Source organism: Frankia sp. ACN1ag, from assembly GCF_001414035.1.
GTDB classification, from domain to species: Bacteria; Actinomycetota; Actinomycetes; order Frankiales; family Frankiaceae; genus Frankia; species Frankia torreyi.
Genome location: NZ_LJPA01000046.1, coordinates 1 through 49,863 on the forward strand (window position 1 = coordinate 1; position 49,863 = coordinate 49,863).

General features: G+C 73.0%; 43 protein-coding genes, 1 tRNA gene, 1 other RNA gene and 5 pseudogenes. 23 read left to right on the plus strand and 27 right to left on the minus strand.

Translation table 11 applies throughout. From position 1 onward, the window contains the following. Positions 1–186: pseudogene (locus tag UK82_RS27495) on the minus strand (IS701 family transposase); the annotation flags it as partial. Positions 187–484: 298 nt separating this feature from the next. On the opposite strand from UK82_RS27495, the gene UK82_RS27500 reads away from it, so the two are divergent. Both UK82_RS27500 and UK82_RS27505 read left to right on the plus strand, forming a co-directional pair. Beyond that, positions 485–1,405: an LLM class F420-dependent oxidoreductase gene (locus tag UK82_RS27500; RefSeq protein ID WP_044886007.1), complete on the plus strand. Its 921-nt coding sequence runs from the start codon at positions 485–487 to the stop codon at positions 1,403–1,405. 177 nt (positions 1,406–1,582) lie between these two features. Next, on the plus strand, positions 1,583–2,359 hold the full coding sequence (locus tag UK82_RS27505) for an SDR family NAD(P)-dependent oxidoreductase (protein WP_044886008.1): 777 nt from the start codon (positions 1,583–1,585) through the stop codon (positions 2,357–2,359). Positions 2,360–2,517: 158 nt separating this feature from the next. Here the strand turns inward: UK82_RS27505 and UK82_RS43470 are convergent. The 3 genes and pseudogenes from UK82_RS43470 to UK82_RS27515 all read right to left on the minus strand — a co-directional run. Further along, positions 2,518–2,867 (minus strand): GNAT family N-acetyltransferase (locus tag UK82_RS43470; RefSeq protein WP_396230658.1); only part of this gene is annotated, 350 nt, incomplete at its 5' end. A 1-nt stretch (position 2,868) separates the two neighbouring features. Further along, positions 2,869–3,117, minus strand: a pseudogene (locus UK82_RS43475) (hypothetical protein); the annotation flags it as partial. Then, positions 3,066–3,680 (minus strand): TetR/AcrR family transcriptional regulator, encoded by a 615-nt coding sequence (locus tag UK82_RS27515; RefSeq protein WP_044886010.1) that lies wholly within the window; start codon positions 3,678–3,680, stop codon positions 3,066–3,068. The pseudogene UK82_RS43475 and the gene UK82_RS27515, both read right to left, overlap by 52 nt. A 121-nt stretch (positions 3,681–3,801) precedes the next feature. On the opposite strand from UK82_RS27515, the gene UK82_RS27520 reads away from it, so the two are divergent. Together UK82_RS27520 and UK82_RS27525 are read left to right on the plus strand one after the other, a co-directional pair. Continuing rightward, positions 3,802–4,266, plus strand: coding sequence for a cupin domain-containing protein (locus UK82_RS27520; protein WP_044886011.1), 465 nt, complete (start codon positions 3,802–3,804; stop codon positions 4,264–4,266). A gap of 105 nt (positions 4,267–4,371) precedes the next feature. Continuing rightward, positions 4,372–5,196: an alpha/beta fold hydrolase gene (locus tag UK82_RS27525; protein ID WP_044886012.1), complete on the plus strand. Its 825-nt coding sequence runs from the start codon at positions 4,372–4,374 to the stop codon at positions 5,194–5,196. A 15-nt stretch (positions 5,197–5,211) separates the two neighbouring features. On the opposite strand, the gene UK82_RS40570 is transcribed toward UK82_RS27525, so the two are convergent. Then, complete coding sequence (locus tag UK82_RS40570) at positions 5,212–5,373, minus strand: hypothetical protein (RefSeq protein WP_236706519.1); 162 nt, start codon at positions 5,371–5,373, stop codon at positions 5,212–5,214. Between UK82_RS40570 and UK82_RS27530 the strand changes: the two genes are divergently transcribed. Next, a complete protein-coding gene (locus UK82_RS27530; RefSeq protein WP_304438073.1) occupies positions 5,360–6,784 on the plus strand; it encodes an MFS transporter in 1,425 nt (474 codons plus the stop codon). The two genes, UK82_RS40570 and UK82_RS27530, sit on opposite strands and share 14 nt — an antisense overlap. Here the strand turns inward: UK82_RS27530 and UK82_RS27535 are convergent. Beyond that, entirely contained in the window at positions 6,755–7,432 is a 678-nt protein-coding gene (locus tag UK82_RS27535; RefSeq protein ID WP_055410228.1) for an NADPH-dependent F420 reductase, read from the minus strand. The two genes, UK82_RS27530 and UK82_RS27535, sit on opposite strands and share 30 nt — an antisense overlap. Before the next feature lie 95 nt (positions 7,433–7,527). Between UK82_RS27535 and UK82_RS27540 the strand changes: the two genes are divergently transcribed. Next, entirely contained in the window at positions 7,528–7,923 is a 396-nt protein-coding gene (locus UK82_RS27540) for a helix-turn-helix domain-containing protein (RefSeq protein WP_110431466.1), read from the plus strand. Positions 7,924–7,939: 16 nt separating this feature from the next. Here UK82_RS27540 and UK82_RS27545 read toward each other — a convergent pair whose 3' ends face one another. Further along, complete coding sequence (locus UK82_RS27545; RefSeq protein WP_255354370.1) at positions 7,940–9,784, minus strand: serine/threonine-protein kinase; 1,845 nt, start codon at positions 9,782–9,784, stop codon at positions 7,940–7,942. Between the two features lie 461 nt (positions 9,785–10,245). On the opposite strand from UK82_RS27545, the gene UK82_RS27550 reads away from it, so the two are divergent. The 3 genes from UK82_RS27550 to UK82_RS40575 all read left to right on the plus strand — a co-directional run bounded on the left by UK82_RS27550 (position 10,246) and on the right by UK82_RS40575 (position 13,724). Then, on the plus strand, positions 10,246–11,040 hold the full coding sequence (locus UK82_RS27550) for a cyclopropane-fatty-acyl-phospholipid synthase family protein (RefSeq protein ID WP_055410251.1): 795 nt from the start codon (positions 10,246–10,248) through the stop codon (positions 11,038–11,040). 286 nt (positions 11,041–11,326) lie between these two features. After that, positions 11,327–13,081, plus strand: coding sequence for an MFS transporter (locus tag UK82_RS27555; protein ID WP_055410254.1), 1,755 nt, complete (start codon positions 11,327–11,329; stop codon positions 13,079–13,081). Further along, entirely contained in the window at positions 13,059–13,724 is a 666-nt protein-coding gene (locus tag UK82_RS40575) for a MarR family winged helix-turn-helix transcriptional regulator (protein WP_236706520.1), read from the plus strand. Before UK82_RS27555 ends, UK82_RS40575 begins: the two co-directional genes overlap by 23 nt. A gap of 16 nt (positions 13,725–13,740) precedes the next feature. On the opposite strand, the gene UK82_RS27565 is transcribed toward UK82_RS40575, so the two are convergent. From UK82_RS27565 to UK82_RS27615, 11 genes and pseudogenes are all read right to left on the minus strand, one after another. Then, positions 13,741–14,115 (minus strand): BlaI/MecI/CopY family transcriptional regulator, encoded by a 375-nt coding sequence (locus UK82_RS27565; RefSeq protein ID WP_044888527.1) that lies wholly within the window; start codon positions 14,113–14,115, stop codon positions 13,741–13,743. 350 nt (positions 14,116–14,465) lie between these two features. After that, entirely contained in the window at positions 14,466–15,149 is a 684-nt protein-coding gene (locus tag UK82_RS27570; protein ID WP_052681610.1) for a hypothetical protein, read from the minus strand. Positions 15,150–15,407: 258 nt separating this feature from the next. Beyond that, positions 15,408–16,175, minus strand: a complete 768-nt coding sequence (locus UK82_RS27575; RefSeq protein ID WP_396230659.1) for an ABC transporter ATP-binding protein — start codon at positions 16,173–16,175, stop codon at positions 15,408–15,410. 188 nt (positions 16,176–16,363) lie between these two features. Next, entirely contained in the window at positions 16,364–17,170 is an 807-nt protein-coding gene (locus UK82_RS27580; RefSeq protein WP_396230660.1) for an ABC transporter permease, read from the minus strand. Positions 17,171–17,448: 278 nt separating this feature from the next. Continuing rightward, the gene (locus tag UK82_RS27585) at positions 17,449–18,486 is read right to left on the minus strand and encodes a PhnD/SsuA/transferrin family substrate-binding protein (protein ID WP_055410234.1); all 1,038 of its coding nucleotides are present in this window, start codon (positions 18,484–18,486) and stop codon (positions 17,449–17,451) included. A gap of 235 nt (positions 18,487–18,721) precedes the next feature. Continuing rightward, positions 18,722–19,648 (minus strand): TauD/TfdA family dioxygenase, encoded by a 927-nt coding sequence (locus UK82_RS27590; RefSeq protein WP_044888520.1) that lies wholly within the window; start codon positions 19,646–19,648, stop codon positions 18,722–18,724. A 389-nt stretch (positions 19,649–20,037) separates the two neighbouring features. Continuing rightward, positions 20,038–21,504: an ROK family transcriptional regulator gene (locus UK82_RS27595; RefSeq protein WP_173667363.1), complete on the minus strand. Its 1,467-nt coding sequence runs from the start codon at positions 21,502–21,504 to the stop codon at positions 20,038–20,040. Positions 21,505–22,087: 583 nt separating this feature from the next. Continuing rightward, positions 22,088–23,167 (minus strand): phosphoenolpyruvate carboxylase (locus UK82_RS40580; RefSeq protein WP_236706521.1); only part of this gene is annotated, 1,080 nt, incomplete at its 5' end. A 1-nt stretch (position 23,168) separates the two neighbouring features. Further along, positions 23,169–24,913 (minus strand): annotated as a pseudogene (locus UK82_RS40585) (phosphoenolpyruvate carboxylase); the annotation flags it as partial. A gap of 319 nt (positions 24,914–25,232) precedes the next feature. Next, complete coding sequence (locus UK82_RS27610; RefSeq protein WP_055410238.1) at positions 25,233–26,477, minus strand: M56 family metallopeptidase; 1,245 nt, start codon at positions 26,475–26,477, stop codon at positions 25,233–25,235. A 13-nt stretch (positions 26,478–26,490) separates the two neighbouring features. After that, positions 26,491–26,976: a BlaI/MecI/CopY family transcriptional regulator gene (locus tag UK82_RS27615; RefSeq protein ID WP_044888231.1), complete on the minus strand. Its 486-nt coding sequence runs from the start codon at positions 26,974–26,976 to the stop codon at positions 26,491–26,493. 806 nt (positions 26,977–27,782) lie between these two features. Between UK82_RS27615 and UK82_RS40590 the strand changes: the two genes are divergently transcribed. From UK82_RS40590 to UK82_RS27645, 7 genes and pseudogenes are all read left to right on the plus strand, one after another. Beyond that, positions 27,783–28,519: cytochrome ubiquinol oxidase subunit I (locus UK82_RS40590; RefSeq protein ID WP_236706522.1), on the plus strand; the 737-nt coding region annotated here is incomplete at its 3' end. Between the two features lies 1 nt (position 28,520). Next, positions 28,521–30,092 (plus strand): annotated as a pseudogene (locus UK82_RS27620) (cytochrome ubiquinol oxidase subunit I); the annotation flags it as partial. Next, entirely contained in the window at positions 30,089–31,081 is a 993-nt protein-coding gene (locus UK82_RS27625) for a cytochrome d ubiquinol oxidase subunit II (RefSeq protein WP_044888233.1), read from the plus strand. The pseudogene UK82_RS27620 and the gene UK82_RS27625, both read left to right, overlap by 4 nt. 100 nt (positions 31,082–31,181) lie before the next feature. Further along, complete coding sequence (locus UK82_RS27630) at positions 31,182–31,979, plus strand: CPBP family intramembrane glutamic endopeptidase (protein WP_236706523.1); 798 nt, start codon at positions 31,182–31,184, stop codon at positions 31,977–31,979. A gap of 195 nt (positions 31,980–32,174) precedes the next feature. Further along, positions 32,175–33,743 (plus strand): CYTH and CHAD domain-containing protein, encoded by a 1,569-nt coding sequence (locus tag UK82_RS27635; RefSeq protein WP_044888234.1) that lies wholly within the window; start codon positions 32,175–32,177, stop codon positions 33,741–33,743. A gap of 87 nt (positions 33,744–33,830) precedes the next feature. Beyond that, positions 33,831–34,859: an aldo/keto reductase gene (locus UK82_RS27640; protein WP_044888235.1), complete on the plus strand. Its 1,029-nt coding sequence runs from the start codon at positions 33,831–33,833 to the stop codon at positions 34,857–34,859. A 511-nt stretch (positions 34,860–35,370) separates the two neighbouring features. After that, on the plus strand, positions 35,371–35,574 hold the full coding sequence (locus UK82_RS27645) for a cold-shock protein (protein ID WP_009740954.1): 204 nt from the start codon (positions 35,371–35,373) through the stop codon (positions 35,572–35,574). 584 nt (positions 35,575–36,158) lie between these two features. On the opposite strand, the gene UK82_RS27650 is transcribed toward UK82_RS27645, so the two are convergent. Continuing rightward, positions 36,159–37,256: an aspartate-semialdehyde dehydrogenase gene (locus UK82_RS27650; protein WP_044888236.1), complete on the minus strand. Its 1,098-nt coding sequence runs from the start codon at positions 37,254–37,256 to the stop codon at positions 36,159–36,161. A gap of 97 nt (positions 37,257–37,353) precedes the next feature. Further along, positions 37,354–38,622, minus strand: a complete 1,269-nt coding sequence (locus tag UK82_RS27655; RefSeq protein ID WP_044888248.1) for an aspartate kinase — start codon at positions 38,620–38,622, stop codon at positions 37,354–37,356. 267 nt (positions 38,623–38,889) lie between these two features. Between UK82_RS27655 and UK82_RS27660 the strand changes: the two genes are divergently transcribed. Further along, positions 38,890–39,474: a TerD family protein gene (locus UK82_RS27660; RefSeq protein WP_044888237.1), complete on the plus strand. Its 585-nt coding sequence runs from the start codon at positions 38,890–38,892 to the stop codon at positions 39,472–39,474. 20 nt (positions 39,475–39,494) lie between these two features. Continuing rightward, positions 39,495–40,664 (plus strand): zinc-dependent alcohol dehydrogenase family protein, encoded by a 1,170-nt coding sequence (locus UK82_RS27665; protein WP_055410240.1) that lies wholly within the window; start codon positions 39,495–39,497, stop codon positions 40,662–40,664. 60 nt (positions 40,665–40,724) lie between these two features. On the opposite strand, the gene UK82_RS27670 is transcribed toward UK82_RS27665, so the two are convergent. Next, the gene (locus tag UK82_RS27670; RefSeq protein ID WP_044888239.1) at positions 40,725–41,177 is read right to left on the minus strand and encodes a hypothetical protein; all 453 of its coding nucleotides are present in this window, start codon (positions 41,175–41,177) and stop codon (positions 40,725–40,727) included. A 552-nt stretch (positions 41,178–41,729) separates the two neighbouring features. On the opposite strand from UK82_RS27670, the gene UK82_RS27675 reads away from it, so the two are divergent. After that, complete coding sequence (locus tag UK82_RS27675) at positions 41,730–42,338, plus strand: hypothetical protein (RefSeq protein ID WP_044888240.1); 609 nt, start codon at positions 41,730–41,732, stop codon at positions 42,336–42,338. A gap of 33 nt (positions 42,339–42,371) precedes the next feature. Here the strand turns inward: UK82_RS27675 and recR are convergent, their stop codons facing one another. The 4 genes from recR to ffs all read right to left on the minus strand — a co-directional run bounded on the left by recR (position 42,372) and on the right by ffs (position 46,496). Next, complete coding sequence (gene recR / locus UK82_RS27680; RefSeq protein WP_044888241.1) at positions 42,372–42,971, minus strand: recombination mediator RecR; 600 nt, start codon at positions 42,969–42,971, stop codon at positions 42,372–42,374. Positions 42,972–42,986: 15 nt separating this feature from the next. Next, the gene (locus UK82_RS27685; RefSeq protein ID WP_055410241.1) at positions 42,987–43,502 is read right to left on the minus strand and encodes a YbaB/EbfC family nucleoid-associated protein; all 516 of its coding nucleotides are present in this window, start codon (positions 43,500–43,502) and stop codon (positions 42,987–42,989) included. 21 nt (positions 43,503–43,523) lie between these two features. Then, a complete protein-coding gene (locus tag UK82_RS27690; protein ID WP_055410243.1) occupies positions 43,524–46,361 on the minus strand; it encodes a DNA polymerase III subunit gamma and tau in 2,838 nt (945 codons plus the stop codon). Between the two features lie 38 nt (positions 46,362–46,399). Then, positions 46,400–46,496: signal recognition particle sRNA small type (ffs, locus tag UK82_RS30785), an RNA gene on the minus strand. 865 nt (positions 46,497–47,361) lie between these two features. On the opposite strand from ffs, the gene UK82_RS27695 reads away from it, so the two are divergent. Further along, positions 47,362–47,446 (plus strand) — tRNA-Ser (locus UK82_RS27695). Between the two features lie 159 nt (positions 47,447–47,605). Here the strand turns inward: UK82_RS27695 and UK82_RS27700 are convergent. Both UK82_RS27700 and UK82_RS27705 read right to left on the minus strand, forming a co-directional pair. Next, a complete protein-coding gene (locus UK82_RS27700) occupies positions 47,606–47,911 on the minus strand; it encodes a hypothetical protein (protein ID WP_044888244.1) in 306 nt (101 codons plus the stop codon). Positions 47,912–47,950: 39 nt separating this feature from the next. After that, positions 47,951–48,220 carry a GNAT family N-acetyltransferase gene (locus UK82_RS27705; RefSeq protein WP_236706526.1) on the minus strand — a complete coding sequence of 90 codons (270 nt, stop codon included), beginning with the start codon at positions 48,218–48,220 and terminating at the stop codon, positions 47,951–47,953. A gap of 103 nt (positions 48,221–48,323) precedes the next feature. On the opposite strand from UK82_RS27705, the gene UK82_RS27710 reads away from it, so the two are divergent. From UK82_RS27710 to UK82_RS27720, 3 genes and pseudogenes are all read left to right on the plus strand, one after another. Further along, positions 48,324–48,632, plus strand: a complete 309-nt coding sequence (locus tag UK82_RS27710; protein ID WP_052681535.1) for a hypothetical protein — start codon at positions 48,324–48,326, stop codon at positions 48,630–48,632. 611 nt (positions 48,633–49,243) lie between these two features. Then, positions 49,244–49,439, plus strand: a pseudogene (locus tag UK82_RS40595) (DUF433 domain-containing protein); the annotation flags it as partial. 2 nt (positions 49,440–49,441) lie between these two features. Then, positions 49,442–49,734, plus strand: a 293-nt coding sequence (locus UK82_RS27720; protein ID WP_236706524.1) for a hypothetical protein, incomplete at its 3' end; no start/stop codon positions are given. Between the last annotated feature and the right edge of the window lie 129 nt (positions 49,735–49,863).

Genomic DNA, 49,863 nt, shown 5'->3' on the forward strand with positions numbered 1-49,863 from the left:
GTTCAACAACCGCTGCATCTTCTGCGGCCCGGACTCACGGCTGAACTCCGCCAGCGTCCACCCGTTCTTCCGCTCGGTCCGAGACAACAACCCCGCCACATACGCCCGCGCCTGCGCCCGGGGCTGATCAGACCGGAAACAGCCTTCCACCCGGCCGAACAGCTCCTCCAGCCCCGCCTCCCACATCGCTACATCCACCTCGGATACACTCTGAGCCGCGGCCACCGCGGTCTCTCNCTTTGTTNTCANAAAACATGGAGAAACACACGGTGGCCGCTCTTCCGTCCACACCACGCCGCACTCGAAGCAAGAGATCACACACCGACCACTGTCGCTGTAGTACTAGCCGGTTGACCAAGGTGGGACTGGCGGCGTCCTCGCCCGCGAGACNCAACCTTCTTCGGTAGCCCCTGGTTCGGCGCCGGCACTGGATTCCACTGAAGTGGTTTCGATAGTTCGGGGTGACGTGGTTAGCGTGGGCGGCATGATCCCGATCGGGCTCGCGCTCGTGCCACCCGGACCCGAGGCGTCGAACGCCATCGATGTGCTGGTCGGCCAGGTCAGAGACGCCGCGGCGGCCGGCATCGGCTCGGTCTGGCTGGGCCAGCAGTACGACCTCGACGCGCTCACCGCCCTCGCCGTGCTGGCCGTCCACGTGCCCGGGATCGGGCTCGGCACCGCCGTCACCGTCACCCACAGCCGACATCCGATCACCATGTCCAGCCAGGCGCAGACCGTTCAGGCGGCCAGTGGTGGTCGGCTCACCCTCGGCCTCGGCGTGCTGCACCGGCGGCCGGTCGCGCGGCGCTTCGGCATCGATCTCGACGGCCCCGCTACGTATATGCGCGAATACCTCTGCGCCCTGCGGCCGCTGCTGCGCGACGGCACGGTCGTCTTCGAGGGAGACATGATCACCGCCGACACCAGCGGTTTCGCCGGTCACGTCGCCGGGAGCACCCCGCCCGTCGTCCTTGTCGCCGCGCTCGGCACGGCCATGCTCCGCGTCGCCGGCGAACTCGCCGACGGAGCCATGACCTGGATGGCCGGGCCCCGGACGATCGAGCACCACATCGTGCCCGCCATCACCGCCGCTGCCGCCGGGGCGCCGCAGGTCGCGGTCAGCCTGCCGGTCTGCGTCACCGACCACCCCGAGGAGGCCCGCCGACGCGCCGCCGCCCACCTCGCCTGCTATGCCGAGCTGCCCTCCTACCGGGCCATGCTCGACCACGAAGGCGCGACCAACCCCGCCGACGTCGCGATCATCGGCGACGAGCGGCACCTCGAAGCGCAGCTCCATCGCCTCGCCGACGCCGGCGCCACCAACTTCATCGCCAACACCACCGGGATCACCACTCCCGCCGAGCGCGATCGCACCCTCCAAGCCCTCGGCGGCCTGGCCGGGTGAGCCCGGTGGTCGTCCTTCGGGCCGACTCGTCTATCGGGCTTGGGCGCCCGGCCGGGATTCGACTCCTGTGCGTCATGACGTGGAACATTCCCGTTCACTCCGACGGGTGAGGCTTACGTCGGCATCGCCAGCCGGATTCGCCGCCGCGGTGGTCTCCCCGAGCTCCCTGGAGGAAGCGTGGTCGCCTCGTCGGTCGTCATCACGGGAGCGGCGTCCGGCATCGGGCGAGCGTGCGTGGAGTTGTTCGCCGCCCGGGGGTTCGGGGTCGTCGCGGTCGACCTGGACGAGGCCGGGCTGTCCGCCCTGATCGGCCGGCCGGCATCGGAGCAGGTCGTGCCGCTCGTCGGGGACGTCTCCCGCGAGGAGACCGGTACGGCCATGGCGCAGCTCGCGCTCGATCGGTTCGGGCGGCTGGACGTCGCGGTCCTCAATGCAGGGATCGGCGGGACCCTGCCGTGGGAGGACGCCGATGCGATCGATCGGCTTGACCGGATCCTTGCCGTCAATGTGCGAGGCGTCGCGATCGGGATACGTTCTGTCGTTCCGGCCATGCGCGCCGGCGGCGGCGGCGCGATCGTCGTGACCGCGTCCAGTGCCGGGCTGCAGGGGGAGCCGGGGAACTGGGCGTACAACGCGTCCAAGGCGGCGGTGATCAACATGGTGCGCGCCGCGGCACTCGATCACGCGGCCCAGCGCATCCGGATCAACGCGGTGGCGCCGGGCCTCAGCGAGACCCCCTTGACGGCGCGGCACCGGACCGAGCCGGAGTCCACGGCGGCGGTAGGCCGGCGGATCCCGATGCAGCGCTGGGGACAGGCGCGTGAGCACGCGGCGGCCATCTGGTTCCTGGCCTCGCCCGAGGCGTCCTACATCACCGGTACGACGCTGGTCGCCGACGGAGGGCTCACCGCCCACCACGGCGCGGCGCCGCTGCCGTCTCACCCACAGCCCTGAGCTGGCCTGGCGTGAGAGTTCGCGCATTTCAGTGGAACGCCGCGTGCACTCGAGGTTGAGGGATCGACGCTCGCTGACGGAGTCGGTCCACGACAGGTGTCCAGGCACTCCAAGCTGCCCGCCCCGGCACGGTTGCAAGTAGGGTAGCCGGCGAAAGTTCAGGGACGTCGCATGAGTCGAATCCTGTACGGCTCGTAACCGAGTCGCCCGAAGAACCGCTGTGCGTCCGTGTTGAAACTTCCCGTGTTGAGTCGCAGCGTATCCAGGGATCGGCTGGCTGCGTGCTGTTCCGCCGTGGTCATCAGGGCGCGGCCGATGCCAGATCTCCGCCTGGCGGGGTGAGTGCAGAGGTGATGGATATGCAGGACGTTGGATGACTGCCGGAAGGCGTCTGCTTCCAGGCGTTGCTCCTCGGCGTACAGGTAGCCAAGTGCCTGGCCATCCTCGTCGGCAAGCAGCACCAGCACGTTCGGTGCGGTCAGCCGCTCCCGGAAGTAGGCGGCGGCGGNGGTTGTGTCAGGCGCACGGAAATCGGTTGGCTGCATACGGACATGCAACTCCTGAAGGTCGGCGTTCAACTCGCCGAGAGCGGTCACATCCGCCATCGTCGCGGACCGAATTGTGCGAGTCCCAGTCACCGGGTCATTGTGGATCTCGCGCCCACGGAAGTACATCGATTTATCGGCGCTGACCCTGTCCTGCGCTGTCAGGCGGGCGGGTCGGTGAAGGCGGCTCGGGTGAGGGTGGTGGCCGTACATACCGCGCTGGCGATCGCTTCCTCCGGTGGCAGCCGGCACAGGTCGGTCAGGACGAACAGGGCTTCGGCGCTGACGGTGATTGCCAGGTCGAGCTTCAGGCGGTCCAGCGCGGCGGGGCTGAGGTAGGCCGGACCGGCCGGGTCCTGGAACGGCGCGAGGGCGTGGTCGATCAGGCCGAAACGAAGGCCGGGGCGGTCCCGCGCCCGGAGCGGTGCGGTGATCGTGTGGGAGATCGTCGCCCGCACCGCGCCCTGGTAGGCGAGCACATGGCGCAGGAGGTGCTCGCAGGCGAAGGCGACGCGCTCCCCGGGATCGGTCGACCCGATGATCGGGGCGAGAGCCTGCGCCGGCTCCGGCCACAGTCCGCCCAGGGCCTCCTGGATCAGCGAGACCAGGTCGGGGAAGTAGCGGTAGGCGGTGGCCTCGGAGACCAGGGCGAGCTGCGCGACCTGCGGCATCGTGACCTCGGCTCCCGAGCGGATCAGCTCACGGCATGCCTCCACGATGGCCTTGCGGGTCCTGGCCTTCTGATTCGTCCGGCCGGTGGCGCCTGATACGGCCATCTCACGTCCCCCTCCTCATCATGATGGCGATGTCTCTTCGCGAGAGTACGCTTGCATCAGTGAAGCGAGCTCGCTATCTTCATGCGTGTCAGCTCTCACGAAGAAGTGTGGAGGAGATCCCATGGGCACCAAGGCTTCGATCGTCGGACCCGGGGGTGGAGAGGCCGTGCACCTCGGCCCGGCGACGATGCGCATCCTGGAGGACGGCAGCACCACCGGCCATCGCATCGGCATCGGCGAGATCACCCTCGCCCCGCACACCGACGGCCCGCCCCAACATCGGCACGGCCGGCACGACGAGGGCTTCTACGTCGTCTCCGGGACCGCCCGGTTCACCGTCGGCACCACCACCTACGACGCGCCGGCCGGCACCCTCGCGATGATCCCGCCCGGCGCGCCGCACACCTTCGCCAACCCCGGCGACGAACCACTGGTGCTGCTCAACACCTTCACCCCGGACCTGTATGTGCAGTACTTCCGCGACCTGCGGGAGATGATCGCCCAGACCGGCCCCGCGACGCCCGAGGCGACCGCACAGGTCATGAGTCGGTACGCCACCGAGGTGGCCACCGACTACGCCGACTGATCGGCCCCGCACCCGGCCGCCCCGGCCGCCCCCAGCCGAACCCGCGCGGTGCGCCGCCCCTTCGCGCGGCGCCGCGCGGCACCCGTTCTGTCACGAGGAGATCGCATGCCCACCACCACGGACCTCTCGACGACCGTCCACCAGGTGCCCACGTCATCCGGCCCCGTTCCCGTCACCGTCACCGAGCGCGGGCAGGGCCGGGTCGTCCTGCTGCTGCACGGCGGCGCCGGTCCTGACTCGGTCGCCGGCTTCGCCGACCTGCTCGCCGCCCGCGGGCCGGCCCGGGTCCTGACCCCGAAGCACCCCGGGTTCGGCGGTACTCCCCGGCCCGACGGCATCGACTCCGTCCGCCGGCTCGCCGAGGTCTACCGCGGCCTGCTGGACCTGCTCGACCTCACCGACGTGACCGTCGTGGGGAACTCGATCGGCGGCTGGACCGCCGCGGAACTCGCCCTCGCCGCGCCCGGGCGGGTCGGACGCCTCGTCCTGCTCAACGCGGTCGGCCCGACCAGCGCCGAGCACCCCGTCGCCGACTTCTTCGCCCTGACGCTGGACGAGGTCGTGAACCTCAGCTACGCCGACCCGGACAGGTTCCGGATCAACCTGGCCGCGCTGACCGACGCGCAGAAGTCCGTCGCCGCGGGCAACCGGGCGGCCCTGCAGGCCTACGGCGGCCCGACGATGGCCGACCCGAGCCTGGCCGGACGGCTGGGCGGACTCGCCGTTCCCACGCTCGTGGTCTGGGGCGAGGCGGACCGGATGGCCGTGCCGGCCTACGGCCGGCAGTACGCCGCAGCCATCCCCGGCGCCGCCTTCCACCTGCTGCCCGCAGCCGGACACCTGCCGCATCTCGAGGCCCCCGAGGCGCTGCTGACCCTGCTCGTGCAGTTCGCGCAGTTCGTCGACGGCACGCCGACGGACGGACAGTAGCCGGCGAAGTCCTGATCATCCGACCGACCGGGAGGTCAGCGCCGTGTCCATGCCGATGTCCGCTCGACCACAGGAGATCGCCCGCCCCGCCCCATCGGCGGCGACCTCCTCGACGAGCTCCTCGACGACCTTCTCGAAGGCCGCGATCCTGACGCTCGCCTGCGTGGCCCAGTTCATGGTCATTCTCGACGTGTCCATCGTGAACGTGGCGCTGCCCGCGATGCGGCACGGCCTGGGCCTGAGCGCCGCGGGCCAGCAGTGGATCGTCACCGCCTACACCCTCGGGTTCGCCGGGCTGCTGCTGCTCGGCGGTCGGGTCGCGGACCTCGTCGGCGTCCGGCGTGTCTTCCTGGCGGGTCTGGCGGGGTTCACCCTGGCGTCGCTGGCCGGCGGTCTGGCGACCAGCGGCGCCGTGCTCATCGCCGCCCGGGCGGGCCAGGGAGTCTGCGCCGCGTTCCTCGCCCCGGCCACCCTCACTCTGATCACCACGACGTTCACCGAGCCCACGGCCCGCACCCGGGCCGTGGGCGCCTGGAGCACCGTGACGACCACCGGCGGGGCCGCCGGCGCGGTCCTGGGCGGGGTGCTCACCCAGTACCTGGGCTGGCGCTGGGTCCTGTTCGTCAACGTCCCGGCCGGCGCGGCCGTCCTCGCCGTGGCCGGCGGCCGCATCCCCGCCGCCGACGGGCGCGCGGCGGACGCCCTGCGCCGCCTGGACCTGCCGGGGGCCGCAGCCGTCTTCGCCGCGTTGACGGCGCTGGTCTACGGGGTGGTCAACACCGAGACTCACGGCCTGGCCGACCCCCGGGTCGCCGTTCCCCTCGCCGCCGCGGTGCTGCTGCTCGCCGGGTTCGTCGTGATCGAGTCCACTGCCGCGCAACCCCTGGTCCCCCTGGCGATGCTGCGCCGCCGCACCCTCGCCGGCGGGAACCTCATCATGATCTTCATCGGCGGGGCGCTGTTCCCGATGTGGTTCCTGCTGTCGCTGTACCTGCAGCAGGTCCTGCACCTCGGCGCCGTGCACACCGGGCTGTGCCTCCTTCCCGGCACCCTGGCCCTCATCGTCGGGGCCCGGATCTCCGTGCGCCTGCTCGCGACGCTCGGCCCCCGTCGCCTCCTCGCGACCGGCATGGTGCTGAGCACGGCCGGCTTCGCGTGGCTGTCGCGGGTCGGCGTCAGCGGCGACTACAGCACCGACGTGCTGGCACCGTTCCTGCTGACCGCTCTCGGCCTGGGCCTGGCGATCACCCCGGTCACCGTCACCGCCACCCAGGGGATCGACCGGGCGCACTCCGGCCTGGCCGCCGGCCTGGTCAACACCTCACGGCAGGTCGGCGGCGCGCTCGGCCTCGCCGCGCTGGCCACCCTCGCCGCCCACACCACCGCTGCTGCCCACGCCGTTGCCGTCCCCACCACCGCCGCGCGCCTGCAAACCCACTCCGTAGCCGCCGCCCTCGCCGACGGCTATGCTCACGCACTGCTCGGCGCAGCAGTCGTCACCGCCACCGCGGCCGTTGCCTCGCTCCTGCTTCCCGGCCGTCCGGCCGCATCGCGGCGGTCAGACCACCGAGCCGTCCGGGGACGGTGACTGGGTCGGGACGCGGGGGATGGCGGAGCTGGGGTCGACGCCAGCGAAGGCGAGGCCGATGACGAAGCCTGCGGCCTCCTCAAGCTGACGAGCGCGATCCAGCGGACCCAGCACGGCCGGTGTCCCGCCGACGTCGCGAATGAGCTCCCCGGTGACGCGCAGCGCGCCGGCGTCGTCGCCGCAGATCACCACCGTCGTGTGCGCCGGGCCGGCATCGTCGCCGGGCGGCGGCGCCGTCCATTGCTCGGCGGGGAAAAGATGGAACGCCTTCACCACGTGGGCGCCGGGAGCCCATGTGGCGATCTGGCCGGCGGCGGACGTCCCGGGTTCGGTGAGCAGCACCCCGACGCCATGCTCCACGGCGTTCGTCGGATCGATCAGGGTGGTCCCGGCCAGGGTGCCGGCGGCCGCGTCGACGTCGCGCAGCACGTCCGCGACGCCGCTCCACAGCACCGCGAGCAGCACGGCGTCCTGCCCGGTGACCGCCTCCCGCGGAGTGTCGGCGCGTGTCCCGCCGCCCAGGCGTCCGGCGAGCGCCTCCGCCTTCGCCCGCGACCGACCGCCGATCACCAGCTCGTGCCCGGCGCGGACCCAGCCCGTGCCCAGTGCCTCGGCCAGGGCTCCGGTGCCCAGAATCCCGATCCGCATTGGTACCTCCCCATGTCGCCGACCGCTTCGGTGCCCACGGTAGAGATTTCGTTACGCACCGATCGGTGCGTGGGGAACCTGCGACGATGGCGGGAATGAGCAAGGCCGAGGACTCCTGCGTCGAACTGGTCGCGGACTGCCGCCTGCGGGCGACGACCGACCTGTTCGCCCATACCTGGGATCCCGTCGTCCTGATGGCGCTTCGCCCTGGCCCTCGGCGGCGCCGCGAGCTGCGGGCAGCGATCGGTGGCCTGAGCGACAAGGTCCTCACCGAGGCGCTGCGCCGGCTGTGCGCCCACGGTCTGGTGGATCGCCGGGCCTTCGCGCAGGCCCCGCCCCGGGTCGAGTACGCGCTGACCTCGCTGGGGCACAGCCTGGTCGAGGGCCCGATGCAGGCGCTCGGTGACTGGACGCGTGAGCATGGCGACGAACTCCTCGACGCCCAGGAACACGCGGCCGGGCCGCCGCCGTCGGCGCTGCGCCGTCGCTGACGGCGGCCGGGAGCCGTCAGCGGTCTCGGGTCAGGGTGCCGGTCGGGTTGCCGGTGCCGGGGGCCTCGGCGGCGAAGCGGACCGTGCCGTCCGCCTGCAGGAGCAGCGAGATCCGGCCGCCGTGGGAGCACGCGGAGATGCCAAGGATCTTCGGGTCCGAGCCCGTACCGGGGATGTCCTGCAGGGTCAGGCCGCCGGAGACGCTCACGAGCCGCAGATCGGCGGTGCAGCGGATGAGCTGCCCGTCGGGCTGGGTCAGCCCGTCGACGGTGATCTCGGAATGCGCCACGGCCTGCCCGGTCCGCCCCGGGTGCACCGTGACGACGGCGTTCTGCGCCAGGCCCGACGGGGTGGTGATCTCGCCACGCCAGGTGCCAACGTATCCGGCCGGCACCGCCGCGCCCGCGGTCACGGCCGGGCTCGTCGACGGGTTCGTCCCGGTGAGCCGTTCGCCGCCGACCGCCCCCGCCCCCGCCCCCGATGCCGCGCCCGCGGTTGCGCCGGACGTGGAACCCGCGCGGGCACCGCCGGCAGTGGCGGTGCCGCCGTCGGAGCCACGATCGACGATCAGCACCACGGCCAGGGCGACCAGAGCCAGACCGACGGCGGCCGCGGCCGCGAGGACCGCGAGGACGCGAGACCGTCGGCGTGGCGTCGCCGGCTGCCTGGGCGCGGCCGGCGGCCACGGCAGGTCCTGACCCGGCCGGGGCCCGGGCATCGAGCCGGTGCCGGGGCGCGAGGGTGTGCCGGGTGGCGGGAGGGCACTGGGTGCTGGAAAGCCGTCGGGTGGCGGGGTGTTACCGAGTGGTCGGTACGGATCGGGCGGCGGGGTGGTGCCAGGAGGCGGATACCCGCGCGGGTCGGAGGGGACGGTGCGGGTGCGGCCGCGATCCGGCCACGGTCCGTGGCTCGCGTCCGGGCCGGTGCTGGTGGGCGGCGGCTCGGGGTGGTTCGGAGTGCCAGCCGCATGCGGTGACCCGGTGCCGGACAGGCCCTGCGGCGGGGGCGGGCGGGTCGGGGCGTCGAGGTCGAGCAGGGCGACGGCGCGGCGGCTCAGGGCGGTGACGAGTGTCGCGGGCAGCCAGCCGGCGGCGATCAGCCCGGCCGCGCCACCGGCGGGCGCCAGCGCCGCCAGCACCGCGGCGGGGGAGGGGCGCTCGCCGGGGGCCTTGCGCAGGCAGGCGCCGATCAGGTCGCGCAGGTCGGCCGGCACGGCGGCCAGGTCCGGCTCCCGGGACAGGACGGCGTACATCATCGCCGGCACGGTGGTGGCCTGGAACGGGCCGGCGCCGGTCGCGGCGTGCACGAGCACCGCGCCGAGGGCGAAGACGTCGCTGGCCGGCCCGACGTCCCCGGTCCTGATCTGCTCGGGCGCCATGAACGCCGGCGAGCCGATCGCCGCCCCGGTGTGCGTCAGCGTGGTCGCATCGACCGCCCGTGAGATGCCGAAGTCGATGACCCGCGGACCGTCCAGGCTCAGCAGCACGTTGGACGGCTTGAGGTCCCGGTGCACCAGGCCCGCGCCGTGCACGGCGATCAACGCCTCGGCCAGACCCGCGCCGAGGGCCCGGACGGTGCGGGCTGGCAGCGGGCCGTGGGCGCGGACGGCCTCATGCAGCGACGGACCGGGCACGAAGGTGGTGACCAGCCAGGGCTGCTCGGCGTCGGGGTCGGCGTCGAGCACCGGGGCGGTCCACGCCCCGCCCACCCGACGGGCCGCGTCGACCTCGCGCCGGAACCGCTGGCGGAACTGCGGGTCGTCGGCGAACTCGGATCGGATCACCTTGATTGCCACGGTGCGCCCGCCTGGGCTGCGGCCGAGGTACACCCGACCCATGCCGCCGGCGCCGAGCCGCTGCAACAGCCGGTAGTCGCCGATCAGCTCCGGATCGTCGGGACGCAGGNGTAACACCGCAGTGCCCTCCCGATCCCGATTCGACCCGCACTGAGGATACGGGCGTGCGCCGGCTTGGATCCCAGCCGGGTAGGCGCGGCCAGGGCCGGGGGCGGAAAACCCGTTGCCGGCCCGGACCGGCCGGCCTAGCCTTGCCCGTAGACCCGTCGGGCCACGGCCCGGCGGCAAACATGGAGGATGCCATGGCTGCCCCGGGCCCCGTCCCGGGTCACCGGTGATCGCCCGGCCAGCCCGGTCCGGCGGCGGTCACGCGCAGCGCCGCGCCGGCCTCGGGCCGTTCCGCGGCGCACAGCCCGTCCGCGGAGCACTGCCGTCCGCCGTCGGGCTGACCGCGCGCGGCTGTCCTTCTCCCGGTGCCCCGCGACAGCAACGTCCTGTCGAGGTACCTCAATCGGGAGCATCCTGCGTTGTCCGAGCACACTCCGTCCACATACAGCCCATCCGCACACATCCCGTCCGCGTGGTACGCGGACTTCTTCACCGACCTTCCCAACGAGTTCTGGCGGCGCGCCGCCTCACCGGAATGGACCGCGGCCGACATCGACTTCGTCGAGGCCAGGCTCGGTCTGCCGGACGATTCGCGGATCCTGGACGTCCCGTGCGGCAGCGGCCGGCACAGCCTCGCCCTCGCCGCGCGCGGCCACCGGGTGACCGGGGTCGACCTGTCCACGGAGGCCATCGCCCACGCCCAGCGTGCGGCGCGGGTCGTCAGGCAGGCGGTGGCGTTCGAACACGGCGACATGCGCGACATCGGCCGGTTCGGCGTCTTCGACGCCGCGGTCTGCCTGGGCAACAGCTTCGGCTACCTGGATCTGGCCGGCACCCGCGCCTTCGCTGCGGCGCTCGGCCGGGCTGTCCGCCCGGGTGGCGGGCTGGTCGTCGACTTCGGTGCGACGGCCGAGTCGATCCTGCCCGGCTTCACCGGGGCGCCGCGCACCATGCGGACCGGCGACATCACCGTGGAGACGACCACCGAGTACGACGTCGCGGCGAGCCGGCTGATCAGCCGCTACCGCTTCATCCAGGGGGCCCGGCGGCTCGACGCCACCGCGCTGCACCACATCTACACGAGCGCCCATCTGGGCGACCTGCTGACGGACGCCGGGTTCACCGACATCCGACGCTATGCCGGCCCGGACGGCACGCCCTTCGCCCTGGGCGCCGGCCGCCTCCTGCTCACGGCCCGGCGCGAGCCGGGGTGACGCCGATCGGCCCGGTGGTCGGAGGGGTCGGGACCGTATAGCGATGGGGAAGTGCTGGAGGTTGGTGACGGTCCCATGGGCTCGCCCTCGTCATCGGCCGCCAGCAACTCCCCGTGCTTCGCCGATCTCGTCGCGGCGGGCAGGACGGGCGGCGGTGNCGGGCGCACCGCGAGACCGTTGTAGTAGGCTAAAAATTGTTGATTTACAACTATCCGGGGGCGTGGTCAGGCTCGGCCGCCGCACAGTGCCGTCGGTGCCGGCCACGCCGCTCGCTGGGGAGCTGCCGATGTCCGACCTGACCCGGGGACGGCGACTACTCGTCCTGGCGATCTGCTGTATGAGCCTGTTCATCGTCGGGCTCGACAACACGATCGTGAACGTCGCGCTGCCGTCGTTGCGCCGCGACCTGCACGCCTCCGCCTCCGGCCTGCAATGGACGATCGACGCCTACACGCTGGTCCTGGCCAGCCTGCTCATGCTCGGCGGGTCGACGGGAGACCGGCTCGGCCGTCGCCGGGTCTTCCAGACCGGGCTGGTCCTGTTCACCCTCGGGTCGCTGCTGTGCAGCCTCGCGCCGAGCCTGACCTGGTTGATCGCCTTCCGGATGGTGCAGGCGGTCGGCGGGTCGATGCTGAACCCGGTCGCCATGTCGATCATCAGCAACACCTTCACCGACTCGCGGGAACGGGCCCGGGCGATCGGGGTGTGGGGCGCAGTGATCGGCGTCAGCATGGCGCTGGGACCGGTGCTCGGCGGGACGCTCGTCGAGTCGGTGAGCTGGCGGGCGATCTTCTGGGTCAACGTCCCCGTCGGCGTCGCGGCGCTGGTGCTCGCGGGCCTGTTCGTCCCGGAGTCGCGCGCGGCGCGGGCCCGCCGGTTCGACCCGGTGGGGCAGGCCCTGGTGATCGCCGTCCTGGCCGCACTGACCTACGGGATCATCGAGGCCCCGTCGGCGGGCTGGCTCGCCGCCCGGACGCTGGCGCTGTTCGCGGTGTCGGCGGTGGGGGCGGCCGTGCTCGTCCGCTACGAAGGCCGCCGCGCCGAACCGTTGCTGGACGTCCGCTTCTTCCGGGCGGCGCCGTTCGCCGGGGCGACCGGCATCGCCGTGTTCGCCTTCGCCGCGCTGGCCGGCTTCCTGTTCCTCAACACGTTGTACCTGCAGGAGGTCCGGGGCTACTCGCCGCTGCTCGCCGGGATCACCACCCTGCCGATGGCCGGGATGACGGTGGTGTCCGCGCCGATCGCCGGGCGGCTCGTGGCCAGTCGTGGGGCCCGCACGCCGCTGCTCATCGCGGGTGTGACGATGACGGCTGGCAGCGTGATGCTGACCGGGCTGGGTGTGAGCACCTCGATACCCTGGCTCGTGTCGGCGTATGTGCTCGTCGGGCTAGGATTCGGCATGGTCAACGCGCCGATCACCAACACGGCCGTGACCGGCATGCCGCAGTCCCAGGCCGGGGTGGCCGCTGGCATCGCCTCGACGAGTCGCCAGGTCGGGCAGTCCCTCGGCGTCGCGGTCATCGGGTCGCTCGCCGCGGCGCGCGTCGCCGGCCGCGCCGGGGTCGTCGACCCGACCAGTGCCGTCGGCTGGTGGACCATCGTGCTGTGCGGAGCGGGCGTGCTGCTGCTCGGAGCCGCGAGCACCGGTACCTGGGCGCGCGGCACCGCGCAGCGCACCGCCGCCCGGCTCGCCGCTGGTGCCGCTGGTGCCGCTGGTTCTGTCGCCGATGCCGATGCCGATGCCCGTCGGACGCCGGCTGCCCGGGACGCCGCGTCGGCGAGGCAGACCGAGGGCGACGGACCGGCCGCGGCCGGTCCGCGCCCCGGGGACACCCAGGGGGGCGGGCGGCACCGGCGTCCGGTGCGGCCCGCGGCGGCGGGGGTTGGCGGGAGCGACGAGCGCCGTGCCGGCCGCCCCGTCGGGCGGCAGGGCGCTTTCCGGCGGCGGTCCGGGGTGGGGCGCGCCGGCGCCGCGGCCCGGTCTCGGTCCCACGGTTCCTCCGGGCAGGATGGTCACGATGAGTTCGCTCCCACGCGCTGACCGGCGCGCTCCCGCGCTGACCGCTGCGGCGGTGGCCGACCCGACGGGCCCGACGCCCGCGCCCGTCGGCGTCTCCGTCGGGCGGCCCGTGCTGTCCGAGCCGTCCCGCCCGGCCCATGCGCCCGGCCCAGGCGAGGCAGCCGGGCCGACCGAGGCAGGCGCGTGCTCCGGGGCGGCGGTGCTGGCCGGGCGGGCGGAGAGGTCAGCGCGGGCGGCTCGGGTGTGGCGGCGGATCCGGGCGGTCGTGGTCGATCGCAACGAGCGCCGGCGGGAGGTCTGCGAGGCGCTCGATCTCAGCTTCATCCGGGTCAAGGCGCTCCTGGCGCTACAGGCCGGGCCACTGACGCTGGGCGAACTCGCCGCCGCCCTGTCGATCGACCGCCCCTACACCACCCTGACCGTTCACGAGCTGGAACGGCGCGGCCTGGCCGAACGCACCGTGCACCCGGACGACCGGCGCTCGAAGCTCGTCGAGCTGACCGCCTCCGGCCGGACGGCGGCCCGCCTCGCCGACGACATGCTCAACCGGCCGCCCGCGGCGCTCGTCGCACTCGACACGGCCGACCTCGCCGCGCTCGACCGCATCACCGCCCAGCTCGCCGGCGAGGACCCCGCCGGCGAGGACCCGGCCGCGACGCCGTAGGCGAATCCGCCGCTGATCAGGTCAGCGCGCGGAGAAGGACATCGCGCTGATCGGTGGAGAGTCGGCGGGCGAAGCTTCGCAGGACGCTGTCGGGATTCTCGCCGCGAAGCAGGAAGTCGAGCATCTGCCCCGCCGCGTGGTCGGCGGCCCGCCGCAGGGGACGGTAGGCGAAACCCCTTCCCCGCGGCGCCCGCTGGACCATCCCCTTGTTCACCAGCCGCAGCAGGGTCGTCGCGATCGTGCTCTGCGCGAGACCGGCGCCGAGGCGTTGCTGGACCTGGAAGGGCATCAACGGCTCGTCGGCCGACCACAGCAGGGTCAGGACGGCCCGCTCCAGATCCCCGGCCGCCCTCTTGGGCTGGGGCACGGCGGAGGCAGCCGGCGCTGCCATGACCGTCCCGGCCGAGCCGGCCGACGGCCGCGCCACGGTGGGGGCGGCGGTCGATCTGACCGCTCCTGTCGTCGCCGGGCCGGTGGTGGTTGCTGGGCCTGCCGTGGTTGCTGGGCCTGCTGTGGTCGCCGGGCTGGTTGTGGTCGCTGCACCGAAGGTGGTCGCCGAGCCGATCGTGGTTGCCGGGCTGATCGTGGTTGCCCGGCCGGTGCGGCTCATCGAGGTGCGAGCCGCCGGCAGCGACGGATTCGAGGCGGAAAGTGCCGGAAATGAGCGTGACATGGTTGCTCCGAGTCCTGGAGACCGGTGCTACGAAACGGATCCTGTGCGCCGCGACGGGCGGCGGTGGGTCAGGCCGCGAGGCGTGGCGGCCCGCGCCGCACCACCACATGCCGAAGCCACAGCGAGCACGCCATGCCAGGCGGCCCGGAGGGGGCGGGAAATCGCGGGCTCGCGACCGTTGCGGGCACACCGTCGCCCGGTCGCGGGCGGTGCAGCCGGTCCACCGCGCGGCGGGCCACCCGCACCGCCCCGCGCGCGGCCTGCCAGAGCAGGCGCTCGCCGAGCGCGAGCCACCCGGCGAGAAGCAGCGCGGCGGTCAGGTGCAGGCCGAGCATCGCCGCCCCGCCGGGCACCAGGTCCACCGGCGACGCCGCCGTGAGCCCCACGTGGTTTCCCTCGCCGGCCATGCCGGCATGGCCGGCGGGGGCGGACAGCCCGAAGGCCACGTGCAGGCACGCCTGGACGGCGAGCACCAGCCCGACCAGCCGGGGCATCGACGCCCGGCGTTCCGACACGCCCCAGCAGACGCGCATCACCAGGACGATCCCCACCAGCGCGACCGCGACGGCCGGCGCCCTGCCGCAGGCGAGGACGTGCGCGGCCACCGCCAACCCGACAGTCAGCAGTGACGCCACCGTGGTCCGGGCGATCCGCCCGCCGCGGGTTGCGGCCCATCCGGCCGGCGGGCGCGGCACGGCCCCCACGCCGGTGCTGGTGCCGGTGCCGGTCGTGGGCTCCTCGGGCGGCGGCATGGCCGCCGGAGCCCCTCCCCTGCCCCGCGGACCGCCCTGACCCGTCACGGCATCAGAGTTTAGTGCGGGGACGACGATGATCCGCCGCATTCGGAGCCGCCTCGCACCCGTCCGATCACTCAGACGGCGTGGCGGCCGATCGTCCGGCCGATCCATCGGCCGCACGATCCGCCCGATGGTGGTTTCTGCGCGAACGGCCGCGGCGACAGCGGTGTGGTGCGGCCGGGCGGTGTGGTGCGGCCCGACCGCACGGAGGCGTCAGTGGGTGCCCGCCGCCAGGTCGTCCACGCCCAGCTCGGCGAGCAGCGTGGCGCGCAGCCGGTCGAAGGCGGGGTCGGCCCGTCGGCGCGGTGATGCCACCTCCACCGGGACGTCCAGGGAGAACCGGCCCTCGGTGAGCACGAGCACCCGGTCGGCGAGCAGGATCGCCTCGTCGACGTCGTGCGTCACGAACAGCACCGCCGGCTGGTGCCGCCGGCACAGGTGTTGGAGCAGGGCATGCATCCGGATCCGGGTCAGGGCGTCGAGAGCGCCGAACGGTTCGTCGAGCATGAGCAGATCCGGTTCCCGCACGAGCGCCCGCGCCAGCGCCACCCGTTGAGCCTCGCCGCCGGACAGCGTCGCCGGCCACGACCGTTCCCGACCGGCCAGACCGACCTCCGCGAGCGCCACGCGGCCGCGTTCGGCGATGTCCCGGCCGGCCAGGCCGAGCGTGACGTTCGGCAGGACCCGCTTCCACGGCAGCAGCCGCGCCTCCTGGAAGACGACCGAGCGCCGCCGGGCGGCCAGCACCTCGCCCTCCACACCATCGTCGAAGCCGCCCAGGATCCGGATCAGCGTGCTCTTCCCCGACCCGCTGCGGCCGAGCAGGGCGACGAACTCGCCCGGCGTGATCGTCAGATCGAGCCCGTCGAGCACCACCTGCTCGCCGAAGACGCGCCGCAGCCCGCGGACGCGCACCGCGACCCCGCTCGCGGCCCCTCCGCCGGCGGTCCCTCTGCCGGCATCCACGGTGCTAGCGCTCACGGTGCCGGCGTCCACGGTGCCGGCGTCCACGGTGCCGGCGTCCACGGTGCCGGCGTCCCTGCGACGGGCTTCCTCGGCGTTCCTGGAGCTCTCGGTGTCGGCTCGAGCGAGGACGGCGACCCCGCCGCCCGCCCCCGGCGCAGGATCNGCCGCCGCCGCGTACGCCGGGTGCTGCGGATCCTGCGTGCTCACGTTCCGTCGAAGCTGCGGCGCCATGACAGCAGCGTCCTTTCCAAGAGGCGGACCAGGCCGTCGCTGACCAGCCCGAGGATTCCGTAGACGACCAGGCAGAGCACGATGATGTCGGTGCGGTTCCAGGACTGCGCGCTGTTGAGCAGATAGCCGAGGCCGGAGTCGGTGTTGACCTGCTCGGCGAACACCAGCAGCAGCCAGGCGACGCCGAGCGCCCAGCGCAGCCCGACGAGGAAGCCCGGCGCGGCCCCCGGCACGATGACCGAACGCACCAGCCCGAACCGGCCCAGCCCGAAGGTCTGCCCGGCCTCCACGAGCCGGGCGTCGACGCCGCGGATCGCCGCGTAGGTGTTCATGTAGATGGGGAACGCGACGCCGACGGTAATCAGAAAGATCTTGGCGCTCTCGCCGATCCCGATCCACACGATGATCAGCGGCAGCAGGGCGATGACCGGGATCGTGCGCAGGAAGTTCATCGCCGAGTCGACGACGTCCGAGGCCGTCCGGAAGAAGCCGGCGATGATGGCGAGCGCCAGCCCGATGCCGACGCCGAACAGCACGCCGGCCCCCACCCGGTACAGGGAGGCGCCGAGACTGTCGACGAGGTCTCCGTTGCGCCACAGCTCGCGGGCCGCGTCGAGGACGGCCGCGGGCGAGGCCAGCGCGCGATCGCTGACGAGGTCGAGCCCCGTCACGGCCCACCACAGTGCGAACAGCAGCGCCGGGCCGAGGAAGCGGCGCACCTCCGTCGGCACCCGACGCCGCCTGGTGGTGCGGCGCCGCCCGGCGGTGAGGTCCACCAGGACTACCTGGGACCGTCCCGCCGGTTCGGCTGCGGTCGTCGAAGGTTCGGCCNCGAGCGGACCGGGGGACGTCGCGTGCTGCCCGGCTACGTCGTGGTGCGAGATGAGTTCGGTCATCGGGCTTGCGGCGTGGAGACTGCGCCGTTCACGGCGGGGAGGAGACGCCGTCCCTTGCTGGTCACGGGTTGACCTGCCTTTCCAAGGAGATGAACCTGTCCCAGTACCGGCTCTGTTCGACCGCCGCGCAGGCGGTCGCGCGGAGTCGCATTGCGGCCCACTCAGGTTGCGGGGAACGCCTTCGCGAAGGCCGCGGTCAGCTCGCCGGTGAACGCGGGATCGAGCTCGTCGTCGACGTCGAGGGACTTCGGCAGCTCACCGACGCTGCCCAGCAGCCGGGCCTGCACCCGCTGGCTGGCCACGAAGGCGGGGGAGACCGGCCGGTAGCGGGCCTCGGGCAGCGAGTCGAAGTACTTGCGCGAGGCGACCGGATCCTGCTTGAGCTGGTCGACGTAGTACTTCTGGACCCAGACGGCGGCGTTTGCCTTCGGCCAGGACCAGGCCCGTGCCAGCCGCAGGACGAAGTCCTGGATCGCGGCGCGTTTCGCCGGGTTCTTCAGCGCCGACTTCGACGCGAGCAGCACCGAGTACTGCGGCAGCGGACGGGTCTGGATCTCGTAGGAGCCGGGAGCCTGCCTGGCGACGACGGCCGTGTACTGCCGGGTGTAGACGATCGCGTCGACCTTGCCGGAGGCCAGCGTCGAGGTCAGGCTGGTGACGGGCACATTGACCGGGCTGATGTCGTCCTGGTTCAGGCCGGCGCCGTCGAGCTGGTTGAGCAGGTAGCCGTGCAGCGACGTGCCGAGGGTGAACGCGACCCGCCGGCCGCGCAGATCAGCCGGCGTGCGGATCCCGGAGCCGGCTCTCGCGATGATCGTCTGACTGTTCACCGGGTTCTCGGCGACGGAGATCGCCACGACACCGGCGTTCGCGGCGTTCGCGAACAGCACCGGCGTGTCACCCATGTAGCCGACGTCGAGGCGCCCCGCGCTGAAGGCGGCATTCATGTGCGGCCCGTCGGCGAACGTGCTGTAGGCCAGACCGTACGGGGCGCCCCTGGCCGCGCCGGACAGCGTCAGCGGCAGCTCCAGGGTCTTGCTCTGGTCGCCGATCCGCAGCGTCACCCGCTGGTCGCCGGCCGCCGCCCGCGCGCCGTCCCCGCCGCCGCTGCCGCAGGCGGCCAGGACCACCGCGATGAGCACGGCGAGTCCGGCGGTCAGGAGGGAAGGACGCCGCGCCCACGGTCGTCGATGATGCATGGAGATCTCCCTGTCGGTCGGTCAGACCCGGCTGGTCGGTCAGACCCGGCTGGTCGGTCAAACTCGGCTGGTCGGTCAAACCCGGCCGGTGGTCGGCGGCCGTCCGGCGTGCGCCCGAAAGCCGCGAGGGAGACGGCCCTCGCGGCTCTCGGCGGATTTCTTGGCCCTCGGGGGGGTCTCGGCCCTCGGCTGCGGACCGTCGGTCGGGCCCTGCGGGCCCGCCGGTTCAGTCTCGTCAGGTACCGAGGAAAGGCTCGCCGGCGACGAGTTCCGACTCTCGACCGTCCACGCCGACCGGGATGTCGCCCTCGATGGTCACCCGGTACAGCACCCGGTCGAAGTCGAGGTGGCCGAGGTCGGACGGCCCCAGATGAGCGGTCGCCCGGTTGTCCCAGAACGCGACGTCGCCCTGGTTCCACTTGAACCGCACGGTGAACTCGGAGCGGGAGATCTGGTCGTAGAAAACGTCGAGGATCTGCCGGCTCTGCTTCGGCGAGAATCCGATGATCTCGCCGTCCTTCGCGGTGAAGCTCGGGCTGACAAACAACGCCCGCTCGCCGGTCTCGGGGTGCACCCGCACCACCGGGTGGATTGCCACCAGCGGATTGGCGGCCACTCTGCGGCCGTACTCGCTGTCGCTGGGGAAGTTCCCGAAGCTGTGCCGGGCGCGCAGGCCGTCCGCCAGGTTCCGCAGCGGCTCGGGGAGCCCCTGGTAGGCCGCCACCAGGTTCGTCCACGCGGTGTCCCCGCCGTACGGGGGGATGACGTCGCCGCGCAGGATCGACGCGGTGGGCGGGTTCACCAGGGCGGTGACGTCGGTGTGCCAGCCGTTGTCGTAGGTGGCCTTCCGCTTGCCGAAGACCTTCGCGTATCGGCGGCTGTCGATCGGCAGGATCTCCGGGAAGCCGGCCGGCGGCGCCTCCTCGTGCGGGTGCGCCGGCGTCAGTCGGCCGAACCGACGCCCGAACGCGACCTGCTGGGCGTGGTCGATGTGCTGGTCCCGAAAGAAGACCACCTTCCACTGGTGCAGCGCCGAACGGATCTCCGCCACGGTCGCGTCGTCGAGCTCCTCGCGCAGGTCGATTCCGTGGATCTCGGCCCCCGTGTGGCCGGAGAGCGGGCGGACGTCGATGCCCAGGGCGGTGGGTGTGATGCTGGTCATCCTGCAGTTCCTCCAGGGCGGGAAAAGGAATGGATGAAGCTGGGAATGGGGCATCCGATGTTTTCGCGCGCTGCCGACCCAGGTCTTTGGCTGCACGCCTTCAGGGCAGCCGAAATCGGCCGGAATCGGCGACGGCCGAGGCGGCGTCCTTGTTTCAGGGGTGGCCGACGGAGCAGCCGGAAATGCAGGGGAGGATGGCAGTAGCGGCATCCTCGACGCGAGCCTGCCTGGATCTCCGCTCGGTACGGTGGAGGATATCCAGCGTCAACATCGGCGACAACACGGGCCGGGAGGCGGAGAAATACCCCCGCCGCTGCGTCCGATGTTGTTCACGGACCAATCTTCGGTGATGAACGATGGGGCCGTCAATATTTTGCGTTCCGCTGAAATTAATTGCCGCGGCGGGTGAGCGGGGTGGCCGGACGGCGAGTAGAAGCCGCCCCCGCGGCCGGCCGCGGCGTCGTCAGGCCGGCCAGCAGACTGTGCGGGCTGCGGTGCACCGCGTCGAGCACCGCCGCGCCTGCGGCGACCGCGAGCACGTCGGGGCCGAAGCTGCTCGGCAGCACCATCCGTTCGGGTTCGGCGCACACCCGGGAGTACGCGGAGATCTCGGCGAACAGGTCGGCCCGCAGGGCTGGCAGGAACAGGGTGGCGGCCTCGGTGAGAACGACGATCTCCGGATCCATCATGTCGACGAGCAGAGCGATCAGCCGTCCCACCACTCGCAGCCGGTCGCGGAAGAGCGCCACGGCGCGACGGTCGCCGCCGAGGGCCGTGGCCAGCAGGTCCTGCAGGTCCGGCCGGGAGATGATCCCCTCGCCCACGGCGTGCCGTAGCAGCGTGCGTTCGGACAGGGTCGCCTGCACGCAGCCGGACCGGCCGCATCGGCAGGGCGCGTCGCTGTCGGCGAGCCGCAGGTGGGCGATGCCGCCGGCGGCCGAGTTGGGGCCGATGTGCACCGAGCCGTCGGTGGCGAACGCGGCGTCGGCGACGTTGCCCACGAACAGGTGCAGCAGGCTGCGCCGGGCACGCGGGTCGCCGAAGAGGATCTCCGCCTGCGCCAGTGCCCGGGCGTGCCCGTCGACGTGCACCGGCAACCCGGTGGCCGCCGCCAGCACGGCGCGCACCGGCACGTCCCGCCAGTCCAGTGGCTCGTGCTCGACCACCAGGCCGAGCTCGGGGTCGACCCGACCGCCGGTGACCACGCCCAGCCCCAGCACCCGGCTTCCGGTGGCGTGCCGAGCGAGGAAGCCGGGCAGGTGCCGGATGATCATCTGGAGGACGGCCATGGCGTCTCCCTCCCGCGGCCGCTGCTCCCGGGCGACCACCTGGCCGCGCAGGTCGACCACGCTGAAGGTCACGAACGGGACCGCGATGTGCACGCCGCAGGCGAGATGGCGCCGGGTGTCGACGTCGAGCGGCACATGCGGGCGCCCCACCCGCGGGGACAACGAGCTCGCCGGGAGCTCGCGCAGCAGGCCCAGCGAGATCAGCCCCGCGGTCTGCCGTGACACCGCCGCCGGGCTGAGCCCCGTGGCCCGCCCGATCGCCGTGCGGGCGACCGGCCCGTGGTCGAGCACCGTCCGCAGGATCGCCGCCGCAGCGCCGGAGCCGATGCCACTGCCGGTCGACCCACTGCCGGTCGACCCACTGCCGGTCGACCCACCGCGGGTCGGACCGGCCTCCGCCGGACCGCTGCCGGTCGAAGCGGCCTCTGCCGGGCCGGCTGACGGCGCCGTGCCTGCTCCGGGGGCGCCCCCGCGGCCGGAGGGCCGGGTGCGCGGGGCGCGGGTGGTCGGCGGCTCGCCGCGCAGACCCACCTCGTTGCGGACGGACACGCTGCGCTGGACGGACACGGGGAACCTCCTCGCGTCACAGCCGGGCCACGTGCGGCCGTTCCGCGGCGCGGGCGTGAGGCGTGCCGAGGCGCGCACCGTGGCGGCGTCTCGGGTGGATGACCGGGGCAGGGTCCCACCGGCGGCCCGCGGGTGCCACGCCCGGACGCGCTGTGACCGCGGCGCGTGACGATGACCGTGGTCGCCGACCACGGCCGGCGGGTCGGCTGGGTGGGAGGGGAGTCGTAGCGGACCTTGGGCCCCGTGGCGGTAGCCGGACCGGTAGGAGCGCCGCGACAAGCGCGGCGATCGGCGACGCTTGCTCCGGCCAGGCTGCCTCAACGGCAGGAGCCGACCCGCCGTCCCGACTGTTCCGGCTCACGCGGCCGACCGCGGCGCGCGGCTTGGCCCTGAGACTCGGAAGGATCAGCGGCGAGGTCTACAGAGCGCGCTCGCGACGCGATGGAAGTCGATGTGGGCACGGCATACCAGGAGAAGGCGCCGGCTCATGCGTCCGACGGTAGATAGCGCACAACAGGTTGTCAACCAAGACAATTGAGAAGCTGCGCGAGGGTGGTTCGGTCCGGCGGCCGGCCGGGTGGAGTCAGCCGGTGTTGCGCAGGCCGGCGGCGATGCCGTTGATCGTCAGCAGCAGCGCCCGGCGCAGCAGGGGATCGGCGCCCTCCCCGGCGGCCCGGGCGCGCGCGAGCAGGGAGACCTGCAGGGCGTGCAGCGGGGCGAGGTAGGCGTCGCGGACCTCGAGGGTGTGGCGCAGCGTCGGGGTGTTCTCCAGCAGCTCGGCCTGGCCGGTGACCGCGAGGACCTCGGTGACCGTGCGGGCGTGTTCGGCGCGGATCGCCTCGAAGATCGAGCCGCCGTCGTCGCCGGCGAGGGTCGAGACGTACCGCTGGGCGATCGTGAGGTCCGACTTGGCCAGGGTCATCTGCACGTTGCCGAGGAAGGTCCGGAAGAAGTGCCACGACCGGTACATCTCGGCGAGGGTGTCGCCGGCCCCCGCGGCCCGGGCCGCGGCCAGGCCGGTGCCCACGCCGAACCAGCCGGGCAGGATGATCCGCGACTGCGTCCAGCCGAACACCCAGGGGATCGCGCGCAGGTCGGCGAGCCCCCCGGATCCGCCGGGCCGTCGCGACGGCCGGGAGCCGATGTTGAGGTTGCCGAGCTCCTCCACCGGGGTGGCGGCGAGAAAGAACGGCACGAGCGCCGGATCGCCGACGAACGCCTGGTAGGAGATTCGGGCCGAATCCGCGACGGCCTGCATGGTCTCGTTCCACCCGGCGAGGGTGGTCGGGTTCAGCCGCGAGGATCGGTGCAGGATCGACGCCTCGACCACGGCCGCGAGGGTGATCTCCAGGTTGTGCCGGGCGAGCTGGGGCAGCGTGTACTTGTCCGAGATCACCTCGCCCTGCTCGGTGACCTTGATCGAGCCGTCCAGCGTGCCGAACGGCTGCGCCATGATCGCCTCGCCGCTCGGGCCGCCGCCGCGGCCGACGGAGCCGCCGCGGCCGTGGAACAGCCGCAGCACGACGCCGTGGCGGCGGGCGACGTCGCGCAGTTCCCGCTGCGCCTTGTGGATCTCCCACTGGGACGCGGTGATCCCCGCGTCCTTGGACGAGTCCGAGTAGCCGAGCATGACCTCCTGCACGTCGGCGCGGGCACGCACCAGNGAGCGGTAGGAGGGGTCGGACAGCATGCCGTCGAGCAGCGAGCCGGCCGCCCGCAGCTCGGCCACCGTCTCGAACAGCGGGACGAAGCCGATGCGGGCCCAGGCGGGGCGGTCGGCGAAGCCGAGCCCGACCAGGCCGGCCTCTCGAGCGAGTACCACCACGGCCAGGATGTCGTCGACGTCGCGGGTCATCGAGACGATGTAGCTTTCGATGACATCCCCGCCGAAGCGGTCCAGCGCCTCCCGGACGGTGCGCATCAGCTCCAGCGTGCCCAGCACCGCCGGGGGCAGCGGCGGCGGCACGGCGCCGAGCAGCGGCCGACGCCGAGCGAGCTCCGCGGACAGCAGAGTGCGCCGCTCGGGCCGGTCGAGCTGGGAATAGGGGACGTCGAGCTCCCCGACCTGGTCATACACCGCGGCCAGGGCGGCATGGTGCTTGTCGGCATGCTCGCGGATGTCGAGGGTGGCCAACGACAGCCCCATCGCGCGCGCGGTGCGGATCACGCGCAGTAGCGGGCCGTCCGCGACGAGAGATCCGTTGCCGGCGGCGAGCGAGGCGCGCATCACCTCCAGGTCGTCGAGCACCTCGGCTACGCCGCCGTAGTCCCGCCCGGGCACGTGCGGCGAGCCGGCGGCCAGCCGTTCCCGGGTGCCGGCGAGCCTCGCCAGGATGTAGCTGCACTTGAGCCGGTAGGGCTCCTCGGCGTTGAGCCGGATGTAGCGGTCGTGGACCTCGGGCAGCGCCTGGCGGTCCGCGGCCAGCGAGGACAGCAGCTCGTCGCCGACCCCCACCACCCGGGTCGACGCCGTCAGCTCCTTGATGAGCTGCTCGACCTGGGAGGTCAGCAGCCGGATACCGAACTCGTGCTGGAGGGTGAGCACCTCCAGGGTGACCGCCGGGGTCACGTTCGGGTTGCCGTCGCGGTCACCGCCGGCCCACGAGCCGAACCGCAACGGGTGCGCCCCGGCCGGCAGCGTGAGCCCCACCCGGGCGAGTGCCAGGTCGAGTTCCTCCAGCAGGTCGGGTAGCACCTCGGTGGCGATCAGCTCCAGGTAGTAGGCCGCCGAGCGGGCCTCGTCCGCCGGCTTCGGCCGTTCCACCCGCAGCTCGTCGGTCTGCCACAGCACGTCGACCATCTCGGCGAGGCGCCGCTGGGTGCGGTCCCGGTCGGCGGCCGGCGCCGCGCCGTCCGGGCTGTCCGCGTCGAGCAGGTCGGCGATGCGGCGCAGCGTGTCGAGCACCGAGCGGCGGCTGGCCTCGGTCGGATGGGCGGTGAAGACCGGGCGCAGCTCCAGGCGCCGCGCGATCGACTCGGCCAGCGACCGGTCGAGGGTGCCGGCGTCGAGCGCGGCGGCCATCCGGGCGAAGGTCTCCGCCAGCGGGCCCTGCGCCCGGTCGGACAGCTCCCGGGACCGGTGTAGCTGCTCGGTGATGTTGGCGAGCTGGAAGTAGGAGGTGAAGGCGCGGGCGAGCACGATGGCCGTCTGGTCATCCACGGTGGCGAGCAGCCGACCGAGTTCGGCGCCGTTGTCGGAGCGGCGGGCCAGCGCGCGGACCTGCTCGACGAGCGCGAGCGTCGCCGCGCCCTCGTGCCGGGTCAGGGCCTGACCGAGCAGATCCCCGAGCCGGCGGACCCCCGCCCGCACGGCCGCATGGCGGGCGTCGGAGGAGACTCCACCGGCGAAGGCGCCGGGATCCGCGGCCAGCTCGTCGAGGGCCGTACTCGCGCTCCGCTCGGTCGTCACGCCGCCTCCGGTGGTTCGACTGGGTTCACCTGGGTTCGTTCACCTGGGTTCGTTCACCTGGGTTCGTTCGCCTGGTTCTGCCTGGTTCTGTCGTGGCCCGAATGGGTCTGCCTGGGTTCGCCGAGAGGCCGGACACGACGACCGCGAGATCGTCAGGGGCCGGCGAGACCGTCCTGCGCCGACGCGGCCTAGTCTGCCGACTCGCCCGCGCCTTGCCTATGGGGGCGATGGCGGGAGAGAGATAAATCGTCTCTCACGTGCTCCACCGGCTCCTGCCGAGCCGCCGCCTGCGGTCGCGAACCGCCGGTGACCTGCGCGATCAGCCGATGAGGACGATCACCGGGGGGGCCGCTAGGACGGCTGCGGCGGCCAGGTAGGCCCCGGCGGGCAGCCACCAATGGACCCCCGGCGGGTCGAGTAGCCGCGCGATGCGCGAGATGACCGGATTGGCTGTCCCGAGCCGGAGGCCGGGTGCGTCCGGCGCCACCGCAGCGGCGGTGGCGCCTGCCGGCCCGCCGGCCGGGCTGCCTCCCGGGCCGCCACCGAACTGCATTGCTGACCGGGCCGCCGTGGCCGGCAGGGGATCCTCGGCGCCGAGGGCGGGCAGCACGGCGGCCGGGTGCCCGATGATGCTGAGCGCCCCCGCGGGGACCGGGGCCCGGGCCACGCCGAGTCGGGCCAGCGCCCGGGCAAGCGAGCGGCGGCTGGTCTCGCGGGCGGCGGCGTCGTCGGCGAGCATCTCGACCAGTAAGGACACGGCCGCCGTCGCCTCCCGGGCTGGTCGTAGGAAGGGGAAGGTGCGCTCCCAGGCGACGAACGGCTGGATCACCAGATCGTGTCGCCCGGCCACGTGCGCCGCCTCGTGGGCAAGCACCGCGTCCAGCTCGGCGGCGTCGAGGGTGTTCAACAGCCCCCTGGAGACCACCACCCGGGCGTGGCGGACCCCCGGGACGCAGTAGGCGACCGCGATCGGATGGTCGAGGATCCGCAGCAGGATGCCGGCCCGGTCGCGGTGTTCGCACAGGCAGCAGGTGGTGGGATCGGCGCTGCTTCCACTGCCGCCGCCTGCGCTCGGGGCGTCGCCGGGGTCGGCGTCGCCGCTGGCGGGAGTGGTGGGCGGGTGGAGGTGGGTGTGGTCGGCCGACTCCCGCGCGCCGTGCCCGCGGTGGCGGCGGCCGGCGAGATCGACCAGATGCCGGTGCCGGTGCCGTTCGCGCAGGGTCGCCGCGGTGGAGGCGCAGAGCACCCCGAACAGCCGGCAGGCCAGGGCCGTCGCCGTGGCGAGCCCGACGAGGTTGACCCAGCGCAGGCCGGTGAGGGGGGATCCGGCCGCGATGTTGCCGAGATGGTCGGTGATCGCGGTCGGGGTGTTCGTGGACAGCGGGGAGACGGTGAACGCGATCGCGGCCAGCAGCGCCGAGACGCCGCCGGCCAGCCCGATCGCCTGCCACAGCACGATCGCCGCCCGCGGGCAGCGGTGCGGCCAGCGCGCGGCAGCCAGCAGGCGTGGTACCGGCCAGGCCAGCACGCCCGCGAACAGGGCGAGGAGGGCCGCGGTCGTCATCTCGCCGGCAACGCTACCGCCCGTCCGGTGGAATCTGAACCGTTCGATCCGAGTCGGTGGTCACCGCGGCCGGCCCGTCCGGCCCGCCGGGGTCCGCCCCAAGTGGGGGTGGGATGGCGGGATCCGGGGCCTCGGCGGCCGGATCGCCGCCCAGGGGTTCCAGCGCCCGGCGGAGGATCTCCGCCTCCTCGGCCGAGACCGATCCGACAAAGCGGACCAGCGCCGAACCGCGGTCATCCGCGGTGCCCAGAGCCTCCATCATCGCCTCGGCGACGACGGCCTCCCGGCTGTCGGACGCGGCGTAACGGTGGGCTCGAGCGGCCCGCTGCCGACGGACGAAACCCTTGCGTTCCAGTCGTTCGAGCACGGTCAGCACGGTGGTGTACGCGAGATCGCGTTCATGGTCGAGGCGGGCCGCGACCTCGCGGGCCGTGAGCCAGCCATCGCTCGACCACAACACGTCCATGACCGACCGTTCGAGGTCACCCAGGCGCGCCATACGTCTATCCTACGTCGCGTAGAAGTTCAGGGCGGCGGAACGGTCTCGTTCGCGTCGCCTCCTCCGTCACACAGCCGCGCGACCTCGGCGTTCGCCTCGCGACGGCGGGTGCGGGCGGCCTCGCACCGCCGTCAGCCGGCTCGGGCCGGCGCCGCGGACGTCACAACCCGCCCGTGGCCCGAAGGTCGCACCGCCGAGCCGGCCGCCGGCCGGCGTCGCCCCACGCGGCGTCGGGACCTTCTTCCTGGCCCGATTCGGCGTGACGCCGGCCCATTCCTCCCACGCCGCCCTCGGCCGGGTGCACCCCGGGGACCGTCCCGGCCACCCGGCGTCCGGCCGGGCCCGACGGCGGCGTCGGCAATTGCATTCGCCGCCGTTCCCGGCGGCCTTGTGGCGGGTTACCCGCTTGGCGGCGTCGATGTGTTATCCGAAAGTTATTTTTTTGGTGGAGCTGACCGGCCCGGCCCGGGGGTGCACTTGTTCCGGCCCGCCGTGACCAGTTGCGCGGAATGCGCGGGACGGGCCCTTTGGTGCCGCGGTGAACGCAGCGAATGCCAAGGTCCGCGGCTGACGGGCACGTCACACGGGGTTTGCGGAGGGAAGTGACCGGAAGACGGCGTATGCACGTAGAGGGGACGCGCGATGCACTGCCCCGCCGGCCGGCGTCGCGCATGTCGTGGACCTCACGGAAGCCCGACCGCCGACCGGATCACCCCGCTACGTACCTTAGGACCTTCTACTTTGGGTAGAAGGTCGACTGAATCCCGGTCGATTTCTTCCCGCGGTCCTTCGAAGGAGCCGTGCGCATGGTTCTCGCCGCCGACGCCGTCGACCTCGCTCGTGCCCAGACGGCGTTCTCCCTCGCGTTCCACATCTGCTTCGCCGTGTTCGGTGTCGGTTTGCCATGGCTGCTGATCTACACCGAGCGACGTTGGCTCAAGACCGGCGATCCGGTCTGGCTGGCGCTGACGAAGAAGTGGTCGCGTGCCTTCGCCGTTCTCTTCGCGGTGGGGGCCGTCTCGGGAACAGTGTTGTCGTTCGAGTTCGGGCTGCTCTGGCCCGCGTTCATGTCCAAATACGGGGGCGCCCTTGGGCTGTCGTTCACCCTGGAGGGCTTTGCGTTCTTCACCGAGGCGATCTTCGTCGGCATGTACCTGTACGGCTGGAAGCGACTCTCGCCGCGGGCCCACTGGCTGACGCTGTGGCCGATCGCGATCTCCGGCACCCTGTCGACGGCGTTCATCATCACGGTCAACGCCTGGATGAACGTGCCGCGCGGGATCGTCGAGCAGAACGGCAAGCTCCTCGAGGCCAAGCCGTACGCCCCGTTCATCAGTCCAGGTACCCCGCCGCAGCTCGTCCACATGCTGCTCGCGGCGCTGATGTGTGCCGGCGGTGTGGTCGCGGCCATCTACGCGGTGGGCATGCTGCGCGGTCGTCGTGACACCTACCACCAGCGCGGCCTGAAGATCGGGCTCGCGGTCGTGCTGGTCTGCGCGCCGGTGCAGCTCATCGTCGGGGACTGGGCGGCCCGCGTCGCCGGNGCCAACCAGCCGTTCAAGCTCGCGGCGATGGAGGGCCTCTACCACACCGGGTCGCATGCCCCCTTCGCCATCGGCGGGATCTACGACGACAAGACCGGCGAGATCCGCTACGGCCTGGAGATCCCCAGCGGGCTGTCCCTGCTGGAGGGCTTCAGCACCGGCCATGTGATCAAGGGCCTGGACGGCGCGCCGCCGGACGAACGACCGAACGGCACGCTGGTGCACGGCGCGTTCACCACGATGGTCGGGGCGGGCTCCGCCCTGATCGGCCTGTCGCTGCTCACCGGCCTCGTCGTCCTGCGGCGCCGCCGGCGCCGGGAGCGCCCGCTGCTACCCACCAGCAGGCCGTGGCTGATCGCCGCGGCGTGCACCGGGCCGGCGGCGATGCTGGCGATGCTCACCGGCTGGGAGGTCACCGAGGGTGGCCGCCAGCCGTGGATCGTCGGCGACCACATGCGGGTCGTCGAGGGCGTTGCCGGCGGCGACGCGGTCGCGCCGATGTTCGCGGGCACCCTGGTGCTGTACCTCGGGCTCGCCGGCGCCCTGCTGCTCATCCTGCGGCGGATGGCCACCGGCGGCCCCAGCGGCGAGCAGCTTCGTCCCGGCAAGCCCGTCGGTCCCTCGGCCCCCACCGCCCCCCGTCCGCGCGACGGCGGGTCCGGCAGCGGCGGCTCGGGCCCGGCCGGCTCCGGACCGGAACAGGGCAGCGGCGGCGACGAGTCCGGCTCGAAGGAGTCCGTCCCCGCCGCGCAGTACATCCCGGCCGCCCGGGGAGTGCCGGCCGCCCAGGGAGTGCCGGCCGCCAGGTCCTTCCCTGCCGCCGAGTCCTTCCCTGCCGCCGAGTCCGTCCCTGCGGTCAGGTACGTGCCGGCCGCCAGGTCCTTCCCTGCGGCCGAGTCCGTCCCTGCGGTCAGGTATGTCCCGGCCGCCACGTACGTTCCCGCCGCCCGGCACGTTCCGGCCGCCGAGTACGACCCGGCCGCCGAGCCGGTCGCCTGGTACACGCCCCGGACGGATCTGCTCTCTGAGCGTGACCAGACGGGCATGCCGGTGGCGGTGCTCCTCCCCGGCCGCCTCCCCGTGACCCCCGCCGGCGCACCCGCTCCCGCCGGCGGCATCATGGCCACCGGGGTAGGCGACCCGTCCGATGGATCCGAGCCGTCCACCGGGTCCGAGCCGCCGACCGGGTCCGACCCGTCCACCGGGTCCGAGCCGCCGACCGAAACCGAGCCGTCCACAGCGGCCGAGCCGTTGACGGGCGCCGAGCCCGGCGTGGATCCGAGCCGCAACCCGCCGCCGACCATCAGCCCGCGGCCGGACGGCGCCGAGCCGACCTCGCCGCCCGCGACGCCGGCTCCCGCGTCGCCCACCATCCCGCGGCCCCGGCCCGAGCCGCACCCCACCGGGTCCTCCGGGGGCGGGCGGCCCGCGCCGTCGAACCGGCGTGGCGCGCCCGGCTGGCACAGCCTGCTGGGCCGGCGCTCCGCCGGGGGCCGGCACGCCTCCACCGCCCGCCGTCCCGACACCGGCGCGCGCACCGCCGGCCGCACCGACCGGGGAGAGACCCGATGACCTCCGCCGACCTGCTCCTCGTCGTCATGGTGATCGGCCTGACCGCCTACGCGCTGCTCGGTGGCGCGGACTTCGGCGGCGGCGTGTGGGATCTGCTCGCCCGGGGACGGGATGCGCGGGCCCAGCGCAAGCTGATCTCGAACGCGATCGGGCCGGTGTGGGAGGCCAACCACGTCTGGCTCGTGTTCATCGTCGTCGCCCTGTTCAGCGGGTTCCCGCCCGCCTACGGGGTGGTCGGCTCGTCGTTGGAGGTTCCGCTGTCGGCCGCGCTGGTCGGCATCGTGCTGCGCGGCGCGGCCTACGTCTACCGTGCCTACGGCGCCGGCGCGGCGGGTCCCGACCACTGGTGGGGGCACGTCTTCGCGGTGTCGTCCACGATCACCCCGTTCGCGCTCGGGGTGGCCGGGGCGGCGCTGGCCACCGGGGACATGTCGCCCGACGACCCGTTCGCCCCGGTCCGCAGCTCGTTCGGCCTCGTCTGCGGGCTGTTCGCGGTTGCCGCGACGGCCTTCCTCGCCGCCGTCTACCTGTGCAAGGACGCGGCGGCCTCGCCGGCCACCGAGCACCTGGTGGCCGACTTCCGCCGCCGCGCCGTCGGCGGGGCCGTGGTGTGCGGCATCCTCGCGCTGATCCTGCTGCCGCTGTTCTGGGACCAGGCTCCCGTGGTGGCGCACCGGTTCGCCGACCGTTCGCTGCTGCTGGTCGTGCTCTCCGCGATCGGCGGGATCGGCTCCCTGGTGGCGCTGGCGCGTAACCAGTTCGTCGCCGCCCGGCTGGCGGCGGGTCTCGCGGTCGCCGCCATGCTCTGGGGCTGGGCGATCGCCCAGTACCCCGACCTGATCGTGGGGCAGGTGACGGTCGACGACGCCGCAGCTCCGTCGACCAACATCCACGCGATGCTCTACGCGGTCGTCGGTGGTCTCGTGATCGTCCTGCCGCCGATGATCGTGCTGTACCGGCTGTTCACCCGGCCCGAGCCGGTGGACTGACCGGCCGACCCGATCGGCGGCCCTGGATCGGCCCGGCGGTGACCCACCGCCGGGCCGATCCGTGGTCGGGCCGCCCATCCGGGTGGGCTACGGTCGACCCGTGACGGATGCCCCCCCGCAGGCGCCGGTCACGGCCGAACCGCTCACCCGGCGGGTTCTGGCCGCCGAGGTCTGGCTCGTGCTCGGGGTCTCCTTCGCCGCCTCCGCGCTCTACGCGCTCATCCGCTACGTCGGCGTGCTCACCCGGCCGGGACCGGTCCGTTCCCAGGTCGCCCGGCTGAACACCTCGGCCGCGCCGGGCCGCCCGTGGCTCGATCTCGCCCTGCAACTGGCCGACGTCGCCACCGGCGTGGTGCCCGTGCTGTTGGCCGTGCATCTGCTGGCCCGCCACGGCGGCGGGCGGCGCGCGATCGGCCTCGACGGCCGGCGACCCGGCCCGGACCTCGCCCAGGGCGCCCTGCTCGCGGCCGGGATCGGCGGTCTCGGCCTCGGTTTCTACCTGCTGGCCTGGCACAGCGGCGCCAACCTCACCGTCGCGCCGTCGAGCCTGCCCGACGTGTGGTGGCGGGTGCCGGTCCTTGTCCTGAGCGCCTGCCAGAACGGCCTCGCCGAGGAGGTCATCGTCACCGGCTATCTGCTGGTGCGGCTGCGCGAGCTCGACGTCACGCCGGGGCGGGCGCTGGCGACCAGCGCGCTGCTGCGTGGTTCCTACCACCTCTACCAGGGCCTGGGCGGGTTCGCGGGCAACCTCGCGATGGGGCTGCTGTTCGCCCGGCTGTTTCAGCGCAACGGCCGGGTGTTGCCGCTGGTGATCGCCCACTCGCTCATCGACACGGTGGCCTTCGTCGGCTATGTGCTCCTGGTCGGGAAGGTCTCCTGGATTCCCGCTCCGCGCTAAGGTTAACGACAGGGAAACACAAGTCGTCTATCAGGTGTCCGAAGCTATTCTTCCTGACGCTCCGACGGACCATCGGACAACCACGAGGGACGGGTGGGCGTGGGCTGCCCGGGTGCGCCGCGCACGCGGTGCGGGGCCGAAGTGACGGTGGGGCCGAAGTGACGGTGTGGGCGAATGACGAGGAGGGCGGGGCGGATGGCCACCGGGGTCCGTGAGATCGAACGTAAGTACGCCGTCGAGCCAACCTTCGTGCTGCCGAAGCTGGGTGGCGTGCCCGGGGTCGCGACCGCGCGGACCCGCCGCGCAGTCAGCCTCGAGGCCGTGTATTTCGACACCGACGACCTGCGCCTTGCCCGTAACCGGATCACTCTGCGCCGGCGCACCGGCGGCTCCGACGCCGGCTGGCACCTGAAGCTGCCGGTCCGCGTCGGCGAGCGCGACGAGCTGCAACTCCCGCTCGACGCCGCCGACGGCGTGGTCGACGTGGCTGCGGGCGCGCGGCACACCCCGCCGGCGGAGTTCGTCGACCTGGTGTCGGTGCACCTGCGCGGCGGCGAGCTGCGTCCGGTCGCCCGGCTGCGCACCCTGCGCACCGCCCGGCGGCTGCGCGACGCCGCCGGCGTCGACCTTGCCGAGGTCGTCGACGACCAGGTCTCCGCCCAGACACTCGGCGAGGCGACGGTCGTGAGCACCTGGCGGGAGATCGAGGTCGAGCTCGTCGACGGCAAGCGTGGCCTGCTCGACGACGTCGGCGAGCTGCTGCTGGCGGCCGGGGCGGTCGCGGCGGCGGACTCCTCGAAGCTCGGCCGGCTGCTCGGGCCCGCGCTCGCCGCCGGACCTGGGCCGGACGTGCCCCCGCTGCCGCGCCGCCCGCGCCGGCGGGCCCCGGCCGGCGAGGTCGTGCGCGCCTACCTCATCGAGCAGGTGCGCGCTCTGCTTGCCGCCGACCCGCGGGTGCGGCTCGACGAGCCCGAGGCGGTCCACCGGATGCGGGTGGCCTGCCGGCGGGCCCGCAGCACGCTGCGGACCTTCGCGCCGCTGTTCCCGGCCGACACGGTGACGCTGCTCGACGAGGAGCTGCGCGACCTGGCCGGCGCGCTGTCCGGCGCCCGCGACGCCGAGGTGCAGATCGCCTACTTCGACGGCCGGCTGGCCGAGCTGCCCGCGGACCTGGTCGCCGGGCCGGTCCACGAGACGGTCAGCGCCCACCTGTCCACCGGGATGGCCGCCGCCCGCGAGGAGGCGCTGACGATGCTGCGCAGCGACCGGTACTTCGCCCTCGTCGCCAGCCTGCTCACCCTGGTCCGCGCGCCGCTGACCGGCGCGGCGCGGCGCCCGGCCGGCAAGGTCCTGCCCGGCCTCGTTCACCGCGCCGACCGGCGGCTGGGTAAGAAGGTGACCGCCGCCGCCGGGCTCCCGGTCGGCCACGACCGGGACGAGCTGTTGCACTCCGCGCGCAAGCAGGCCAAGCGGCTGCGGTACGCCGTCGAGGCGGTGACCCCGCTGTACGGCCAGGACGCGACGGCACTCGTCGGCCAGGCGGAGCGGGCGCAGGAGCTGCTCGGCACTCACCAGGACGCCACCATCGCGCGCGATCTCCTGCGCGGCTGGGGCGTCGCCGCCCAGGCCCAGGGCGACCCCACCGCGTTCACGCTCGGCGTGCTGCTCGGGCTGGAGGAATGCCGCGGCCGGCTGGCGGAACGGGACTTCTTCGATGCCTGGCCGCGGATCTCCGCTGCGAAGTACCGCCGCTGGCTCGACTGAGCGGCCGCACGCCGGGGCGTCGGACGGCCGGGGGCGGGTAGCCTCCGGTCGACCCCGCCTTCGTCCCGGTGCCGCAGGAGGCTCGCGATGACCACCTCGACCACGCTCCCGACGACGCCGCTGGGCCCGACGGGCATGCAGATCACCCGGGTGGGTTTCGGCGCCTGGGCGATCGGCGGAGCGGGCTGGGCCTTCGGCTGGGGTGCCCAGGACGACGCCGAGGCGGTCGCGGCGATCCGTCACGCGGTCGCGGCGGGGATCAACTGGATCGACACCGCCGCCGTCTACGGGCTCGGGCACTCCGAGGAACTCGTTGCCCGGGCGCTCGCCGACATCCCCGCGGCCGAGCGGCCCTACGTGTTCACCAAGTGCGGCCTGGTCTGGGACGACGCCGACCGGACCGTCCCGCCGGCCCGCGTGGGCGCCCCGGCCTCGATCCGGGCCGAGGTCGACGCCTCGTTGCGCCGGCTCGGCGTCGACCGCATCGACCTGTACCAGCTCCACTGGCCGCCGCAGGACGGCACGCCGATCGCCGACGCCGTCGGGACGCTGCACGAGCTGCGCGCCGCCGGCAAGATCCGTTCGGTGGGCGTGTCCAACTTCTCCGTCGACCAGCTCGAGCAGGCCGCAGCGGCCGGCGGGGTGGACGTGCTGCAGCCGCCCTTCTCCCTGATCGACCGCGCCGTCGCCGCCGAGATCCTGCCGTATGCCGCCGCCCACGGCATCGGCACGATCGTCTACAGCCCGATGCAGTCCGGGTTGCTCTCCGGGCGCTGGAGCACGACGCGGACCGCCGAGCTGCCGGCCGACGACTGGCGGCGCCAGGCCGCCGAGTTCAACCCGCCGGCCCTGGAACGCAACCTCGCGCTCGTCGACGTGCTCGCCGAGGTGGCCCGCCGGCACGCGACCACGGTCGCCGCCGTCGCGGTCGCCTGGACGCTGGCCTTCCCCGGGGTGAGCGGCGCCATCGTCGGAGCCCGCCGCCCGGACCAGCTCGACGGCTGGTTGCCGGCCGGCTCGCTGACCCTCACCGGCGCCGATCTCACCGAGATCGCCGCGGCGGCCGAGCGGCTCTCGGCCGGCCGCGGTCCGCTGCGGCCCGCCGGCGACGAGTAGCCGCGCCTGGCCGGGACCGGCCGTCGGCGGTAAGGGCCCGTCGGCGGTGGGGGCCCGTCGGCGGTGGGGGCCCGTCGGCGGTGTGGGCCCGTCGGCGGTGTGGGCCCGATTGTGGGCCGAGATGTGGTTCAGGTCGTGGTCGGATCGAAAGTCCCGTCAGTCACCCGTCCGAGTTGCCACGTCTGGGCCATCCACCGCCCGGTCGGTGCCGCACGCTGCTCACGCTGGGAAATCCCTGTCAGCTCGACGGATTGCGGGACGACCCGGGTGTACTAGCCCGTGGCCGGACCAGCGGTGTTGTTCTGTTACCGGGGCATGAAGTGGACTTCCTTGCTCGGAGGACTCCCGCGAAGCCCTCCGTCCGTGTAGCGTCGTCCCTGGCCGGAGTTCGCCGGTTCGCGTCTCAACCGAGGCGCGGNGGAACAGCGCCAGGATCTCTTGTGGCTTCCTGGCGTTCGGTCCGGGGCCCGCGCGGTGCGGGTCCTGACTGCACCAGCAGGGAGAACGGCACGTGGCTCAGGGCACGGTGAAGTGGTTCAACTCGGAGAAGGGCTTCGGCTTCATCTCCGTGGACGGCGGCGGCTCCGACGTCTTCGTTCACTACAGCGCGATTCAGATGGACGGCTACAAGGCACTTGAGGAGGGCCAGCGGGTCGAGTTCCAGGTGACCCAGGGTCAGAAGGGTCCGCAGGCCGACGCCGTCCGCGTCGTCTGAGCCACGAGAGACTTCACGGTCAGCCCGCCCATCGGGTGCTCCGCTGGGCGGGCTGACCGCTTCTCCGCGTCGTTCGTCACGTGGCGGAGTCGATTGCACGACTGCCCGATCGTGCCGGAGGGCTTCGTTTCCCCGGCCCTGTCGGGTATGTCGCCTCGGTCGGAGCCTCGATCGGACAGTTCTCCAGAAGGCGCCTTTCCCCCTGGCCAAGCGGGAATGGAACGGTCTTCGGTGTCCCACCATCGGGACCGGTTGATCCGCCTTCCCGTGGGGCGCCGTACTTTTGCCGCTCGGGGTGATTTCGGTGACGGATCGCCGCCGGGGCGATGGCTGTTCGTGCAAAGCGCGGGTAACCGCATCGCGGTTCTCCGACCGCTTGTTCTCGGTCTTCGCTTGCGGCTCCTCTCGGCAACCAAAGCTTAAAGGTTGCTGAGAAACGCACGGAAAGCGAATGTGCGGCGCGCTGTCGCGACCCGACCAATCACGGCTCGACATGGATGGCGTGCGGGCTCGTGACAGGCCGGCCGCGCGTTGGCGCCGGCCGGCCCACCACTCGCGGAGTCCGGCCCCGCGTCAGCCGGCCGTCAGCTGGTCGTCGACGCGGCCTGCCCGGCCTGCCCGGCGACGAGCAGTTCGGCGATCTGCAGCGTGTTCAGCGCCGCTCCCTTGCGCAGGTTGTCGCCGCAGAGGAACAGCGCGATCTCGTGCGGGTCGTCCGGCGACTGCCGGATCCGCCCGACCCAGGTGGGATCGGTGCCCACCACATCCGAAGGGGTGGGGAACTCGCCGGCGGACGGGTCGTCCACCACCGCGACCCCGGGGGCGCCGAGCAGCACCGCGCGGGCCTCCTCGCCGGTGACGGGCCGCGCGAAGCGGGCGTGCACCGCGACGGCATGGGTGGTGATCACCGGCACCCGCACGCAGGTCGCGGACACCCGCAGGTCCGGCAGGCCCAGGATCTTGCGGGACTCGTTGCGGACCTTGAACTCCTCGGACGACCAGCCGCCGTCGCGCAGCGACCCGGCCCACGGCACGACGTTGAGGGCCAGTGGTGCGGGGAACGGGCCGAGGCCCTCCTCGCCGATCGCCTTGCGCACGTCGCCGGCGGTCTGGCCGAGCTCCCGCGTCCCACCGACCGTGGCGAGCTGGTCGTAGAGGGTGTCGATGCCGGCCTGCCCGGCGCCGCTGGCGGCCTGGTAGGAGGCGGCGAACATCGACTCCAGGCCGAACGCCCGGTGCAGCGCGCCGAGCGCGACGATCATCGACAGGGTCGTGCAGTTCGGGTTGGCGATGATGCCCCGCGGGCGGGCGGCGAGCTGGTCGGCGTTGACCTCGGGGACGACCAGCGGGACGTCGTCGTCCATCCGGAAGGCGCCCGAGTTGTCGACCGCGACCGCGCCGCGCGCCGCCGCCACCGGCGCCCACTGCGCCGACACGTCGTCGGGGACGTCGAACACGGCGACGTCGACACCGTCGAAGACCTCCGGCGAGAGCACCTGCACGGCGACGTCCGCGCCGCGCACCCGCACGGTGCGCCCGGCCGAGCGGGCCGAGGCCACCGGCCGGATCTCCCCCCAGACGTCCGGACGCTCGGCGAGCATCGACAGCATCACCGTGCCGACCGCGCCGGTCGCGCCCACCACCGCGAGCGTCGGCCGTCGGCCGGCCTCGTTGCCCGTCATGCCCCATCCTCCAGGTGAGCCGTGATCAGTGCCGTGCGTTCGGCGATCGGAGCCGTGCTGGCCGCGATCAGTGCCGCGCTGTCTGCGGTCGGTGTCCTCATCGGCCGGTGCCCGCGTAGACGACCGCCCCGCCGTCGGGGTCGCCGAGCTCGAAGGCGCCGTGCACGGCGCGCACCGCACCCGGCAGGTCGGTGTCGCGCACCACCACCGAGATCCGGATCTCCGAGGTAGAGATGATCTCCACGTTGACGCCGGCGTCGGCGAGCGCGCCGAAGAACCGCGCCGACACCCCCGGGTGCGACTTCATCCCGGCGCCGATCAGCGAGAGCTTGCCGATGTGGTCGTCGTAGAGGGTCCGCTCGAAGCCGATCTCGCCCTGCACCTTCGCCAGCGCCGTCAGCGCGGTCCGCCCGTCGGCCTTGGGCAGGGTGAAGGAGATGTCGGTGCGGCCGGAACCCGCGACCGAGCCGACCTGGACGATCATGTCGAGGTTGACGTCCGCGTCCGCGACGGCCCGGAACACCGCCGCCGCCACCCCCGGCTTGTCCGGGCAGCCGACGACCGTCACCTTCGCCTCGCTGACGTCGTGCGCGACGCCGCGGATGATGGCCTGTTCCACGAGCTGTGCCTCCGGAATCTCGGTGACCCACGTGCCCGGCTTCGAGGAGAACGACGACCGGACATGCACGGGGACGCTGTAGCGACGCGCGTACTCGACGCAGCGCAGCATGAGGACCTTCGCGCCGCAGGCCGCCATCTCCAGCATCTCCTCGTAGGAGATCGTGTCGATGCGGCGGGCGTCGGGGACGATGCGCGGATCGGCGCTGAACACGCCGTCGACGTCGGTGTAGATCTCACACGCGTCGGCGTGCAGCGCCGCGGCGAGCGCGACCGCGGTCGTGTCCGAGCCGCCCCGACCCAGGGTGGTGATGTCCTTGGTGTCCTGGCTGACGCCCTGGAAACCAGCGACGATCGCGATCGCACCCTCGTCCAGGGCCGCCCGGATCCGGCCCGGCGTGACGTCGATGATGCGGGCCTTGCCGTGCACCGAGTCGGTGATGACGCCGGCCTGGGAGCCGGTGAACGACCGGGCCTCGGCGCCGAGAGTGGTGATCGCCATCGCCAGCAGGGCCATCGAGATCCGCTCGCCGGCGGTGAGGAGCATGTCGAGCTCGCGGGCCGGCGGCAGCGGTGACACCTGCTCGGCGAGGTCGAGCAGCTCGTCGGTCGTGTCACCCATGGCGCTCACCACGACCACCACGTCGTTGCCGTCGCGCCGCGCCTCGACGACCCGCTCGGCGACTCGTTTGATGCGGTCCGCGTCGGCAACGGAGGATCCACCGAACTTCGCGACCAGGAGCGCCATGGCAGCCAGGTTACCGAGCGCCGACACCTGCCCGCTCCGCTCGCCGGGGATTGCTCCGATGTGACCTGGGCGCACGTCTGCGCAGCGTGCCCGGGGTCCGACCCGAGGCGACCCCGCCCCGACGCAACGCTGTCGTCCCGACGACGGCACGCTGGGCGGATCCGATCCGTTGTGCCAGGGTGACGGCACCGACCGCGTCATATCGACCGCGTCCCGCGGTTGCCGGCGATGGTCCCCGACGCATCAGTCCAGGAAGGACGATCCGCAATGGCAGTCAGCCTCGCCAAGGGTGGCAACGTAAGCCTCACGAAGCAGGCCGCGGAGGCCGGCACCGCCCAGCTCACCGCGCTGAACGTCGGGCTCGGCTGGGATGCCCGCACCACCACCGGCACCGACTTCGACCTCGACGCCTCGGCCATCGGCCTGCGGGCGGACGGCAAGGCCTTCAACGACAGCTACTTCATCTTCTACAACAACCTCGCCTCGCCCGAGGGAGCGATCACGCTGACCGGCGACAACAAGACGGGTCAGGGCGAGGGCGACGACGAGTCCATCATCATCAACCTGCCCTCGGTGCCCGCCGAGATCGACCGGATCGTCGTCCCCGTCTCCATCTACGACGCGGTGAACCGCAGCCAGAACTTCGGCCAGGTGCGCAACGCCTACATCCGGGTCGTCGACCAGGGCGGCAACGAGCTGGTTCGGTACGACCTGTCCGAGGACTACTCCACCGAGACGGTCGTGATCTTCGGCGAGGTCTACCGCAACGGCGCCGACTGGAAGTTCCGGGCAGTGGGCCAGGGCCACAACGACCTCGGCGGACTGGCCCGCGACCACGGCGTCAGCGTCTGAGCCGCGGGCCGGAGCGGGTCATGCGGGCCTGGCAGGTCGTGACGCCCGGGCCGATGGGCACCGGGCCGCTGCGCGCGGCCGAGCTGCCCGTGCCCGAACCGGGGCCCGGGCAGGTCCGGCTGCGCGTCGACGCGTGCGGCGTGTGCCGGACCGACCTGCATCTCGCCGAGGGCGACCTCGGGCCGCACCGGCCGCGCACCGTGCCGGGGCACGAGGTCGTCGGCCGGGTCGACGCGATCGGCCCCGGGGTGGCGCTGGCCCCGGACACGGCGGTGGCCCCGGATACGGCGGTGGCCCCGGATACGGATGCCGCCACACCCCCGAGCGTCGAGCCCGGCGCCGAGGGGCTCCTCGGCGCTGTGGATTCCCTCGGTGCCGCGGGTTCCCTCGGTGCCGCGGACGTCGGCGTTGGAGTCGGGCCGCGCGGGGTGCGCCTGGGTGACCGGCTGGGCGTGGCGTGGCTTGCCTCGACCGACGGGACCTGCGTCTACTGCGCCCGCGGCGCGGAGAATCTCTGCCCCGCGTCGACCTACACCGGCTGGGACGTCGACGGTGGGTACGCCGAGTACGTCTGCGTCCGCGCCGACTACGCCTACCGGCTGCCCACCGGCTACAGCGACGCGGAGCTCGCCCCGCTGCTGTGTGCCGGCATCGTGGGCTACCGGGCGCTGCGGCGCGCGGAGCTGCCCCCTGGCGGCCGGCTGGGCATCTACGGCTTCGGCGCGTCCGCCCATCTCGCCGCCCAGGTGGCGATCGCCCAGGGCGCGCGGGTCCACGTGCTGACCCGCTCGGCCCGCGCTCAGGCCCTGGCCCTCGAGCTCGGCGCCGCCTCCGCGAGCGGGGCGTACGACGCGCCGCCCGAGCCGCTGGACGCGGCGGTGCTGTTCGCGCCGGTGGGCGAGCTGGTGCCGGTGGCGCTCGCGGCCCTCGACCGCGGTGGCACCCTGTCCGTGGCGGGTATCCACCTCAGCGACATCCCGCCACTCGTCTACGCCGACCACCTGTTCCAGGAGCGTGACCTGCGCAGCACGACCGCGAACACCCGGGCCGACGGCGCGGAGTTCCTCGCGATCGCCGCCGAGCACCGGCTGGCGGTGACGGTGTCGCCCTACCCGCTCGCCGCCGCCGACCGGGCCCTCGGCGACCTCGCCGCCGACCGGGTCACCGGCGCGGCCGTCCTGCTGCCCTGACGGCACGGCCGGGCAGCCCGCTGCCCTGACGGACGGCACGGCCGGGCCCGGACCGGCCGGTCAGGACGCGCGGGCGGCCAGCCGGCGCAGCAGCACCGTGCCCGCGACGGTGAGGGCCGCGGCCGTCGCCACCTCGCGGGGCAGCCGGTGGCGGGCCTCGTTCTGGATCTTCTCGTGAAAGCGGTCGAACCGGCTCGGCCAGGGACTGGAACCGACGAAGTACCGGCCCACCTTGTCGGTGTCGGGCAGGCAGGCGCCGGTCATGCCGGCGAGGACGGCCAGGCGCCGCCCGTCCGGGGCCGACGCGGTCAGCAGTGCCATGGCAGCGAGCCCGGCGACCCCGTCCCGGCGCGCGATCGGCAGCCACTCCGGCTCGGTGTTCGGGCCGGTGCCCCAGTGCGGCAGTGCGTCCATGGCGAGATGCGAGAGGAATCCCGCGGCCAGGGCGGGCACGGGATGCCGGATCGCCATACCCACGAAGGCGCCCGCGCCGACATGCGAGCTGATGATCATACGGAGGACCTCCTGATGGACGGTGGACCGGCCGCCTCTAACCATGCCGCCCGGCTCCGCGTCCGCTGACCGCGGGGGTCGGCATCGGGCCTGGCGGCGGCCCTCGCCGTGGTCGTTGCGTGGTCCGTAGGAGCGACCGGATGGGCGGACGTATCGGGCATATGCACGTGCGAACGCTCCGCTGGATGAACGTTCCAAGGCGATCGCCGACGCCCGTTCGGACGGCGGTGCCAACGCGCGTCCGAAAGCGTGGGCGGACGAGATCGCGAAAGCGTGCGCACATGCTCGCGCGAGTGCACATGATGGGCACATGGGCGCGCGGCGTAGCATCTGGGTGCACAGCGCAGCGATGCGTTGCAGATCCACACATGGACGGCCGGCGGCAGCCAGGCCCGGTGGCAGAAAGTGACCATATGTGCGGACGGTGACCGGGGGCGGCGGGGAGGTGTCGGATGATCTCCAGGAGGAAGCTCGGTTCACCCGGAGGCGCGCTGGGCCCCAGGGGGGCGGTCCCGGGTCGTGCGCGGGCGCGACGGCACCTGAGCGGCCTGGATGGATAGGTGGATCCGAGGCGTGCGGACCTGTCCCTTACGTCATGCCGGTGATCTCGGCGCCGCCCTGCCACCGGGCGCCGTCATCTCGGTGGCGTGGCGGTTGGACGGCGCCGGACGGATCATCGGTGGAATGCTGCCCCACGGGCATCCGCAGGGCGGCCCGCAGGGCAAGCGGGTCCTGCACGGAGAGGGCGTCTGGGCGGCCGAGATGTTTCCCCGGGACCGAGAGATCACCACGGAGCTCGACCTGGTCGAGCCCGGTTCCGCGGCCCACCCTGCCCGGCTCGTCGTGCACGGCCCGGAGCGGGACATCGTCGGCTACGTGGACCAGCCGCGACTGCCCACGGACCGGCTGGGCCGGCTGACGACCGGCATGCGGCGCGACGCCCGCCAGATTCGGATCCGGGCCGCCGGCCGGATCTGGTGGATCAGGGCGACGAAGGTCTTCGGCGTGCGGGTCGTCCGCGACCACGGTGTGGACGTCTACCGCACCCGTGGCCTGCACGCCGTGTTCAGCGCCGAGGCGGACCACCTCGATGTCAGCGTCGTCCTGCTGACCCTCGCCTCGATCCCCAGTTCGACGTACGCGCCCATCCTCGGCTTCTGACCGGCTGACCCGCCTGACCCGCCGGCCGGCGGGTCAGGCGGTGACGACCCGGCGTCCCTCGAAGGCGCGGCCGAGGGTCACCTCATCGGCCCACTCCAGGTCGCCGCCCATCGGCAGGCCGCTGGCCAGCCGGGTGACCCGCAGCCCCATCGGCCCGATCTGGCGGGCGAGGTAGGAGGCGGTGACCTCACCCTCGGTGTTCGGGTCGGTGGCGAGGATCAGCTCCGTCACCGTGCCGTCGGCCAACCGCGCGACGAGTTCGCGGATGTGCAGGTCGTCGGGCCCGACCCCGCCGATCGGGTTGATCGCCCCGCCGAGCACGTGGTACCGCCCGCGGAACTCCCGGGTGCGCTCGATCGCGACGACGTCCTTGGGCTCCTCGACCACGCAGATCAGGGCCTGGTCGCGGCGGGGATCGGCGCAGATCCGGCACAGCTCCGACTGGGCGACGTTGAAGCAGCTCCGGCAGAACCGGACCTTGTCCTTGACCTCGGTCAGCGCGGTCGCCAGCCGGCGGACGTCCACCGGGTCGGCGGCCAGCAGATGGAACGCGATCCGCTGGGCGCTCTTGGGGCCGATGCCGGGCAGCCGCCCGAGTTCGTCGATCAGGTCCTGGACGATGCCCTCATACATCGGTGCTCCCGCCCGTCAGCCCAGTCCGGGACGACCGGGACCGCGCGGCACAGCGCCGCCGCCGGCCAGCAGGCCACCGAGATCACCCAGCCCGCCGAGCGCCCCACCGGCCCCACCGGCCCCACCGGCAGCGGCGGCCCCACCCAGCCCGCCGGCGCCCAGCCCGCTCGCGCCCAGCCCACCCGTGAGCGAGCCCATCCGTTCCGCGGCGAGCCGATGCGCGTTGGTGGTCGCGTCGCGGACCGCCGCGAGGATCAGATCGGCGAGCGTCTCGGTGTCCTCCGGATCGACCGCCTCCGGGCTGATCGTGAGGTCGACGAGCTCGCCGCCACCGTTGACGGTGGCCCTGACCAGGCCGCCGCCGGCCGTGCCATCCACCCGGGCGGAGGCGAGCTCCTCCTGGGCCGACAGGAGCGCGGCCTGCATCTTCTGCGCCTGCTGGAGGATCTGCCCCAGGTGGGCCCCACCACCGGCGGGCAGTCCACCGCCGGCCGGGGTCCCATCGCCGGCGGAGGTCTGCGAGTTCGACATGTCGACGAGCCTACTTTCCTGTCAGCTTGTCGGGATCTGTTCGATGACCGTGGCGCCGAGCCCGGTTCGCAGCAGGGACATCGCCGCCTCCGCGCCGCCGCGGGCGCCGCCCGCCTGCCCCGGGGCATCGTCGTCGTCGAGAGACGGCTCGTCGTTGACCGGCGGTGCGGCGGCCGTGCCACCACTTCCCGTTCCCGCCGTGCTACCCCCCGCCGAACCGTGCCCACCGGCTCCGGCCGTGCCGGTGCTGTTCTGGCTGGTGCTGTTCTGGCCGGTGCTGTTCTGGCTGGCGTTGTTCTGGCCGGCGGCGTGCGCACCGGCGTCGCGCTGTCCGGCGATGCCGTGGGCGGCGGCGGACCCCTGGCCGCGGTCGCCGGAGTGGGTACCGCTGCCGCCGTCCCCGATCTGATCGTGGGTTGGCGGGGTGGGCTCGGGGAAGCGGGGGCTGTCGCCCCCATGGCCCGGGTGATGATCCCCGCCCGGCCCCCCGCCGGGGCCGCGCCAGCCGTCGTTGGCTCCGCCTCGCCCGGGTCCGCCCGCGGGACCGTATGCGCCTGCCGCCCGGCCGGCGCCCCCACTGTCGGCGCGCGGCGCGGGACCGCCCGGACCGGGTGCCCAGCCCGCCGCAGCGGGCGGTCGACCGCCGCCGTCCACGCCGCCAGGTCCCTCACCGGCGGGCGCATAACCCGCATGATCCTGGTGGTCCGGGTAATTTCCGCCGCCCGGCCCCTGCCAGTGCCCCGCCACGGGTTGCCCTGGCCCAGATTGGCCTGGTGTGGGCCCGCCGGTTCGGCCGCCCGCCGCCGGCGCCGGTCCACCGCCACCGGCGCGCTGATCAGGACCGGCCCAGGCTGGTCCTGATCCCGGCTGGCCACCGAAGCCACCGCCGGGCGGTGGCGGTCCCCCGGCCGGCCGGCCGCCGCCACCCCGCCCAGGACCGGAGCCTCCCGCGGGCCCCACACTGACCCGCCAGGTCCCGCCGATCTTCTCCGCCAACGCGGTGCAGAACACTTCGGCGTTGTTGCCCTGCCCGAACATCCGTCCCATCGTCGGGCTGGCGAAGGCGAGCACCACCTCGTCACCGCGCACGTCGGCGACGGTCGCGTGGTCCTTCAGGATCGCGTGCGTCTTGCGACTGCGACGGCCGGCGAGCACGAGGACCTCGTCCCACAGCATCCGCAGGCCAGCGGCGTCGATCCGCCCGCCGCCCGGCCCGGCCCCGCCGCGTTGCCCAGCCCCACCACGTTGCTCAGCCCCACCGCCTTGCCCAACTCGGGGGCCTTGCCCAGCTCCGGCGCCTTGCCCAGCTCCGGCGCCCTGCCCAGCTCCGGCGCCCTGCCTGGCTCCGGGGCCGCCACCGGCTCCCGGCTGCGGCCCGAAGCCGGTGCCTGCCGGCGGCGGCCCGTAGCCGGCGCCACCGGTCGGGGCACCCGCACCGATCCCGCCGGCCGCCGAGGCCGCGTCCCACGACCCGCCGGCCAGCCCCGGGGACGTGGGAGCCGCGGCGGCGCGCGCCGGGTGAGCGGGTGCCGGCCGAGCGGGCGCCGCTTCCCGCGCGGGACTCGCCGCATCGTCCGGGCCATGCGGGCCATGCGGGCCATCCGGGCCGTCGGCACCGCGGAACGGGGAACTGCCCGCCACCGGGCCCGGGCTGAAGCCGGGCGCCGAGGCCGGGTGCCCTGCGGCCGGGTCGGGAGCGGCGAGCACGGAACGCCGCTCCAGCCGTTCCAGCCGGGTCAGCAGCGCCGCCGGGTCCGCCGAGGCCGCGGGCAGCAGCGCGCGGGCGAGGATCAGCTCGAGCATCAGCCGCGGGCTCGTCGTGCCCCGCATCTCGACCAGGCCGCCGTGCAGCACGTCCGCCGTGCGGGACAGCTCCGCGGGGCCGACCGCGGCGGCCTGCGCGCGCATCCGGTCGATCTGGTCGGGGGAGAAGGATTCCAGCAGCCCGCGGGCATCGGCGTCCGGGACGGCCGCCATGATGATCAGGTCGCGGAACCGGTCGAGCAGGTCGGTGGCGAACCGCCGCGGGTCGTGCCCGGCGGAGACGACCTTGTCGACGACGGTGAACAGGGCGGCACCGTCGTGCCGCGCGAGCGCGTCGACGGTCTCGTCGAGCAGGACCCCGTCGGTCACGCCGAGCAGGGCCACCGCGCGGTCGTAGTGCAGGCCGTCGTCGTCCGCCCCGGCGAGGAGCTGGTCGAGGACGGACAGCGAGTCCCGGACCGATCCCGCCCCGGCCCGCACGACCAGCGGCAGCACCGTCGGGTCGACGGTGACGCCTTCCTGCTCGCAGATCGACGCCAGGTGCGTGCGCAGCACGCCCGGCGGGACGAGCCGGAAGGCGTAGTGGTGGGTGCGGGACCGGATCGTCGGGATGACCTTGTCCGGCTCGGTGGTGGCGAAGACGAACTTCAGGTACGGCGGCGGCTCCTCGACGACCTTCAGCAGGGCGTTGAACGCCGCGGCCGTCACCATGTGCGCCTCGTCGACCACGAACACCTTGAAGCGGGCCGAGGCGGGGGCGAAGAAGGCCCGTTCGCGCAGGTCCCGGGCGTCGTCGACGAGGCCGTGCGAGGCCGCGTCGATCTCGGTGACGTCCATCGAGGCGCCGGTGCGGATGCCGACGCACTCGTCGCACACGCCACAGGGCTCGGGGGTGGGCCCCTGCTCGCAGTTCAGCGAGGCGGCGAGGATCCGGGCCGAGGACGTCTTGCCGCAGCCCCGCGGGCCGCTGAACAGGTACGCGTGGTGCAGCCGGCCGGTTCGCAGAGCCTTGCGCAGCGCGTCGGTCACGTGTTCCTGGCCGACGACCTGAGCGAAGGTCGCGGGACGGTACCGGTTGTACAACGCTGTGCTCACTGGCCTGCTCCGCGTGCTCGACGAGACGATCGGCGAAACGAGAGGACCCCCCGCACACCCGTCAGAGCCCGCTTACCCTTGCTGCCTTCCGGCCCTGGGGGGTTTCACGAGGGTAACGCCGCACGAGGGGTCTGCTCCGCAGTCTAGCCCGTCCCGGACGATCATGAATCCGGAGGTCCCCCGCCCCACCCGAACCGGCCGCCACCCCGCCCCGGCGGTCGTCCGCGCCCGACCGCCGTCCGCGCTGGCGCCGGGGCTCGGCTTTATCCTTTTCCCTGCCGGGGGGACGAATCGGGCGTGGAATCCTCTGGAAGGGCAAGGAAGTCCGGCCTCCGCCCTCCGCTGGCCAGGAGCTCGCGTGCGGCCTGTCCGCGCGATCGCAGTGTTCCGCGGAACACGTGCCACGGTCCTCGCGCCTGCGCGGGTGTTCGCCCGGGACCCGGGTCGAGGCCCAGCCGTCTGGTTACGTGCGGTGACGGGTGAGGGGGGTGGGAACGGGGGTGTGCGGGGGGCCGGTGTCCTGTGGTCCTTGGGTATGGACATACCGGACGCCGAACCCATCAGAGCGACCACATCGGCGCTCTCCCACGCAGCCACCCCGAACACCCGCCAGCCGCCGCCACGCTCCGCGCTCGCCGCCGCGGCCCGCGGCCCGCTCGACCTCGGACCCCACCGACGCGCCGCCCCGCCCTCGGACCCGTCCTCCCACCACCACAAGCCACCACCACAAGCCACCACCACGGCCACGTGACACGGTCATTCAGATTCCGCGGAACCGCGTCAGCCTCCGGGATCTTGCCAGTGTCGCTCCCCGCGCAGGCCCGACCCACGCCGGTTACCGCAACACGGGACGGTCCGGCGGCCGATGCCCCCAACGGCCGGGGTCAGCGGGCCGTGCCCAGGCGGACCAGGGTGCCCCGAGAGGCGCGCTGGGCCTGACTGCGCGCGGCTGGGCGACCCCGCGTCCACGGACCGGCGACGATCAGATAGTCTCATCGACGGAGGATTCGCCTAGTGGCCTAGGGCGCACGCTTGGAAAGCGTGTTGGGGGCAACCCCTCGAGAGTTCGAATCTCTCATCCTCCGCAACGATCTTTCCGGGTTCGCCGGACTGCCCAGCCTTCGATCAGGCAGGACAGGATCGGCCCCGATCTCTCCCGAGGCCGCTCCCGCCTACACCCCGCCCCGCGACCCGCCGGTCTGGGCCGGTACCGGCCTGAACCTCCATATCACCGTCCCGCCCGTTCACCGTTCCCGCCACGAGCGCCACCGACGCCGCGACGGCAACGCTTCGGCGACCGCCCCGGGCGGTAGACGCAGGTCGTACCCCGCGTACTGCTCATCCCCGGGATACAAGATCGTCGGAATGAAGCAGGCAACGAACTCGTCGGTCGCCTCTGCCGTGTACACCCGGATCCCGAGATCACCGAGCCGTCGCGGGATTACCTCACCCGGCTCGCGCGCCACGTCGTACCGCCGCACCCGCAGGCCCGGCGCATCCTCCTCTGCGGCCCAGTCCTCCCCGAGACCATCCCACGCATTCCCCGTCATCCGGCCACCGTGCCACACCGCTCCATACCTCTAGGCGGATCAGGTTCCGATGGTTGATGTTGTCCGGGAGACCCACTCGGCCCGGCTGATCGCGTAGATGTTCCGCGGCTCACCGTTCGGTCGATGGGTCCCTCGGCGAGGGTGAGACCAAAGCTGCTCGGCGACGCGGATGAAGCTGATGTTCTCCGGATGGATGATCAAGATTGGGCGGCTACGGCCGGCCTCGGTGAACGCGAACTCGACGGCGGCCGTCGCACCTTCGGAGGCGATGCCCTCACCCCACCGATCCCGCCCTACCGTCCACGCCACCTCGCACAAGCTCTATCGATGATCGAATGGGATGATCTGTCAGGCGAGGTGAAAGACGCAATCACCGGACAGGCCGGTCCGGTGGTCTCCGCCGGCACTGTGGATGGGGGGACGGCTCCTCATCGACGGCCCGGTGGTGCGGGTGGTGGACTGGGCGCGGCCCGCCGCCGCTTGCTGGGTTGACGCGGCGTTCATGGTGATCCGGCTTGTCGGGGCCGGCCATGAACCGGCGGACGCCGGACAGTGGGCGACCGGTCTCGCCTGCTGGACGGTCGCACCGGACGCCCTGACCGCGTTCGCCTGCTACGTGACCTGCCTGTGGACGGTCCGGGCCGCCCAAGGGGGAGGCTCGGCGGCCGCGTGGCGGGCCCAGGTAGCCCGCCGGTATGCCGCCGACCGGCAGGGGCGCTGAACCAAGCTTGCCGAAGCCGGCAACGTCCAGGTCGAGGTGGGTGGTCCGATGCTGCACAGAGGGCGCGCGCGGATGCCTTCGATCTTGTCCATGAGCCATGATGTTGGGGTGACCGTCAGGGTGCTGGACCGCGAGGTCTACTCGATGAGCGAGGCAGCCCGCCTACTCGCGGTGAGCCCGGCACGCCTGAGAGGGTGGATCGACGGCTACACCCGTGGGGAGATCCACTATGACCCGGTGATCCGCCCCGAGCGGACCGGGAACGAGGTGGTCACCTGGGGCGAATTCGTCGAAGCCGGCTACCTACGGGAATACCGGGTCAAGGGGATCTCCCTGCAGAAGATGCGGATTGTCGTGCAGCGCCTGCGTGAGCGGTTTGGTGTGTCCTACCCCCTTGCCCACGCCAAGCCCTACGTGTTCGGGATGGATGTCGTGCTCGCGGTCCAGGAAGAGGTCGGCCTCGGCACTTCGCTGTCCATGGTCCGGATCAGCGACGGGCAGCTGGTGCTCGCGCCGAAGGCGCAGCACTTCTTCGAAATGGTTGAGTTCGCGCCGGGGGCTGGCGTCGGCGAGGATGAGGCGCTGCGCTTGTTCCCGGATAGCACCGCCCNGCAGGTTGTCCTCGATCCGCTGCGACAGTTCGGTTCCCCGGTAGTACGTAGCACGCGCACGGCGAACCTGTACGAGCTGTGGGCAGCCGGCGAGTCCATCGCGGAGATCGCCGAGGCCTATGAGCTGCCGGACGTGGACGTCGAGGCCGCGGTGCGCTACGAGAGTCGTCTCCGAGGGCAGGAGATCGCAGCCTGAGCATGGACGACGGTGCCGTACTACGGCCGCGCTTCTTCGTCGACGAGAACACCCTTCCACTGGGCAAGGCGCTCGCCGCGGTGCGGCCTGACGTTCTCCACCCAGGCCACCGGCGTTGCCCGATCAGTCTGGGAGCCCAGGACACTGAATGGCTGCCGTACGTGGGCGACAGCGATCTGGTACTGCTCACCCGTGACATGAAGATCCGTCACCGGCTGGCCGAGAAGCGCTTGTTCCTCGCGCATGCCGTGAAAGGAATCTTTCTCACGAAGGCCGGGAGCATGACCAGGTGGGANATGCTGTGCATGGTTGTCCAGCACTGGGAGAAGTTCGAGCCTCTGGCGGACCTTCCCGGGCCGTGGGTTCGGTCCCTGACGCGCGCAGGCATCGGCGAACTGAAGCTGCCCACGTTGCCGGCCGCCGA

Bases quoted from the DNA above. Each gene is read 5' to 3' on its own strand.
- UK82_RS27570 (WP_052681610.1), bottom strand. From the start codon at position 15,149: ATGCCGCCGCCCGAGGAGCCCACGACCGGCACCGGCACCAGCACCGGC.
- UK82_RS27515 (WP_044886010.1), bottom strand. From the start codon at position 3,680: ATGGCCGTATCAGGCGCCACCGGCCGGACGAATCAGAAGGCCAGGACC.
- UK82_RS27585 (WP_055410234.1), bottom strand. From the start codon at position 18,486: ATGCATCATCGACGACCGTGGGCGCGGCGTCCTTCCCTCCTGACCGCC.
- UK82_RS27625 (WP_044888233.1), top strand. From the start codon at position 30,089: ATGACCTCCGCCGACCTGCTCCTCGTCGTCATGGTGATCGGCCTGACC.
- UK82_RS27535 (WP_055410228.1), bottom strand. From the start codon at position 7,432: ATGCGGATCGGGATTCTGGGCACCGGAGCCCTGGCCGAGGCACTGGGC.
- UK82_RS27520 (WP_044886011.1), top strand. From the start codon at position 3,802: ATGGGCACCAAGGCTTCGATCGTCGGACCCGGGGGTGGAGAGGCCGTG.
- recR (WP_044888241.1), bottom strand. From the start codon at position 42,971: ATGTATGAGGGCATCGTCCAGGACCTGATCGACGAACTCGGGCGGCTG.
- UK82_RS27675 (WP_044888240.1), top strand. From the start codon at position 41,730: ATGGATAGGTGGATCCGAGGCGTGCGGACCTGTCCCTTACGTCATGCC.
- UK82_RS27500 (WP_044886007.1), top strand. From the start codon at position 485: ATGATCCCGATCGGGCTCGCGCTCGTGCCACCCGGACCCGAGGCGTCG.
- UK82_RS27525 (WP_044886012.1), top strand. From the start codon at position 4,372: ATGCCCACCACCACGGACCTCTCGACGACCGTCCACCAGGTGCCCACG.
- UK82_RS40575 (WP_236706520.1), top strand. From the start codon at position 13,059: ATGAGTTCGCTCCCACGCGCTGACCGGCGCGCTCCCGCGCTGACCGCT.
- UK82_RS27660 (WP_044888237.1), top strand. From the start codon at position 38,890: ATGGCAGTCAGCCTCGCCAAGGGTGGCAACGTAAGCCTCACGAAGCAG.
- UK82_RS27655 (WP_044888248.1), bottom strand. From the start codon at position 38,622: ATGGCGCTCCTGGTCGCGAAGTTCGGTGGATCCTCCGTTGCCGACGCG.
- UK82_RS27555 (WP_055410254.1), top strand. From the start codon at position 11,327: ATGTCCGACCTGACCCGGGGACGGCGACTACTCGTCCTGGCGATCTGC.
- UK82_RS27610 (WP_055410238.1), bottom strand. From the start codon at position 26,477: ATGACGACCGCGGCCCTCCTCGCCCTGTTCGCGGGCGTGCTGGCCTGG.
- UK82_RS27685 (WP_055410241.1), bottom strand. From the start codon at position 43,502: ATGTCGAACTCGCAGACCTCCGCCGGCGATGGGACCCCGGCCGGCGGT.
- UK82_RS27565 (WP_044888527.1), bottom strand. From the start codon at position 14,115: ATGGCAGCGCCGGCTGCCTCCGCCGTGCCCCAGCCCAAGAGGGCGGCC.
- UK82_RS27710 (WP_052681535.1), top strand. From the start codon at position 48,324: ATGGGGGGACGGCTCCTCATCGACGGCCCGGTGGTGCGGGTGGTGGAC.
- UK82_RS27590 (WP_044888520.1), bottom strand. From the start codon at position 19,648: ATGACCAGCATCACACCCACCGCCCTGGGCATCGACGTCCGCCCGCTC.
- UK82_RS27700 (WP_044888244.1), bottom strand. From the start codon at position 47,911: ATGACGGGGAATGCGTGGGATGGTCTCGGGGAGGACTGGGCCGCAGAG.
- UK82_RS27640 (WP_044888235.1), top strand. From the start codon at position 33,831: ATGACCACCTCGACCACGCTCCCGACGACGCCGCTGGGCCCGACGGGC.
- UK82_RS40570 (WP_236706519.1), bottom strand. From the start codon at position 5,373: ATGAACTGGGCCACGCAGGCGAGCGTCAGGATCGCGGCCTTCGAGAAG.
- UK82_RS27615 (WP_044888231.1), bottom strand. From the start codon at position 26,976: ATGGCGCGCCTGGGTGACCTCGAACGGTCGGTCATGGACGTGTTGTGG.
- UK82_RS27670 (WP_044888239.1), bottom strand. From the start codon at position 41,177: ATGATCATCAGCTCGCATGTCGGCGCGGGCGCCTTCGTGGGTATGGCG.
- UK82_RS27665 (WP_055410240.1), top strand. From the start codon at position 39,495: ATGCGGGCCTGGCAGGTCGTGACGCCCGGGCCGATGGGCACCGGGCCG.
- UK82_RS27540 (WP_110431466.1), top strand. From the start codon at position 7,528: ATGAGCAAGGCCGAGGACTCCTGCGTCGAACTGGTCGCGGACTGCCGC.
- UK82_RS27635 (WP_044888234.1), top strand. From the start codon at position 32,175: ATGGCCACCGGGGTCCGTGAGATCGAACGTAAGTACGCCGTCGAGCCA.
- UK82_RS27650 (WP_044888236.1), bottom strand. From the start codon at position 37,256: ATGACGGGCAACGAGGCCGGCCGACGGCCGACGCTCGCGGTGGTGGGC.